The following is a 54,370-nucleotide window of genomic DNA, read 5'->3' on the forward strand; positions in this document are numbered from 1 at the left end:
GGTCGAGCAGGGCAAGCTCTCCCTCGATTCGCCGGCCAAGGCGGTGATCCCGGCCCTGGGGAAGGTCGAGGTGCTCGACGGGTTCGACGACAAGGGCAAGCCGAAGACCCGCAAGGCCCGGGGCGATATCACGCTGCGCCACCTGCTCACCCATACGGCGGGCTTCGGCTACGACATCTGGAGCCCCGAGATCGCCAAGTACATGGAGGCGATGGAAGTCCCGGGCATCATCAGCTGCCAGGACAAGGCGCTGACGACGCCGCTGCTGTTCGATCCCGGCGAGCGGTGGTTCTACGGCATCAACATCGATTTTGCCGGCAAGATGGTCGAGGCGGCGAGCGGGCAGAAGCTCGGCGCGTACATGCAGGCCAACCTGTTCGGTCCGCTCGGCATGGACAGCACGGCCTTCCGGATGAGCGACGGCATGCGCGCCCGCCGGGCCACCATCCACCACCGCGGCGAGGACGGGAAACTGGTTCCGGACCCGACGATCGAGATCCCGCAGGAGCCCGAGTTCGAGATGGGCGGCGGCGGTCTCTACAGCACGGCGGGCGACTACCTGAAGTTCGTGCGCATGATGCTGAACCAGGGAAAGTCCGACAAGGGCGAGGCGGTGCTGAAGCCTGCCACCGTGGCCGAGATGTCGAAGAACGCCATGGGCGACAGCAAGGTGACGTTGCTCAAGACGGCCGCCCCGCCCTTCTCCAACGACGCCGAGTTCTTCCCCGGCATCGACAAGCAGTGGGGCCTGTCCTTCATGATCAACAACCAGGACGCCCCGACCGGCCGTTCGGCCGGCAGCCTCGCCTGGGCGGGCCTCGCCAATACCTACTACTGGATCGACCAGAAGAAGGGCTTGGGCGGCGTCTATGCCACGCAGATCCTGCCGTTCGCCGACGTGAAGTCGCTGCCGCTGTTCCACGCCTTCGAGAGCACGGTGTACGGGCGATAGTCGACCGCGGCCGGTCGCGACGCGCGGCCGCGCCTCAGGACACCAGGCCGAACAGCTCGGTGTCCTCGCGGACCCCGCGAAGGCGGTGGTAACCGAGCGACACGAGCCGGTGGCGGCTCGTGTCGGCGGCCCGGGCGAAGGCCTGGGACATCAGCAGGTTGCGGCCGAGCGAGTCGCACAGCCGCTCGATGCGTGAGGCCTCGTTGACGGCGGGTCCGATGACGGTGAAATCGAGGCGATCATCGGCGCCGACATTGCCGTAGTGGACGTGTCCGACATGGAGCGCGACGTCGAGTGCGGGAGTCGGCAGCGACCGGCCCGCGCGGCGCGCCTCCAGCGCGGCCATGGCCGCCAGCGTCTCGCAGGCCGCGTCGAGTGCCTTCCCACAGACCTCGGCGCGCGAACGACCCTCGACCCGGAAGATCGCCAGCAGGCCGTCGCCCAGGAACTTGAGGATCTCGCCTCCGTGGGCGACGACCGGGCGCACCATGCCGTCGAAACAGTCGTCGAGCAGCGTGATCAGCTCCTGCCCGGGCATTGTGTCGGCAAGGGCCGTGAAGCCGCGGAGGTCGGTGAACAGGAGCACCGCCTCGACTCCCTGGACCTGGCCCCGCTCGACCGTGCCGGCCAGCACCCGGCTGGCCGGATCCCGGCCGAGATAGGCGCCGAGCAATCCTTCCCCGATCGTTCGCAGGGTCGTGGCCTTGGCCGCCAGGGCGAAAACGGGGAGCAGATCGCGGACGAGCGCCATCTGGCTATCGGTGAAACCGGCCGGGGCGTCGGTCGCGAGAGAGCAGACGAGCCACAGTTCTCCCCGGCGCTCGGCATCGAGCGGATCGCCGGCCTTCGGCACGAGCGGGCCGAAGGGAAAGACCCACCCGTACCACTCCGTCATGCCGGCGGCGCGCAACTCGGCGAAAACCGGCAATTCGTCGCGCGGCGCCGGCGAGGTGAAAATATTGCGCCGTTCTGCAACCGATCGCTGCAACATCGATGCGAAGGGACTTTGGCGCAGCATGGGCGCATCGATGTCCGACTGCCGAAACTCGAAACGCGTGTTCAGCCCCTGGTCGCGTTCCCAGATCAGGCTGCGGACCCGCACGAGCGGATGAAGCGTGCTCGTGCCGACAAACATGCGTGCCAGCGGCACGCCAAGCTCGTTGAGCCGCCGGGCAAAGCCATCGACGAGCGCTTCGATCGGCAGGTTCCCGAGGCCGGCGTCGGCGAGCCAGCGCGTGACGTCGGCCTTCAATCGTCGCCTATGGTTTGGTGCGGTTTGCCGCGCGGCAGCGACAGGTGTCGTATTGATGCAGCTCGACCATGTTGCCACACGGATCATTCATGAAAATCTGGGTCGAATCAGGGCTGACCAGGCCTTCGATCACCCAATACTTCACGCCCATTCGGTCGAGCTCCGCTCGAGTCTCGGCGATGCTTTCGACGGCATACGCAACGTGCGGTCGGGTCGGATCCTCGCCGGGTCCCCTGGCGACCGGCGACGGTTGCGGGCCACCGATAAGATGAATCTGCCCCACTTCACCGACGTTGACCCAGGCCCCCGGGATACCGGGAATTGTTGGCCGACCCGAATCGCACTGCAGGCCGAGGACGTCGGCATAGAAGTCCTGGGTCGCCTTCAGCAGATTCGCCTCGTCGTCGACACGCACGCCCGTGTGATGAATCTCCAGAACCTTTACGGCCATGATATCTTCCTCCCGGATGAAATGAACTGTTTCTTCAGCTTGCCATCATTTTGCCCGTGGCAAAGTTGAGCGCAATGGTATTGGAGTTCACATCGCGTCAGCCTCTGTGCAACAAACGACTCCCGGAAAACGTTATGTGCCAAATCGCATTGCATGGCGGGGCAATAGTCTCTAATCCAAAGCGGCGATCGGCGTGAGCGAAAGGAACCAGCGTGAAGGCGATCAATTCCATGACGTTGACCGAGCTGCTCAAGGCGAAGACCAAGCTGGAGTCCGCAATCTTTCAACGCCTTGATGCCGAACGCCGGGAATTGAGCAAGGCCATGACGCGCATCGAATCGCAGGGCGCTCGGAACGCCAAGCGCATGAAGTCGCTGGGCCGCAAGCCGCGCAAGGCGCGCAAGCTTCCGATCCGGTTCCGGAACCCGGAGAATCCCAGCGAGACCTGGGCGGGACGGGGCCTGCGTCCGCGCTGGCTGGTGGCCGCCCTCAAGAGCCGGAAGAAGAAGCTGGCCGACTTCGCGGTCGAATAGGCCGCCGTCTCCGTCACGTCGGTGGCGGTACCATGACGCCTTCCGGCAACGACGCGCAGTGGTCGTAGATCTCCGACGGCCGCGTGAACCAGACCTTGTCCTTCTGCGGATGGCCCGCGATGTGCTGCAGAGCCTCGCGCAGCATCCTGAGCCTGTAGGGCTGGCCGACGATCATCGTGTGCAGGGCGATGCCGCAGACCAGCGGCTGTCGCGCCGACTGGCGCAGCAGCTCCTCGAACTGGCCGATGATGAAGTCGCGGAACTGTTCCGGCGTATGGTGCCGCACCAGGATTTGCGGACTGTCGTTGATCTCGATGGGATAGGGCACGCTCATCAGCGGGCCGGAACGGGTCTTCATCCAGAGCGGCTGGTCGTCGGCCGGCCAGTCCATCAGGAAGTCGAAGCCGGTCTCCTTCAGCAAGTCGGGCGTGTGGTGGCTCGAGGCCATCCAGGGCGCCATCCAGCCGCGCGGCCGGCGGCCGGACGCCTTCTCGATCGCGTCCCGCACCTCCTCGAGAAAGCGCTTCTCGTCGGCCTCCCACATGAGGCCGTGGCGTTCGGCGTTGGTCCGGCCATGGCCGATGAACTCGTCGCCCCGCGCCTTCAGGGCGTCGACGATCTGGGGTGCGTAGTCGAACACCGTGGTGTTGATCAGATGCGCTGCCGGCAGGTTGAGTTCGTCGAACAGGTCCAGGCACCGCCAGACGCCGACGCGGTTGCCGTAGTCGCGCCAGGCGAAGGTGCGCGGATCGGGCGGCGTCCCGGCCACGGTCAGGAGATGGCCGTCGCCGGCGCCGAAGGCAAAATGCTCGATGTTGAGGCCGAGATAGACGGCCAGCCGCTTGCCGTCCGGCCAGGAATAGTCCTTGCGCTCGGTGATCGGCGAATAGGCATAACGATTGTGATACGGCAGGCGGAGCATGGATCGATCCTTGTTACGACAATGCTGTCATTCCGAGCGCAGCGCCTGCCCTGAGTGAAGTCGAAGGGAGCGACCTTTCCTGTTGCCTCGAAGGTCCCTCGCTTCGCTCGGGATGACAGTGTGCGCGGTCCCCGGGCTAACGTCTCACCACGGCGACCTTGTTCTCTTCCGACTCCACGGCATTCATCGCCCGGAAGCGGGCGACCGCCTCCGCGTGGAAGGCGCGTTCGGCGGGACCGGCCTCATCGGTCGGCCGGCGCTCGTCGTCGAAATTTCCGTACCTGTCCTCGCCGCGCACAAGCATGGCGGTCACCCGGGTGTCCGCCGTGCAACGCGCCGACGTCGGAATGTAGCTGATGCCGAGCCCGATGCGCCGGTCGGTCGAGCGGTTGGGCCGGGAATTGTGGACCAGATGCGTATGGTGCAGCGAGAACTGTCCGGCCTTGACCGGCATGAAGGCGGTGCGGCGACGATCGACATCGACGGCCAGCGTCTGGCCGCGCGACAGGAGATTGTCCGTGTCCTGGAGCTCGGCATGGGGCAGCTGACCCAGCCGGTGCGACCCCGGGACCACCTCCATGCAGCCCGCCTCGACCGGCGCGTCCGTCAGCGCCACCCAGGCAGTCACGTGGCACGCCGGCTCGAGCGCGAAATAGGTCGCATCCTGGTGCCAGCTCACGTAGGTGCCCGATCCCGGATCCTTCGGCCAGACGGAGAGATGGAACAGGCGGATGTCGGGGCCGATCAGGTCCTCGACCGCGTCCAGCACCTCGGGCGAGTGGACGATCTCGTCGACCCACGGGAACAGCAGATGCGGCTTGAAATTGTGGCCACGGGTCATCTTCTGGCCCTGGGCCCGCTCGAACGTTTCGAGCCTGTCGCGCCAGGCGCGGACGCGGTCGGGCGAGAAGGCATCGACGGGGCAGACAAAACCGTCCCGCTCGTACTGGGCGACCTGTTCGGTCGTGAGCTTCCTGGGCATCAGTGCGCCGTCCAGCCGCCGTCGACGAACAGCAGCGTTCCCGTGACGAAGGAGGAGTCGTCGCTGGCGAGGAACAGGGCCGCGCTCGCCACCTCCTCGGGTCGCCCGATCCGTCCCATCGGATGGCGCTGGCGCCAGAACGCCCGCATCTGGTCGGGATCGGCATGACGTTGCAGGGAGCGCGCCGGCATCGGCGTATCGATCACGCCGGGCATCAGCGCATTGATCCGGATCCCCTGATGCGCATGATCCACCGCCATGGTCTTGGTCAGGGAGGCGATGGCGCCCTTGGAGGCGATGTAGGCTGCATTCTTCCCGAGGCTCGACTGCGCAAGCTGCGAGCCGACGGTGACGATTGCCCCCGCGCCGGCGGTGATCATCGGACGGATGGCATGGTGCACCCACAGGTAGGTGCCCTTGACGTTGACCGCGAAGGTACGGTCCCAGTTCACTTCCTCGATCGCGTCGACGGTACCGCCCAGGGAGATGCCGGCCGCGGTCAGGAGCACGTCGATGCGCCCCCACCTTTCCATGACCTGCGCCACACCGGCGGACGCTTCGGCATCGCGACTGACATCCCCCGGCAGGACGATGGCCTTGCCGCCGCCCGCCTCGATGTCGGCCGCCACCTGACCCAGGCCCTGCACGTCCTGGTCCACCAGGGCCAGCCTGGCGCCTTCAGCCGCGAACAGGCGGGCCGAGGCGGCGCCGATGCCGGAGGCCGCGCCGGTGACGATCGCCACCCGATCCTTGAGCTTCATGGATCAAGTCTACGGCCGTGATGGCACCTTGTCAGCGCGGCCGATTGCGCAGCGGTTTGCGACGCGCCCGCCGCGCCATCATGTTGAGACCCTCGACGAAGGCGGAGAAGGCCATCGCCGCGTAAATGTAGCCCTTGGGAATGTGGAACCCCATGCCGTCGGCGATCAGGGTGATGCCGATCATCATGAGGAAGCCCAGCGCCAGCATGACGATGGTCGGATTGTTGCCGATGAACCGCGCCAGCGGATCGGCCGCCAGCAGCATGAGGCTGACCGCGACCAGGACAGCGATGATCATGATCGGGAGGTCGTCGGTCATGCCGACAGCGGTGATGATGCTGTCGAGTGAGAACACCAGATCGAGTATCAGAATCTGGCCGATGGCCGACGTCATGCTGACCCGAAGCACCTCACCGGCGCCGGTGCCGTGCTCGTCTTCTTCCGAGACCTGGTCGTGAATCTCGCTGGTCGCCTTGTAGATCAGGAAGAGGCCGCCCCCGATCAGGATGAGGTCCCTCCAGGAAAAGCCGTGGCCCAGGAGTGAAAAGACCGGCGTGGTCAGGCTGGCGATGAACGCGACGCCGCTCAGCAGGCCGAGGCGCAGGACGACGGCCAGGCCGATGCCGATCCGCCGGGCCATCCTCTGCTGCTCCGCCGGCAGCTTGTTGGTGAGGATCGAGATGAAGATCAGGTTGTCGATGCCGAGAACGACTTCCATGACGATGAGGGTGATCAGCGCCGCCCAGGCATTGGGATCGCGGGCGAGGATGAGGAGTTCGTCCATGATCCTCTCAACATAGGCAAGGCTGCCGCGCGCCGACAGGCCTTTCCTTTCGCAGGCCGCCGGGCTACCTCCGACCCGCCATGAATTCGCCCGCCGCGGCTCCGCGGCCCCTGCCGACACGAGCCCCGACGGTGGCCATCGTGCTGCTCTCGCTGGCCGCCTTCGCGTCGGCCGCCAACATGCGCGTGATCGACCCCCTCCTCGTGCAGCTCTCCGCGACCTTCGGCGTGACCGTCGGAACGGCCTCCATCGCCGCCACGGCCTTCCTGCTCGCCAACGGGGTCTTCGTGCTGGTCCATGGGCCGTTCGGCGACCGCTACGGCAAGATGCCGGTCGTGGCCATCGCCTGCATCGCGGCCGCCCTGTGCTGCATCCTGAGCAGCCTCGCCACCTCGATCGCCTGGCTGACCGTGGCTCGGTTCCTGACCGGCGTCACCAGTTCCGCCGTGATCCCGCTCGCGATCGCGTGGGTCGGCGACAATGTGAGCTACGAGCGCCGCCAGGCGACCCTGGCCCGCTTCCTCACGGGCCAGACGCTGGGTCTCATGACCGGCTCGGCGATGGGCGGGGCGATCGGCGACTGGCTGGGCTGGCGCTGGGTCTTCGCCCTGCTGGCCGTGCTCTACGTCATTGCCGGCGTCGCCCTCTTCGCCGTGATCCGCGCCCGGCCCGACATCGCCCACGCGACGGGCCAGGGCCGCGGCTCCATGATCGGCCAGATGGTCGGCGTCCTGCGCCGCCGCTGGGCACTGACCGTCGTCCTGGTGGTGGCGCTCGAAGGCGGCATGTTCTGGGGCGCCTTCACCTTTGTGGGCGCGGACCTGCACCAGCGCTTCGGCCTCGGGCTGGCCGCGCTCGGCCTCGCCGTGGCGGCCTTCGGCGCCGGCGGCTTCGCCTACGTGCTGGTGGCCCCCCATCTCGTCCGCGTGCTGGGCGAGCGCGGCCTCTGCCGGTGGGGCGCGGCCGGGCTCGGCATCGCCTTTGCGGCCATGGCGCTCGCCCCGACGGCCGAGGTCGAGTTCGCCGCCGTCGCGCTGTCCGGCGTCTCCTTCTACATGCTGCACAACACGCTGCAGACCCACGGCACGCAGATGGCGCCCGAAGCGCGCGGCGCGGCCATGGCCCTGTTCGCGCTCTGCCTGTTCGTCGGCCAGGCGATCGGCGTGCCGGTCGCCGCGCCCATCGTCGACCGCTGGGGCGCGCCGCCGGTCTTCTGGGCGGCCGCCATCGTCCTGCCGCTGCTGGGCTTCTGGTTCGCCGACGCGTTGCGGCGGCGGCCGGCCTGACCGCTCAGTTCTCGGGCGGGACGCGGAACGCGTAGGGCTCCTCGAGCATCGCCGTCTCGTCCGCCGTCAGCGTGAGCTCCGTCGCCTCCGCAGCCGAGGTCAGCTGTTCGAGGCTGGTGGCGCCGATGATGGGGGCGCCCATGTACGGCTTGCCGAGCAGCCAGGCCAGCGCCGCCTGGGCCGGCGAGGCGTTCTTGCCCGCGGCGATCTTCTTCAGGCGATCGACCACCTCCCAGTCGCCGTCGCGGTAGGTGCCCGCCTTCACCTGGGCGTCGTTCTTCGAGCGCTCGGTGTCGCCGCCGCCGTCGCGGCTGCGATTGCCGGCCAGGAAGCCGCGCGCCAGCGGCGAATAGGGAATCAGGCCGACACCCTGCTCATGGCAGAGCCGGTTCATCTCCCGCTCCTCCTCGCGCTGGACGAGGTTGTAGAGGTTCTGCATCGCTATCGGGCGCGCATAGCCCTTCCAGTCCGCGATCATGAGCATCTGGGCGAACTTGTAGGCCGGCATGGTCGAGCCGCCGATGTAGCGAACCTTGCCCGAGCGCACGAGCTGGTCGAGCGAGTACATGGTCTCCTCGATCGGCGTGTGGGGATCGAGGCGGTGGACCTGGTAAACGTCGATATAGTCCGTCTGCAGCCGCCTGAGCTGGGCATCGACGGCGCTCATCAGGTGCTTGCGGCCGGTGCCGACATCGTTGGCGCTGTCGCTCATGCGGATGCCGACCTTGGTCGACAGGACGATGTCCTCGCGCTTCGCCATCTTCATGAGCGTGGCGCCCATGATCTCCTCGGAGCGGCCGGCATTGTAGGCATCGGCTGTGTCGAAGAAGGTGATGCCCACATCGAGCGCCCGCCTGAAATAGGCCGGCGCCTCGGCCTCGTCGAACTTGCCCCAGCCGCGGCGGCCCTTGGCGCCCCACGAGTTGCCGCCCAGGCAGATGCGGCTCACGATCAGGCCCGAGCGGCCCAGCGGTCCGTACTTCATCGACAATCCCCCTTGCCGGCCGGACCCTAGCAACCCACCTTGGGAGCATGAAGGTCCTGATCGAATATTGCGGCGCTTGAGGTTATAAGCCGCAGGCCCTCCGTGTGAGGGATTTCCTCCAGAAGCAGGGCGTGGCCGACATCGAGCTGCGCCCGGGCAGATCCGGCCAGTTCGACGTCACCGTCGATGGCGCGTTGAAGTACACCCGCAGCAAGACCGGCCGCTTTCCGACCGACGACGAGATCGAAGATTTGATGGAGACGTAGGCGGGCGCCGTCCACTCGCGCACGCCTTCTTCTCATGCCTCCTCTCCCCCTTGGGGGAGAGGCTGGGTGAGGGGGTGATGCAGGAGACGGTCATTGCGTTGCCCCCTCACCTAACCTCTCCCCCGAGAGGGGGAGAGGAACATGAGGGCAGGGATCGGCACGGCAGATGCCTACGACAGCACTTCCTTGTTCACGACGTTGGCGGCGTTCGGGCGTCCGTCGAACACGCTCAGGATGTTCTCGATCGCGGTCGTCGCCATCCGGTCGCTGGCTTCCTGGGTGACGCCGGCCATGTGGGGGCTGAAGATCACGTTCTCGAGGCCGAACAGCTTGTTGGCCGGATCCGGCGGCTCGCGGTCGAGCACGTCGAGGCCCGCTCCCCGCAGCCTGCCGTTCGAGAGCGCGTCGTAGAGCGCGTCCTCGTTGATGATGCCGCCGCGCGCGGTGTTGACCAGGAACGCCGTCGGCTTCATCAGCCCGATCGTCTCGGTATTGAACATGTTCAACGTCTCGGGCGCCTTGGGGCAGTGGATGGACACGAAATCCATCTTCGGCAGGACCGCCTTGAGGTTGGTGACCTTGGTGGCGCCGGCGTTCTTGATGTCGGCCTCGGACAGGTTGGGATCGAGGACATGGACGTCCATGTCGAAGGCGACGCATCGCTTCACGGTGCGCGAGCCGATGCGGCCCATGCCGACCACCAGGATGGTCTTGCCCGACAGGTCGGCCGGCAGTTCCGAGAGGCGCTGGCCCCAGCCGTTCTCGCGCACGAACCGGTCGTATTTCTTCACCAGCCGCGCCGAGGCCAGCAGCATGTACATGGCGTGCTCGGCAACCGACACTGAGTTGGCGATGCCGGTGGTCATCAGTGGAATCCTGCGCTTGTTCAGCGCCGGAATCTCGACGGCGTCGAAGCCCACGCCGAGCCGCGCCACGACCATCATGCCCGGCGCCGCGTCGAGCTCGGCCTGGCGGAAGGGCGTCGCGCCGAGCGTCACGGCGTTGGCATCCTTCAGCTTGGGATGGAGCGAAGGGACAGTGTCGTCCGTGAGGATCTCGTAGTCGACGTCGTCGCGCGTTTTCAGCAGGTCGATCCCCGCCTGCGGCAGGCGACCGACGATCAGCACCTTCTTGCGGTTCTTGCCCGTGCTCATTTCCCCCATCCTCTGGTCCTGGCCGCAAGATCGTAGAGGGCCGCGTCGGGCTTCGCCAGTTCCGGCGATCGGCGGACCGGCAACGCGCCGTGCACCGCCGACGTTTACCCTCCATGAAATTCCGCGAAGCAATCGAGCGCGATCTGGAGGACTTGCTGGACCTGGCCGAAAGGGTGCGGCGTGCGACCGGTATCTCTCCCCTTACGGAAAACTTGCGGACGGTCATTGCCGGTCTCGGAAACGACCACCTGGCGCAGGAACGTCGCCTGGAGGAGGCCGCTTTCGATCTGCGCAGGGCCTGGCTGACGCTCGCTCACCGACCCGCCGATCGGAGCCTGAAGACGCCACGCCAGGGCGACGTCGCCCACGTTCCCGCCGGGCCGGGAATCGCCTTCGGCTACGAGCGCGATCTCGATGCCTCCGTCCTCGAAGCCCGAGGGCCCGGCTACGCGCCGACGCCCGCCGGCTGGTCCGGCGAGACCGTTCTGTTCAGGAGCGGTCAGGCATCGCTGGCCGCGATCCTCCAGTTCGCCGCGTCACGGTGGGGCCACCGTCGGGCGCTGACCGTGGCGCACGCAGGCGCCTATTTCGAGACGGCCGCCCTGCTTCAGGCATGGCCATCCCGCCTGATGCGCCGCGCCGCCGAGGACGCTGCGGACACCGACATCGTCATCGCCGAGCCGGTCTCCTGCGATGGCGGCTTCGGTCTCTGCCGTCGCCTGCCGCGGGCCCGGCGTCTGCTGGTGCTCGACCTGACGCTGTCCGGCCCGGCGCACGACCCGACCCCCTATCTCCCGGCGGTGGCGGAGGGCGGGATCGTCATCGCCTACCGTTCGGGACTGAAACTGGACCAGGCCGGCCTCGAACTGGCCAATGTCGGCATCGTCCGCGTTGCCGCGCGGGCGCGTACGGGCGCGGCCGGCGAGGCAGCCGATTCCCTGCGCACGCTGCGGGGACTGATGGGAAGCGGCCTGACCCTCGACGAGGTGGCGGCCCTCTCGGCCCCGTGGTTCATGGACCGGGCATATGCGGTCCGCTATGCCGGCTCGGTGTTCGCCGCGAACCGCCGCCTAGCCGCGGCGATTGGCGCGCAGTCGCGCGTTTTCGCCGCCGACAGCCACCCTTCCCTGCTCGACCGCCCGGCCAACGCGCCCTTCTGTGCTCTTCGACTGCGAGAAGACGGACCGGCCAGCCGCTATCGCCGACTGGAAGCGATCCTGAAGCGGGAGTGCGCACGCCGCGGGCTGCTCGCGACGCCCGGCGGTTCCTTCGGTTTCCGCGGCCATCGCTTCGAGGCCATCGAGCCGGAGCTCGGTCCGCCGTTCCTGCGGCTGGCAATGGGCTGGCGCGAGGGCCACAGCCGGTCAGGCCTCACCGAGCTCGTCGCCGAGATGGCCGCTCACCCCTCGTTTGACGCCCTCGACCGCGCCTATGCGAGATAGTGCAGCGGTAGCCGGGTGGTCGACTTGATCTCCTCCATGGCGAACATCGAGGTCACGTCGGACAGCTCGACCTTGGCGATCAGCCGCTTGTAGAAGGCGTCGTAGGCCTCGATGTCCGGCAGGGCCAGCCGGATCAGGTAGTCGATCTCGCCGCTCATGCGGTAGCAGTCCATCACCTCGGGAAACGAGGCGACCGCCTTGGCGAACCGCGACAGCCACTGCGCCGTGTGCTGGGCGGTGCGGACGGCGACGAAGACCGTGACGCCCGCATTGACCGACTTGCGCTCGAGCAGGGCAACCCGGGCCCGGATGACGCCGGCCTGCTGCAGTCGGTTGATGCGTCGCCAGCAGGGCGTCGTGGACAGGCCGACCCGCCGCGCAACCTCGGCCAGGGGCGTGTCCGCATCGTCCTGCAGGCAATCCAGAATCTTCTTGTCGAAGGAATCGAGCGATAATTTTGCCGCCATGGTTGCTCTCTTGGAATGATTTTCTCAAGGTTGCCGCAGGCGACACCAAACGAGCAAGCCGTTTTCCGCCGCCGTCGCTAAACTCGATGCAATGTTTCGCCGCTTCACCGACCATCCGGCCTCCGTCAACGAGACCTACTTCCAGCACATGGGCGCCGCCTTCGGCTTCGGTGCCAGCATGCTGGCGGGTTCCCTCGCCTGCTTCGTGCACGGTCTCTTCCCGTGGCTGTTCCTGACGCGGGGAAGCGACACGATCCGCGCCTTGCATCACCGCATGGTCACCCATCGCGTCGTGCGCCCGGCCCGGTCCGGCCGCTCCACGGCCGTCGCGGCGGGCGATTAGCTCCGCTCTCCATTCTGGTCTGCCCGCCGCGACGCTTCGGCCGATCCTTCACGCGGTATCCGTCTCCCGGCCGAAATGCTAGGCTGACCGGCCGTCGCGGACCGGTGACGCCGATGCGGCCTGCAACTCGCTCTCCGCACCCTGCGTTTCCGTAGCGACTCGCCGGAACGAAGGAGGCACCAAATGAACACGCCGCTCAGGATCACCTTCCAGAACACGCCCTCGAGCGACGCCGTCCGGCAACTGATCGAGGAGCAGGCGGCCCATCTCGAGCAGGTGTTCGAACGGATGACCGACTGCCACGTCGTGTTCAAGCTTCCGGACGGGAACCACCGCAGCGGCGGACCCTACGAGGTGACGATCCACATCAAGATGCCGGGCGGCGCATCGATCGACATCGACCGCACGCCCGGCCAGGACGAGCGCTTCGGCGATCCGCAATTCGCCGTGAACGACGCCTTCCGGCGCGCCCGCCGTCGCCTCCAGGACCGGGCCAAGGTGCTGCGCCAGGAAGTGAAGGCGCTGCACGGGCGCGTCGACCGCACGCTCGACCAGCCGCCGGAAAAGTCCGAGTAGTCCGGAAGCCTCACCCTCGCCGCGCGACGCCTCGTTCGTCGAGGCGCTCGCGCAGCAAGGCAATCCGGTCGCCGCCCCAGAAGAGTTCGCCGTCGAACACGAAGGTCGGCACGCCGAAGACGCCCGAGGCCTCGGCCTCGCTGCGCAGCCTGTCGTGCTCGGCCCCGCCCTCCCCTGCCAGGAAATCGGCGAAGCCGGCAGGCGCCCCCACCTGCTGGAGAAGGGCGGCGACGGCCTCGATGCTTTCTGGGTCCAGCTCGCGCTTCCAGAAGAGATCGAAGATCCGGTCGTTGTAGGGACGGAACACGCCGTGCCGCCGGGCGAAGAGCATCCCGGCATTGGCCGGCCGCGCGTAGAAGATCTTCACGGGCCCCTTGAGCACCAGCCCCTGCTTGTTGGCCCAGCGCCGCGCGTCCATGTAGGCGTAGCGGACGCGCCGCCAGTGATGCGGATCGCGCTCGGCGACGGAACCCTGGAAGGAGGCGATGTCGAGCGTATAGGGCCGCCATTCCAGCTCGATCCGGTAGTCGGCCTCGAGCGCGTAGGCCCACGCCTTGGCGACGTAGGCGTAGGGACTGACATAGTCGCTCCAGAGCACCACCGTCGGCGGCGCGGCGTCGGTCACAGGCGGCTCTCCCGTCGGCCCATCCACCAGAAGAAGGCCGCGACCACGAGCACCAGCAGGGCACCGACCAGCAGCAGGATGGCCGACTCCTGGATCCACGCGATGGCGGGCACGGCCAGCGCCAGGAAGACGCCGACGGCCGAGATGCGCCACACCGCGGCATGCACGCCGGCCACGAAGGTGCCGAGTGCCAGCAGGATGAGCAGCGACAGGCTGGTGGCGTTGTCGTTCACCACGCCGCGCACCTCCGGAAGGAACATCAGCCACATCGCCCCCACGAAGGCGAGCCAGTGCAGCGCCTGGGTGACGACCAGCCTCATGTGGCCCGCCCCGGTGTCCAGCCGGCGCCAGCCCGAGATCACCACGATCAGCGCATAGAGCGGCGCGAGCGCCATCCAGTAGTAGTAGGTCGCCTGTCCCCGGAAGCTCGTGAGGACGATGCCGCCCACCGCCAGCGCCAGCATCGCGGCGTAGGGAAGGTCGCGCAGCAGCCAGCGCCCGATGCCGCCCCGCTCCAGGTCAGCCCCGTTGCTCACGGCTCACCTCGCGTCCCGGGCGAGCTTCTTCTCGACCACGCGGGACCACAGGGTGGCGCCGAGCGTGATGATCTCGTCGTTGAAGTCGTAGCCGGGATTGTGGACCTCGCAGCCGCCTTCGCCGCCGCCGTTGCCGATGTTGATGAAGGCGCCGGGCACCTTCTCCAGCATGTAGGAGAAGTCCTCCGAGGCCATCACGTACGGACCCTCTCGGTTCATGTTCTCATCGCCCACGATCTCGGCGGCGACGTCGGCGATGAACCTCACCGAGTCCCGGTCGTTGACCAGCGGCGGGAAGACCACCCGCACGTCGGGCTCGGCCTTGCCGCCCAGCGTCTGGGCGATGCCCTTCGAGATCGTCTCGATGCGCTCCTTGACCAGCGCCATCGTCTCCTTGCGGAAGGCGCGGATCGTGCCGCGCAGCACCGCTTCCTGCGGGATGACGTTGTAGGCGTCGCCGGCATGCATCTGGGTCACCGAGATCACCGCCGAATCGAGCGGCGCGATGTTGCGTGACACGACGCTCTGAAGGGCCGAGATGATCTGGGTGGCGATGATGACCGGGTCGACGCCGCTCTCCGGCCGCGCCCCGTGGGCGCCCTTGCCGGTGATCTTGATGTCGAACAGGCCGCCGCCCGCCATCTGCGGGCCGGAGCGGATCGCGAACTTGCCGACGTCGAGCTTGGGCCTGTTGTGCATGCCGAAGATCTGCTCGCAGGGGAACTTCTCGAACAGCCCGTCCTTGACCATGGCCTCGGCGCCGCCGCGTCCTTCCTCGGCCGGCTGGAAGATGAAATGCACGGTGCCGTCGAAATTGCGCGTCGCCGACAGATACTGCGCCGCGCCCAACAGCATGGTCGTGTGGCCGTCATGGCCGCAGGCGTGCATGCGGCCCTCGTGCCGGCTGCGATGGTCGAAAGTGTTGTGCTCGTCCATCGGCAGCGCGTCCATGTCGGCCCTGAGGCCGATGGCGCGCGGGTTGTTGCCGACCCGGATCGTTCCCACGACGCCGGTCTTGCCGACGCCGGTCGTGACCTCGCAGCCCCATTCCTTGAGCTTGCTCGCCACGATCTTCGACGTCCGCTCCTCCTCGAAGCCCAGCTCGGGATGGGCATGGATGTCGCGCCGGATGGCGGTGAGCTCGGCGGCGGCGGCGGCAATCTTGGGTTCGATCTTCATGTGTTGTTCAAGGCTCCAGGAGGAAGGCGGTGATTACACGCCGAAATTCGGCGGCATGCACGTTCGGAAAGAAGTGCCCGCCGTCGGGCAGGACATAGGCCCGGGCCTCCGGGATCAGGCGCACCAGCTCCTCGGTGAAGTAGAGCGGGGTCACCATGTCATCGCGGGCGCAGATCGCCAGTGTCGGCGCGCGCACCGCCTGCAGCCGGTCGCGCCGGTCGTGGGCCACGATGGCGGCGATGCGCGACAGCACGATCTCCGGCAGCGGAATGGTCTCGTCGGCCCTGGCTTCGGCAACGGCGAGGTCGGCGTCGTGGTCGCGAACCCAGAACGGCGAATTGAGCGCCAGCGCGCTCGACTTGACGTACGCTGTTGGTCCCAGCTCCTTCAGCATCAGGGCGCGAACCTCGAACAGGCGGCGGAAGAACGCGTCGGTCTTCGCCCAGGTCGCGCTCAGCACCAGCCGGTCGATCCGGTCCGGATGGTCGATCGCCAGCACCTGGCCCATCGCGCCGCCCGTCGAATGACCGCACCAGTGGACCTTGGCGAAGCCCAGCGCATCGATGAGCTGGAGCGCGTCGTCCGCCATCTGTTCCACCGAGTAGTCGATGCGCGACAGGGTGCTGCGCGCCGTGCCGCGATGATCGTGCACGACCACGGTGAATTCGCGCGCCAGCCCCGCCAGGTTTGGTTCCCAGAAGCGGCCGTCGCCGCCCAGGCCGGGCACGAGGAACAGCGGCGGCCCGCTGCCGTGCGTCTCGTAGTAGAGCTCGGCGCCGTCCTTCAGCCTGACGTGTGGCATCGCATCCCCTTGGCTCGCTATAGTGCCCTGTCGTACATCCCGTCGGCCGGCCGGGACGGGTCCGGGTCCCACCCACGACGGAAGCCGCTGCAGGGAGGTAAGCGCACGATGAAGCGTCTGTCGATTGCCGCGATCCTGATGGTGGCCGGCTGCGCGCCCGAGCAGGCGCCATTGACCACCTTCATCGCACGACCTGCGGCCGACGACCCCACGCCTTTCGGCATCGCCTACGTCTGCGAGGGGCGCAAGGAAGTGACCGTCGTCTACGCCAAGAACCGCGCCTCCGTGACCTACGGCGACAAGACCTGGCGCATGGAGTTCCAGCCGATCGCCGGCGGCTTCCGCTATGCCGACGCCGCCAACGAATGGACGGGCCGCGACGAGCTGGCGTCGCTGCGCGAGAACGGTACGGCGCGGCCGATCGCCTTCAACTGCCGGCCGGCCCGCCGGACGACCTGACCGTCAGCTGAGCCAGAGCCTGATCCCGAAGCCGACGAGCGCCACCGCGCCGACGCCGCCGGCCCACAGCGCCACGAACCACAGCCACTGCCGCGGCGTCGGCATCCCGAGGGCCTGCCTCAGTGGTAGCCCTCGTGGCCCGTCTTGCCGCGGAACACCCAGTACGAATAGCCGGTATAGGCGAGGATGACCGGCACCAGGATCAGCACGCCCGGCAACATGAAAGCAAGGCTGGCATCCGGAGCGGCGGCGTCCCAGATCGACACTGCGGGCGGCACGACATAGGGGAAGATGCTGATCCCGAGGCCCACCAGGCTCAGCACGAACATCGCCAGCGCCATCAGGAACGGCGTGACGTGGTGGCGCCGCGCCAGGCTCCAGAAGAAGACCAGGCAGACGATCGCGACGAGGAGCGGCACCTGGGCGGTGAACAGGATCTCCGGCCAGGCGAACCAGCGGATCCAGTAGGCCTCGCGCAGGAACGGCGTCCAGGCGCTGACCGCGCCCATCGCGACGATGGTGCCGATCCCGAGCCGCAGCGACAGCCGGTAGCAGCGCTCCTGGAGGCTGCCCTCGCTCTTCATCACCAGCCAGGTGGCGCCGAGCAGGGCATAGCCGCAGACCAGGCTCAGCCCGACGAGCACGCTGAACGGCGTCAGCCAGTCGAACCAGCCGCCGCCGTAAAGGCGGTTGCGCACGACGATCCCCTGCAGCAACGCCCCCAGCGTGACGCCCTGGGCGAAGGTCGCGACGACGGAGCCGACCGTGAAGGCGAAGTCCCAGAACGGCCGGTGCGCGGGATCGCGCCAGCGGAACTCGAAGGCGACGCCGCGGAAGATCAGCGCCAGCAGCATGGCGATGATCGGCGCGTAGAGGGCCGACAGGATCATGCCGTAGGCGAGCGGAAAGGCGGCGAGCAGCCCGCCGCCGCCCATCACCAGCCAGGTCTCGTTGCCGTCCCAAACCGGGGCCACCGAGTTCATGGCGCTGTCGCGCTCGCGCCCGGTCTGGAACGCCGGAAAGAGGATGCCGATGCCGAGGTCGAAGCCGTCCATCAGCACGTAGGCGAAGATCGCGAAGGCGATGATGAAGGCGAAGAACATCGGAAGGTCGAACGCGAACGGCATGGTCAGACCTCCTTGCCGCCGGCCAGCGATTCGGCGACCGCCGGGGCGGGGGTGATGCCGGCGGCGCGGACGGGCTGACCGCGCTCGGGGCCCGCCTCGCCGCGATAGGGCGAATGGCTCATGAGGCGCAGGATATAGAGCGCCCCGGCGCCAAACACGATGAAGTACACGACGATGAACGCCAGCAGCGAAGCCGCGACCGCCGGCGCCTGAAGCGGCGAGGCCGACTCCGCCGTGCGCAGCAGGCCGTGCACCGTATAGGGCTGTCGCCCCACCTCGGTCGTCACCCAGCCGGCGATCACCGCCACGAAGCCCGCCGGCCCCATCGCCACCGCGAAGAGATGCAAGAGCCGGCTGTCGTAGAGCCGGCCGGCGAAGCGCGCGACGAGGCTCACCGCGCCGAGGAGGAGCATCAGGACGCCCAGCCCGACCATGATCCGGAAAGCCCAGAACACGATGGCGACCGGCGGCCACTCCGACGGAGCGACCGAGTTCAGCCCCTTCATCGGCGCGTCGAGCGAATGCTTGAGGATGAGCGACGAGGCCTTGGGGATCTCGACGGCATACAACGTCTCGGACGCCGCCTCGTCGGGCCAGCCGAACAGGATCAGCGGCGCCCCGTCGGGATAGTCCTTGAAGTGACCCTCCATCGCCATGACCTTGACCGGCTGGTACTCGAACGTGTTCAGCCCGTGCTGATCGCCGGCCAGGATCTGCAGCGGCGCCACCACGGCGATCATGCCCATGGCCATGGAGAACATCACGCGCGCGCCCTCGTTGCCGCGCTCGCGCAGCAGGTGCCAGGCGCCGACCGCGCCCACGACCAGCGCCGTGGTGAGGTAGGCGGCGAACACCGTGTGGACCAGCCGGTACGGCAGGGAGGGGCTGAAGATCACCGCCAGCCAGTCGGCGGGCACGAACTGCCCGCCCGGATTGATCGCGTGACCGGTCGGCGTGTGCATCCAGCTGTTGACCGCGAGAATCCAGAAGGCCGAAAAGAGCGTGCCGCCGGCGACCGCCAGCGTTGCGGTGAAGTGCAGGCCGCGCCCGACCCGGTTCATCCCGAAAAGCATGACGCCGAGGAATCCGGCTTCGAGGAAGAAGGCGGTCAGGACCTCGTAGGCCATCAACGGGCCGATCACCGGCCCCGCCTTGTCGGAGAAGGCCGACCAGTTCGTGCCGAACTGGTACGACATGACGATTCCCGACACCACGCCCATGCCGAAGGCCAGCGCGAAGATCTTCAGCCAGTACTTGAAGAGGTCGAGGTAGACCTGCCGGCCCGTCCACAGCCACAGCCCTTCAAGGACCGCGAGGTAGCTCGCCAGCCCGATGGAGAAGGACGGGAAGATGAAATGGAAGGAGACCGTGAAGGCGAACTGGAGGCGGGCCAGCAGGACCGCATCGAAGGACTCGAGCATGGCTATCTCCCGCGACGGAGCGTCCGTCCCGTCTCAAACGATACGTGAAGCATAGGCCGGCGATGTCAATGCGACAGCGAGGACGTCGAGCGCGCCGACGAGATCGGACCGGCTGCGCGGCGCGCCGAGCGCGATGCGGATCGCATGCTGGGGATTGGCGTCGACGGCGAAGCTGTCGCTGGTCACCACCGCCAACCCCTGCCGCTGGACGTGGGCGGCGAACTCCGCGCGCGTCCACGACGGCGGCAGCGGCAGCCAGGCATGATGTCCCTTCGGATGCGCGGCATAGTCGTGGCCGGCCAGCGCCTTCGCCGCGAGCTTCTGCCGCGCCGCCGCCTCGGCGACGATGGCCGCCACGATGGCGTCGGCGGTGCCGTCGGCCAGCCAGCGCATGACCAGGGCGACGGTGAGCGGCACCGGCATCTGCGACACGGTGCGCAGCGCGTTGGCGACGGTCGACGCGGCCGTACGGTCGGGCGTCAGCACCAGAGCGGTGCGCAATCCCGGCGCCAGGCACTTCGACAGGGTCACCGCGAGGTAGGCGCGCTCGGGGATCAGCGTCGTGATCGGCTGCAGCCTCGGCTCGAAGCTGCCGTAGGCATCGTCCTCGAGCAGCACGAGGCCACGGCGGCGGATCACGGCGGCGATCTGCTCGCGCCGCGCAACGCCCATCGTGGCCGTCGTCGGATTGTGGATCGTGGGGACGAGATACACCGCCCTGGGCTCGTGTCGTTGCGCGGCCTCGTCCAGCTCCGCCGGCAGCATGCCCTCGCGATCGCCCTCGACGCCGATCAGGCGCAGGCCGAGCGCCAGCGCCGCGGACTTGAAGCCGGGATAGGTCAGCCGGTCGACCAGCACGGAATCGCCCGGCCGCGTCGTTGCCAGCAGAAGGGCAACGAGCGCGCTCTGCGTGCCCGGCGACAGGACCAGCCGTCGCGCCTCGGCGCCACGCACGCGGCGGCGCAGCCAGTCCGCCGCGACGCCGCGGTCGGTCTCGCTGCCTCCGGCCTGCTGGTAGCTCAGGAAGGCCGAGACGCCGTAGCCCCGCTGCAGCGCGGCGAGCCCGCGCGCCACGCGGCCCTCCAGGTCGGCCTCGATCGGCTCGGGCGGCAGGTTCATCGACAGGTCGAAGGCGACGCCGGCCGCCGCCGCGCGCGGCGCCTGCACCCGGCTCTCGGCCACGAAGGTGCCCTGCCCGACCCGCGCCTCGGTGAGGCCGCGCCGCCGCGCTTCACCATAGGCCCGCGTGACGGTCGTGAGGTCGACTCCCAGGGCTCGGGCGAGTGCCCGATGCGTCGGCAGCCGGTCGCCGCGGCGCAGCCGTCCCGAGGCGATGTCGGCGGAGAGCGCCTCGACGATGCCTTCGTAGACCGGGCCGCCTGCGCCCTCGATTGTAGGGACCCAATCCATACAATATGCCCTCTCTGATCTTGATTGTATGCCTCATTGCAGGGACATACTCAACAGCGAGAGGAGAAACCCATGGAGAGAAAAGACCCTGCCGTCCTGCTGCGCGGCCTGCGCGGCCGCTGCCCCGCCTGCGGCGAAGGGCGTCTGTTCCGTCGCTTCTCGAAGGTCGCGCCGGCCTGCAGCGCCTGTGGCGAGGACCTGCACCATCACCGCGCCGACGACTTCCCCGCCTACCTGGTGATCGTGATCGTCGGCCACATCGTCGTGCCGCTCACGCTCTGGGTCGAGCTCGCCTACGCCCCGTCCTACTGGGTGCATGCCCTGATCTGGGGCCCTCTGATCGTCGGCCTGTCGCTGGCGATGCTGCAGCCCCTCAAGGGCTTTGTCGTCGCCCTGCAGTGGCAGATGGGCATGCACGGCTTCGGCGAAGCGAGGCGCCTGCGCGCCTGAACGGCGCCGCCGTCAGCCCCAGGCGGCGAAGACCCGGGCGATGGCCGCGCGATCGAGCCCGGCGCGGAGACAGGTCTCGAGCAGCACCCGCGCTTTCAGCGGATGCAGCCGCCCGCCCCAGATGAGCCCGGCCTCGAGCAGGGCGATCTCCGAGCTCGCACCGCCATAGGTATGCCGCAGCAGCGGGCCGCCGCCCGCGCGTGCCGCCACGACGGTCGGCAGCGCCGCGGCGAGGCGCCCGGCCAGCGGCGCCAGGCGTTCGGGGACATGGCCGCCGCCCATCGCGGCGACCACGACGCCGCGATAGCCGAGCCGGTCGGGCGCCGCCAGGATCGCCTCGATCAGCCCGCCCGGCTCGTCGAGTCCCATCCACAGGAGCGCGACCGGCCGGGCCTCGCCGGAAACCTTGTCCAGCGCCTGGCGCGCGACCTCGATCGCATCGCGCACCGGCAGGCCGAGCGGCACGACCCGATCCTCGACCAGCGCCGCGATCGGGCCGGTCTGCGGCGACGCGAAGGCATCGATCCGCGTCGGATGCGCCTTGATCACGTCGGCCACCGCATGGACCTCGTCGAGCATCACCGCCATGACTCCCAGCGAACGCGTGTGCCTGCGGATCCAGGGATCGCCGGCGACGCGCACCGCCGCCAGCAGGTTGCCCGGCCCGTCGGCGGACGTGAGCGCCGGATTGCGCATCGCCGCCGTGACGATCACCGGGATGTCGCGCTTCACCAGCAGGTCGAGCAGGAAGCCCGTCTCCTCCAGCGTGTCGGTGCCCTGCGTCACGATCACGGCATCCGCGGCAGTCGCCGCGATCTTGCCGGCGACGGCATGGATGTCGTCGAACGACAGCGAATGGCTGCCGACGCGCGACACGGTCTCGGCCTCGATATCGGCCAGTTCCTTGAGGAGCGGCACCGCCGCCACGAGATCGTCGGCGCCGGCGCCCATCTGCATCACGCCGCCGGCGTCGGGCCGGGTGGCGATGGTGCCGCCCAGCGCCAGGACATGGACCCGGAGCCGGCTCACGACACGAGCCTCAGCGAGCCGAAGAAGCGCTCGGCGGCCGGTCCGCGCACCGCGTCGGCGGACCCCAGGCAGGCCAGCGACACGTAGCGCCGGCCCTTCAGCAGCACGAGCTGCCGCAGCAGCCGGCCGCCGGCCACGGCGCCGACCGATTCGACGGCCGGCGCGCCCTGAACATCGCGCCACTGCACGCTGCTCCACTTGCCGCCGGCCAGCCGCTCGGCCCGGTCGTCGAGCGCGGACTGCAGGTTGCGCCGCGGCTGGCGCACGTCGACGTCGGCGGGATACAGCGCGGTCTGGGCGACGAAGGCCATGCCGCCGCTGTCGAGACTGTAGGAATGGTAGGGAAAGGCGGTGCCGCCGGGCGAGCGCGTGTCGATCACCTTGTAGGTGGGCTCGCCCGGCATATCGACGATGAACGAATGATCGGCGCCGCGCACGGCGTACCAGGTAGACTGCGCCGCCGCGTCGAAGCCTGCGAGCGCCAGCGGCAGCGCCGCGAGGGAGCGTCGAGAGAGGGTCATTCCGCCGCCAGCCGCGGTCCGAACTTCTCCCGGGACTCGGCCTCCGTGTAGTAGCCGCGCGCGACGTCGCGGGCGATCGCCGCCGGGTCGCGCCGCGCCGGATCGCCGAAGCCGCCGCCGCCGGGCGTCGAGACCCGCACGACGTCACCGACGCCGATCTGGATGTCCTGGTCCTTGGAAAGATGCGCCGGCCGGTAGGATCGGCCGCCCTGCTCCACCGCCACGGTGTTGACGGCGCCGTCGCCGCCGCCCAGCACGCCCTGCGGCCCGGTGCGGCCGTGGTCCATCACCATCGACACGCGGGCCTCGCCGCGGCGCAGCCGGATCGCGTAGTTGATGCCGAAGCCGCCGCGGAACTCGCCGGCGCCACCCGAGCCCTCGCGCAGGGAGAATTCCTCGAACAGCACGGGATAGAACTGCTCCAGCACCTCGACCGGCGGCATCTTGGAGATGCCGATGGTCGAGCAGCCGTTGCTGAGACCGTCGCCGCCCTGGAAGCCGCCGTAACCGCCGCCGGTGAAGAGGTACATGATGAAGTTGCGCTGGCGCTCGGGATCCCAGCCGCCGACGCCGAGATTGCCCGACGTGCCCGCCGGGGCGGCGAACAAGAGGTCGGGGATGGCCTTGGTCATGGCCGCGAACACCGCCTCGGCGATGCGCTGGCTCACCTCGGCCGCGCAGCCCGAGACCGGCCGCGGATACTTCGCGTACAGGAAGGTGCCCTCGGGCTCGACGATGGTGAGCGGCTCGAACGTGCCGGCATTGATCGGCACGTCGGGGAAGATGTGCTTCACCGCGAGGTAGATCGCCGACTTGGTCGTGGCGATGACGCTGTTCATCGGCCCGCGGCAGGGCGGGCTGGAGCCGGTCATGTCGAAGGTGAGGTCCTCGCCCTTCTTGGTGACCTTCATGCGGATCAACAGCGGCTCGTCGACCACGCCGTCGCTGTCGACCTGCGCGCTGCCCTCGTAGACGCCGTCGGGAATGGTGGCGATCTTCGCCCGCATCTGGCGCTCGGCGCGATGGCGCATCTCGGCGATCGCCTGCCGCACGACCTCGGCGCCGTAGCGGTCGATCAGCGCGGTCAGGCGCTGCTCGCCGGTGGTGAGCGCGGCGGCCTGGGCCTTGATGTCGCCGATGCGCTGGTCGGCGATGCGGATGTTGCTGAGGATGATGGACAGGATCTCCTGGTCCATCTCGCCCTTCTTGAAGAACTTCACGGGCGGCAGCCGCAGCCCCTCCTGCTCGACCTCGGTGGCGCTGGCCGAGAAGCCGCCCGGCACCATGCCGCCGACGTCCGGCCAATGGCCGGTATTGGCCAGCCACGCGAACAGCTCGCCCTTGTAGAAGAACGGCTTCACGAACCGCACGTCCATCAGATGGGTGCCGCCGAGATAGGGATCGTTGACGATGAAGACGTCGCCGGGATCGACCGTGCCGGCATAGTGGGTCTTCACCCGCTCGATCACCGCCCGGGTCGAGAACTGCATGGTGCCGACGAACACCGGCAGGCCGAGCTCGCCCTGGGCGATCAGCGACCCGTCGGCCGCGTCGTAGATGCCGTCGGAACGGTCCATGCCTTCGGAGATCACCGGCGAGAAGGCGGCGCGCACAAAGGCGAGGTCCATCTCGTTGCAGACCTGGATCAGGCCGTTCTGGATGACGGTCAGGGTGACGGGATCGAGGTTCGACATGCCGTCATGACTATCACAAGGCGTCCGTCAAATCTTTCGCTGAAAGGCGCGCAATGTACGATCGGCCAGGCGGTAATACTGCGGCGGACGTCCTCGCGTCACCTGTGCATTCTCCAGTTGCACCGGCTCGATCGTCTGCAGTTCGAGCATCTTGCGACGGAAAGACGACGGATCGAGCGATTCTCCCGTGGCAATCTCGTAGACCCGCTGAAGCTGCGGATACGTGAAGTGCCGCGGCAACAGAAAGGCCGGCAGCGACGAATAGGAAGCCTTGCTGCGCACGCGCTCGACAGCCCGCTCAACGATGCGGTCGTGGTCGAAGGGAAGCGCTTGAATGTCCTTCACCGGCACCAATCGCACCGAGGATTTCCTCGGGATGCCTTCGTTGGGTGCCACGGCGCAGTAGCTGATGGTCACGGACCAATCCCGAGGGTCGCGCGCCCGCCCGCTGAACGTATAGAGCTGCTCGATGTGGACGTCTTTGACGCCGACCTTTTCGCGCAGGACCCGACGGGCAGCAGCGTCGGCATCGGAATCCTCGTCGGTATGAACGAAGCCTCCGGGCAAGGCGAAGCGGCCGCGGAACGGCGCCTGGTCCCGCTGAACCAGGCAGATCGCCAAAGCGTCGTCGACGATCGTGAAGAGCACGACGTCGACGGTGGTCAGGGGCCGCGGATACTCCATTGGGTGGACCTGTCGCCTTCAAGGCATTGGATTGCCGGCACTCTTATCTCATTATTTTTTATTTGCAAAATACCACTAATTAGCTCATCGTCGACTTGTACACAGGAGGATGAGATGGGCTATTCGAGATGGGACAGTTCAACTTGGCGCGGCCACAGCGCCGGTCACTCCGGCCTCCGGCGCGAGGAAATCTTCCGTCGGCGAAGCCTCGATCGCGACCTCGATCCCCGTGGCGTGCGGATGCGTGAATCGCGGGACTCGACCTTCAATCCGCAGTCCAATGCCGTCATCGTTGCCCTCGACGTGACCGGCAGCATGGGCATGGTCGCCGAGGTGATCGCCCGCCAGGGGCTGGGCACGTTGGTCGAGGAAATGCTGGTCCGCCTGCCGGTCAGCGATCCCCACCTGTTGTTCATGGGGGTTGGCGACGTCAAGAGCGACCAGGCACCCCTGCAGGTCACGCAGTTCGAGGCCGATATCCGCATTGCCCAGCAACTCGAGCGGATCTGGCTCGAAGGCGGCGGCGGCGGCAATAACAGCGAGAGCTACGCCCTGCCCTGGTACTTTGCGGCACGTCGTACGGCGATCGATTGCCATGAAAAGCGCGGCCGCCGCGGCTACCTGTTCACGATCGGCGACGAGATGCCGCCCGAACCGTTGACGGCCCAGGACATCTGGCAGGTGTTCGGCGACGAGGTTTCTCAGCCGATTTCGGCGGCCGCGGCGTTGGCCATGGCCGAGCAGCGCTACCACTGCTTCCATATCGTCGCCGAGGAAGGCTCCTACGCTCGCGCCCATCCAGATCGCGTCGTGCCGGCTTGGCGGGACTTCATGGGGCAGCGGGTGCTTCGCCTCGCCGACCACCGCCGTGTCGCCGAACTGATCGTCTCGGCAATCGCCATCAATGAAGGCGCCAACCCGCGCGACGTCGCCGCAAGCTGGAACGGCGACGCTGGCGACGTCGTCGGCCACGCCTTTGGCGGTGCTCCCTCGCGCATCACCGGCGTGCTGGGGGATTGGTTCCGACGGAGGCTGCCGTGAAGAACACAGCGATCGCCGTCATCGGCGCTCACTACGGCGACGAAGGCAAGGGCCTGGTCGTCGACCGTCTGGTCCGCGACCTCGCGCAGCCATGGGTCATCCGATTCAACGGCGGGGCCCAGGCGGGTCACACGGTCAGCCTGCTCCATGGACGACGCCATATATTCAGCCACTTCGGCGCCGGCACCTTCGCCGGCGCGCCGACCTTCCTCAGCCGCTTCTTCGTGTCCAATCCCCTGCTGTTTCTGCGCGAAGCTCACGAGCTCGAGGCGTCCGGCGTCGCGCCACGAATCGTCGTCGACCCGCGCTCCCCGCTGACGACGCCGTACGAGGTGCTGCTCAACCGCTCGGCCGAGCGCGCCCGTGGCAATGGTCGCCATGGCAGCTGCGGTGTCGGCTTCGGCGAGACACTCGAACGCCAGGAGCGCGGCCTTTCGATCACCGCCGCGGACCTCAACGTGCCAGACGTGCTGCGCTCGCGGCTTACTTTGCTGCGAACGACCTATGTTCCCCGACGCCTGGCCGATCTCGGCATACCCATTGATGCCGAGTTGCAGGCCGATCTTGCCGATCCCGAGCCTGTCGCCCGCTTTGTCGAGCTGGCGGACGCGTTCCGCCAAAGGATCGAGATCGCCGGCATCGATGCCTGCCAGGGCAGGCCCGTCGTGTTCGAAGGCGCCCAAGGCCTTTTGCTCGACCAATCCCTCGGTGACTTCCCGCACGTGACTCGGTCCTGCACAGGCCTGCCCAACATCGTCGACCTTGCAGGCGACCTCGGCCTGCCCGCCGTCGAGGTCTTCTATGCCATGCGGACCTACATCACGCGCCACGGCGCGGGCCCTCTTGCGGGTGAGCTCGACTCTGCCCCCTACTCAGAGGCCACAGATGCCACGAACCAGCCCAACCCCTTCCAGGGGCATCTCCGCTTCGCCTTCGCCGATCCTGCCCTGAGCGTGGCGACCATCAAACGGGACTTGGCTCGCTCCTCGCGGCTCACCATCATTCCGTCACTCGCCGTCACCTGCCTCGATCAAGTCGCCGGACCAGTCAGCTGCCGTGACGGCGGCGGAACCAGAGAGATCGATCCGGACGACTTCGTCGGTCACATTGCCGGTCGGATCGCTGCCCGCCGCGTCTTGCAATCGCATGGTCCGACGGCAGAGACCGCCCGATTTAGCACCGTTGCACTACGTGCTGCCGCCTAGCCGCTACAATTCAACATCACCCTTGAGCAGGCGCTGGACGATGCCGCGGTTCAGGATCTCGTTGGTGCCGTCGGCAACGTTGACGATGCGCAGCGAGTGCCAGGCGTGGTGCAGTCCGACCTCGTTGGTGAAGCCCATGGCCCCGTGGGTCTGCATGGCGCGGTCGACGGCGCGGTAGCCGACCTGCACCGAGTAGGCCTTGGCCATCGACAGTTCCTTGACGGCGGGCGCGCCCTGGTCGAGCAGCAGGGCGGCGTTCAGCCCCATGAGATGCGCGCCGTGCAGCTCGGTGGCGCTCTCGGCCAGCGGGAAGGTCACGCCCTGGTAGTCGGCGATCGGACGGTCGAAGGCCCGGCGCGTCTTGGCATACTCCAGGGCGAGCTCGAGCGCCCAGCGGCCGTAGCCGACGGCGCGCGCCGAATTGTAGATGCGGCCGAGCGACACGCCGTAGAGGGCGGCCGCGAAGCCCTGGTGCAGCTCGCCCACGACCTGCCAGGGTTCGACCCGTACATCCTCGAGGCGCAGCTCGGCCTCGTCGCCGCCGATATGGCCGAACAGCTTGATGACGCGCTGGACCTCGAAGCCCGGCGAATCGGTCGGCACCAGGAAGGCGCTGATGCCGCCCCGCCGCTTCGCGGCACGCTCGGGATCGGTCTGGGCAAAGACGATGCAGTAGTCGGCGACCGGCGCGTTGGAGGTCCAGATCTTGCGGCCGCTCAGCCGCCAGCCGTTGCCGTCCGGCCGCGCCCGGGTCGCAAGCGCGGCGGCATCCGATCCCGCCCCCGGCTCGGACAGGCCGAAGCACATCGACGCCTCTCCCGCCATCATCGGCGCCAGGATGCGTTCGCGCGCCTCGTCCGTGACCTTTTCGAGAAGCCGGCTGGGACCGAAGGCCCAGTGGCTGATCACATAGAGCATCAGCCAGTTCTGCGGCCCGCACAGGCGGAACAGCGCTTCCCAGCCGACATAATAGGCAAGGTGCCCCAGACCGCCGCCGCCCAGCGATTCGGGCACGCACATGTTGTAATAGCCGGCACCCGCCGACACGCGGCGCACCTCGTCGATCAGCGCCTTCAGCGCGTCGGAGAAGCGGCCGTCCTCGCGGTACAGCCGTCGCGGATCCTCGAAGAGATCGCGATGGGCCTCATGGCGCGGCAGGATTTCCTTGCGCGCGAAGTCGAGCAGGCCTTCGCGCACGGCGCGCACCTCTTCGGGCAGTTCCCAGGCGATGGCGGACAAGCAGACCTCCCCTATCGACATTCGAACGTACGAGTAGTGGGGGCATTCTTGGCACGGTCCCTGCGGGACTCCAGCGGATCGAGGCCGGGCAAACCGCGATACGAGACCTGCAGTGCAGGCTGGCGGCAGCCCCCGGCCGATACGATATGATGGGGACTTCTCCCCCAAACTCCTTTCGGACGGACCGCCCATGAACGCGCCAGTGGCCGCGAATGATCCCAGTTTGATGAAGTTCGGAATCGGCCAGCCGGTGCCGCGGCAGGAAGACCCGACGCTGCTGCGCGGCCAGGGCCGCTACAGCGACGACTTGAGCCTGCCCAACCAGGCCTGGTGCGTGATGGTGCGCAGCCAGGTGGCGCACGGCGTCATCAAGGGCATCGACACGGCGGAGGCGAAGACCATGCCCGGCGTGCTGGGCGTCTGGACCGGCGCCGACCTCGCCGACTACGGGCCACTCAAGACGCTGATCCCGGTGCCCAACCGCGACGGCTCGCCGATGAAGACGCCGGTCCGCCCGTCGCTGGCGAGCGACAAGGTCCGCTTCGTGGGCGACCCGGTGGCCTTCGTCGTCGCCGAGACCCTGTCGCAGGCCAAGGACGCGGCCGAGGCCGTGCTGGTCGACATCGAGCAGCTTCCGGCCGTGACCGACGCCCGCGCGGCCACCGAGCCCGGCGCGCCGACCGTGTTCGACGACGCGCCCGGCAACATCTGCCTCGACTATGCCTACGGCGACAGCGCCAAGGTCGCCGAGGCCTTCGCCCAGGCCGCGCATGTGACGCGGCTGCGGCTGGTCAGCAACCGCATCGTCGTCTGCGCCATGGAGCCGCGCTCGGCGCTGGCCGAGTACGACGCCGCGACCGACCGCTACACGCTGCGGGCCGGGAACCAGGGCGCGTTCGGCCTCAAGCACCAGATGGCCGACCTGCTGAAGATCAAGCCCGATCAGATGCGCATCCTGACCGGCAATGTCGGCGGCTCGTTCGGCATGAAGGGCTCGCCCTATCCCGAGTATGCCGGCCTGTTCCATGCCGCGAAGATCCTCGGCCGGCCGGTCAAGTGGACCGACGAGCGCTCGGGCTCGTTCCTCAGCGACCAGCATGGACGCGACCACGATTTCGACGCCGAGCTGGCGCTCGACAGGGACGGCCGCTTCCTGGCGGTCCGCCTCACCGGCTTCGCCAATGTCGGCGCCTATCTCGCCAATGTCGGGCCGCTGATGGGCTCGATGGGCGTCACCCGCAACCTCGCCGCCATCTACCGCACGCCCCTGATCGAGGTCGCGACCAAGGTGGCCTTCACCAACACCTCGCCGGTCGGCGCCTATCGCGGCGCCGGCCGTCCCGAGGCCAACTACTTCATGGAGCGGCTGATCGAGACCGCCGCGCGGGAGATGGGCATCGATCCGGTCGAGATGCGCCGCCGCAACCACATCAAGCCCGAGGAGATGCCGTTCAAGACGGCGTCGGGCACGACCTACGACAGCGGCGAGTTCACGGCGCTGCTCGACAAGGCCCTGGACGTGGCCGACGTCGCGGGCTTCGCGGCGCGCAAGGCCGAGAGCGCGGCGCGCGGCAAGCTGCGCGGGCTGGGCATCGGCGATTTCCTCGAGGTCACGGCGCCGCCGACCAAGGAGATGGGCGGCATCCGCTTCGAGCCCAACGGCGACGTCTCGATCATCACCGGCACGCTCGACTACGGCCAGGGACACTGGTCCGCGTTCGCCCAGGTGCTGACCGAGAAGCTCGGCGTGCCCTTCCACCGGATCAAGCTGATCCAGGGCGACAGCGACCTGCTGATCGCCGGCGGCGGCACCGGCGGCTCGAAGTCGATCATGGCGAGTGGTGCCGCGATCGTCGAAGCCTCCGACAAGGTGATCGACAAGGGCAAGCAGATCGCCGGCGTGGCACTCGAGGCCTCGGCAGCCGACATCGAGTTCGCGCTCGGCCGCTTCTCGATCGTCGGCACCGACCGCGGCATCGGCATCATGGAACTGGCCGAGAAGCTGCGCGGCGGCCTGAAGATGCCCGAGGGTGTGCCCGACACGCTCGACGTCAGCCATGTCCACGAGGCGGCACCGTCGGCCTTCCCCAACGGCGCGCACGTCGCCGAGGTCGAGATCGATCCCGATACCGGCTGGGTCGACGTCGTGAAATACACGATGGTCAGCGACTTCGGGACCGTCATCAATCCGCTGCTGGTCGAGGGCCAGAGCCACGGCGGCGTGGTGCAGGGCATCGGCCAGGCGCTGTTCGAGAACGTCGTCTACAGCGAGGACGGCCAGATCCTGACCGGCAGCTTCACCGACTACGCCATCCCGCGCGCCTCGGACACGCCGTCCTTCCAGATGGACTACCATTCGGTCCCGGCGAAGACGAACGTGCTGGGCGCCAAGGGCTGCGGCGAAGCGGGCTGCGCGGGCTCCCTGCCGTCAGTGATGAACGCCATCTCCGACGCGCTGGGCGGCAAGCACATCGACATGCCGGCCACGCCCGAGCGGGTCTGGGCGGCGCTGCGGGCCTGACCGGGGCCTGGCCGGGGGCCCGCTTCACCTACGTGCCTTCCGAAATGGAAATGTGGCCGGCGCTGTGCCGCGTCGGCCGCATTTCTGCAGGATTCACGCGAAGCGATGGCCAAATAGTGTGGAGAATCAAGGCGTAGGCGCCCGAATCTATTGTGGCAAATATGCAACATTTGTTGGACTAGGACGTCTCCCTCCGCCACAATGCGCTTGGCCGCTCGGCCATTGTGTTGGTTCCAAGGGGGAGAAGCTGATGGCGTTGGGAAGCGGGCGCCATGCCCGATCGAGCCTGCGGGTCTTCCTCCAGGCCTCCGTCCGCCCCGTCCTGGTCCTGGCCGCCGTGGGCCTGCTGGGGGTGACGACGGCTCCGCCGTCCGCCCTGGCCCAGGTCAAGGCACCGGCCAAGTCCAAGCTGAAACCCCACGCCAAGGCCACCTCCCGCGCCGCGCCCAAGGCCGACCCGACCGACAACATCGCCAACGAGCTCAACGCCAAGTGGCTGCGCGAGAACGGCGCCTTCTCCGGCTTCAAGCAGGCAGAGCCCGCCCCCGTCCCGGCATCGTTCGCCAGCCCGGCCGTCGCCAGCGATTGGGGCGATCGCCTCGTCACGCGCGCCATGAAGTATCTCGGCACGCCCTATCGCTATGGCGGCACCACGCCGAGCGGCTTCGACTGCAGCGGCTTCGTCTACTACCTCTACGGCGCCGTCTTCGGACAGACGATCCCGCGCATGCCGCACGACATGGCGGCCGAGGGCATGCCTGTCGCCCGCAACGATCTCAAGCGCGGCGACCTCGTCTTCTTCGGCCATCGCGGCCGGTTCACCCATGTCGGCATCTATGCCGGCAACGGCGAGTTCGTGCATGCCACGCATCGCGGCTCGCCCCTCCAGGTCTCGCTCCTCGACTCCGACTACTACCGCCAGCACTACATGACGGCGGTGCGGCTTTCCCCGCGGTAGCGGCATCTGACAGCTGACGTCGCCATCGTCGGCTGCGGACCGGTCGGCGCGCTTCTGGCCAACCTGCTGGGCCAGGCCGGCCTTTCCGTCGACATCTTCGACCGCGAACGCGAGATCCATCCGCTGCCGCGCGCCGTGCATTTCGACGGCGAGGTGATGCGCATCTTCCAGAATGCGGGGCTCGCCGGGCAGATCGCCCCGGTCGTGCGGTCCTCGTCGCGCGGCATGCACTTCGTCAATGGCGAGGGCCAGACGCTCATGGTCCGACGCGGCATCGACGGGCCGGGCCCGCACGGCTGGGCGGGCAACTGGTATTTCCACCAGCCCGTCCTCGAAGGCGTGCTGCGCGAGGGCCTGCGGCGCTTTGCCAACGTCCGCATCCATCTGGGCCACGAGGTCTGCTCCGTCGACGACGTCGACGCCCGCTACGTCGTCGGCTGCGACGGTGCGCGCTCGATGGTGCGCCAGGCGATCGGCAGCAATCACCGCGATCTGGGCCTGCACCAGCCCTGGCTGGTGGTCGACCTCCTGTGCGATCCGGCAAGCCCCCGCGTGCAGGCGCTGCCCGATTACACGATCCAGCTCTGCGACCCGGCCCGGCCGATGACGGTCGTCAATGTCGGCGGCGGCCGGCGGCGCTGGGAGATCATGCTGATGCCGGGTGACGACACCGCGCGCCTCACCGAGCCCGGCATCTTCTGGCCGATGATGGCGCGCTGGCTCGACCCCGACGATGCGCGGCTCGAGCGCGCCGCGGTCTACACCTTCCATTCGGTGGTGCAGGAGGGCTGGCGCCGTGGCCGCCTGCTGCTGGCGGGCGATGCCTGCCACCAGACGCCGCCGTTTCTCGGCCAGGGCATGTGCGCGGGCCTGCGCGACGCCGCCAACCTCGCCTGGAAGCTGGCGGCGGTCGTGCGCGGCGAGGCGCCGGACACGCTGCTCGACACCTACGAGAGCGAGCGCCTGCCGCACGTGCGCACCTTCATCGAGCTCGCCGTGAAGCTGGGCGGCGTGCTTCAGGAGACCGATCCGGCCGCCGCCGCCGCGCGCGACCGGCGCTTCGCGGCAGGCGCGGAGATCTTCGACTTCCCCCAGCCGCAGCTCGGCCCGGGCTGCCGCCTCGACGGGCCGCCGCCGGTCGGCACCATCTTCCCCCAGCCGCTTCTGGCCGACGGCCGCCTGATGGACGAGGCGATCGGCCAGCGTTTCGCGATCGTGGGGGATGCCCCCGGCCTGGCGAGGCTCAGGCCCGACGCCATCCGGCTGCCCGGGGTGGGCGGCGACTGGCTCGCGCAGCATGGCCTGCGGGGCGCCCTGCTGCGCCCCGACCGCTACATCTACGCGGTATCCTGACCGTCAGGCCGGCGTGAACATCGGCAGCGGCGGGCCGCCGTCGGTCGCCTTGAAGACCACCTTCACCGGCTGCTCGCACTTCAGCTTGTCGAAGTCGCAGTCGACGATGTTGGTCACCATGCGCGGCCCCTCGGCCAGCGTGACGTAGGCCATGGCGTAGGGCACCGGCGCGCGGCGCATCACGCTGTAGGAATAGATCGTCCCCTTGCCCGACGCCTCGATCCACTCGGTCTTGTCGCTGAAGCAGAAGGGGCAGATCGTGCGCGGATAGTGGTGCGCCTCGCCGCAGCTCGTGCACTTGCGGACCAGCAGCTTGCCCTCGCCCGCGGCCTTCCAGTAGGCCTCGGTCTCCTGGCTGATGGCCGGCGCCGGCAGCTTGCGCTCTTTGGTCTCGGCCATGGTCTACTCCCTCTCCAGAATGACGGTGGCGCTGCCGTGGCGCAGGCCGAGCGAGCCGCCGGTGCCGTGCGCCAGCGCGAGATCGCAGTTCTTCACCTGCACCTTGGGATGGGCCTCGCCGCGCAGCTGGCGGACCGCCTCCAGCACCTTGGTGAGTCCGCCGCGGTTGCCCGGATGGTTGCTGCAGAGGCCGCCACCGTCGGTGTTGAACGGCAGCTTGCCGGTGCCCGAGATCAGGTTGCCGTCGGCCACCAGCTTGCCGCCCTTGCCCTTCTCGGCGAAGCCCAGGTCCTCGAGCTGCATCAGCACGGTGATGGTGAAGCTGTCGTAGATCGACACGTACTTCATGTCGGAGGGCTTCACGCCCGCCTCGGCGAAGGCCGCCGCGCCGGTGAAGCGCGCGCCCGAGTAGGTCAGGTCGACCTTGCCGCCCATCTGGGTCTTCACGAACTCCGAGGCGCCCAGCAGCTTGATCTTGGGCCGCTTGAGCTTGGCCGCGATCTCGGGCGCCACGACGACGATGGCGCCGCCGCCGTCGGTGATGACGCAGCAGTCCAGCCGGTGCAGCGGATCGGAGATCATCGGCGAATTGACGACGTCCTCGACCGTGACCACGTCCTTCAGCAGCGCATGCTCGTTGTACTGCGCATGGTGCGAGGCCGCGACCTTGATCCAGGCGAGCTGCTCGGCGGTGGTGCCGAACTCGTGCATGTGGCGCATGGCGCACATGGCGTACATGTTCACGACCGTCGGTCCGTAGGGGAACTCGAAGGGCTCGTCCGGCGTCGGCGTGCCGCCGCGGCTGCGCGGCACCGTGCCGGTGGCCATGCCCTCGGCGCGCGGCCGGCCGGCCAGGGTGATCAGCGCGACCTTGCACTTGCCGGCGGCGATCGCCTCGGCGGCGTGGCCGACATGCAGGACGTACGAAGAGCCGCCGGTGTCGGTCGAATCGACGTGCCGGGGCTTCAGCCCCATGTACTCGACCATCGACATCGGGCCGAGGCCGGGCGCGTCGCCGGCGCAGAAATAGCCGTCGACATCGTCCTTGGTCAGCCCGGCATCCTCTAGCGCGCCCTTCGCCACCTGGGCGTGGATCTGCGCCAGCGAGATGTCCTTGGCGAGCCGTGTCGGATGCTCGTAGATGCCGGCAATATAGGCCTTGCCCTTGATGCTCATCGGCAGGCTGTCTCCTTTTCCATGCTGCACCGCATCGTGGGCGATAAGGTCCTCACGGAAAAGCGAGAACTTCCGCCCTGTAGAACCCTGCATGCCTCACTAGGGTCGCCCTTCGGATCGCCTGACAGAGACGGGCCGGCCGCCGAACGCCGCGGTGAGCATCTGCCTCAAGCCCTGGGACAGCTCGTTCTGACGCGCCGTGAATGCCGGCGACGCCGAGGTAAGGACTGTCTCCACAGCGATGCCGTCTTTCAGAGGATGGGTCGAGATGCGAGCGACCAATGCCAGCTCGGCGGCGCTGACGGGCGGCGGCTGAACGAACCGTTGAAACTTCGGAGTCAGTCGCTCCCGCCTGAAGCCTGACCCCAGGAGAAAGTTCTCGATGAGGGTTTCGGCACGCTGCGCCTCGTCCGCCTGCGCTGTCTCGATTTGCACGGTGCTATAGGTGAATGAGAGGTGGGGCGGTGTGGTGCTGAATGCCACCGTAGGGAAGCGCCTGCGCAATGCGGACTGAATCACGGTATCGATCGCGTCGACCCACTCCTTGCGAGCGGCGTCTTCGGGCTTTGGCTGCTCGGGCAGGTAGATATGGATATTGTAATAGATCAGCCTGCGTGATGAATCGTAACTGACCTCCAGGTCTCCCCGTCCGAGCACAACGATTCCCCCCAAGCCGCCGACATACGACCTGCCGACGTCGAGGGCGGTGCACCTGCTGCATTCGAGCGAGTATTGAGCCGCCACCTGGTCGAACAGGGCGACCAGCTCGCCTTCGACCCCCGGGTCGTGATCCACGGGGGGAAGTTCCACGGTACGGCTAGGTCCGTATGGGTGCAGGCCTGCGAACTGTACGCCGCTCGCCGTGAATGCAAGGAGGCAGACGCTTGCGGTGCAACAGACGAAGAACTTGCTGGACTGAACCAACGGCAGCCGGTCGGCCGTCCGACACACCAGCCCGACGACCGGCAAGGCGATGAGGTCGCTCCAGTCGACCGTCCGGCCGAGGCCGAGCGACGAGACGGCGTTGGCCGAGTCGATCACGCCCTGCGACCACGGCGATTTCCAGAACACGAAGAGAATGCAGACCGACGCTCCAACAATGCGCGCCTGCCGCGGCCAAAGCGCCAGCAGGAAAATCGTGGAGGCCGCCAGCCCGGCGAAATCCGAAAGCTTGCCCGTCATCCAGTCGTGTAGGGCGGGCTTCAGCACGAAGTCGTTGAGCACCAGCAGCGCGACAAGCGCGACCAGCACGGGAGACCTGAGCAGATCGAAGCGCTTCATGGCGGGGCCCCGGAGCGGCGTTTCGAGACAGGGCCCGTCTTCACGCAAATGCGAGAACGTGCGCCCCGTGAAAGCATGCTCGTGCCGAGGAGCCTGACTGGAGCGCGGACCTAGAGATCCGCGCTCCGGCAGCTTCATTCCGCCACGTCGCGCGCGCCCACGGTGCGCGAGCGGAACTCCTCCGGCACGTCGCGGCCCACGTCGGTGAAGGCCTTCTTCACCGCGGCGACCGTCGGGCCGAACACGGCCTTGCGGTTCTCGCGCGACCAGGCGTTGGAGCCGATGATCGTGTCGAGCGAGCCCTGGAAGCGCGGCATGACGTAGCGCGCGAACAGCTCGTAGGAGCGCATCGTCTGCTCGCGCGTCGCCCATTCGTGGGCGCGGAACAGGACGCCGCCGAAGCCGCCCTGGGAGTAGCCCAGCAGCTTCTCGATGCCCTTGGCCACGGTGTCCGGCGTGCCGACCAGGGTCGTGCCGTTCTTGACGCCGTCGCGCAGCGGCTCGTCGGAGCGGCCGGGCGGCCGGCCGAGCGTGTCCTCGAAATAGGTGACGGTCTCGCAGCGCTCGCCGGCATGGACCTCGCGCAGCGCCTGCTCGTCGTCCTCGGCGAGATGCGCGTTGACCACGATGCGCCACTTCGAACGGTCGGCCTTGTGGCCGTGCTTGGCCGCGGTGTCCTCGTAGATCGCCCACTGCTTGGCCATCGCCTCGGGCCCGCCCGGCAGGCCGGCGCCGATCGACAGGACGCCCAGCCCGTGCTTGCCGGCTGCGATCATGCCCGAGGGCGTGATGGTGCTGGCGCAGGCGATCGGGAAATGCGGGTAGCTGTAGGGCGCGAGATGGAGCCTCGCCTCCTTGAGCTCGAACCAGTCGGTCTTCATCGTGACCGGCTCCTCGCACTTCAGGAGCTGCATGATGGCGCTGAGCGACTGCTCCATGCGGTCGCGCTGGGTCGAGGGCTCGATGCCCATCATGTAGGCGTCCGACGGCAGCGCGCCCGGGCCGCAGCCCAGCATGGTGCGCCCGCGCGACATGTGGTCAAGCTGCACGAAGCGGTTCGCGACCATCAGGGGATGGTGGTAGGGCAGGCTGGTGACGCCCGAGCCCAGCCGGATGAAGCGCGTGCGCTCGACGGCGGCGCCGATGAACACTTCCGGCGAGGCGATGGTCTCCCAGCCGGCCGAGTGATGCTCGCCGATCCAGGCCTCGTCGAAGCCCAGCTCGTCCAGCCACTCGATCAGCTCCATGTCGCGGGCCATGGCCAGCGTCGGATTCTCGCCCAGCCGATGGAACGGGGCGAGGAAGATGCCGAACTGCAGCCCCTTGTGATTGCCGGTCTGTGCCATGTGAAGCCTCCGTATGCCGCGACGCAGGGCCCGTCCGGCCAGCGGAAAGCCGCGGCCAGGATACGCCCTGCAGAACGCCAACCGCTGTAGCACGCGGCCGGCGTTGACCGAAGCTGCGGCTTGCGCCGATCATCGTCCGATGACCGATCCCGTCCTGCCGCTGCAGCGCTTCACCGTCGTCGAGGTGAACGACGCCGGCGTGCCGCTCTGCCTGCGGCTCGCGACCTCCCTGGCGGCCAAGATCGCGGCCGATCTCGGCGCCGACGTCGTCAAGGTCGAGCCGCCCGGCGGCGACCCGGTGCGCCGGGCGGCGCCCCTGCTGCCCTCCGGCGCCAGCGCGCTGTTCCATTTCCTCAACACCTCCAAGCGCTCGCTCGTCCTCGACCTCGCCGCCGATGGCGGCCGGGCCCGCCTCGCGCAGCTGCTCGAGCGCGCCGACGCCTGCCTGTTCGAGGAGCCCGCCGCGGTCGCGCCGCTGGCCCGCGCCAGCCGGGCGACGCCGGTCGAGATCGCCGCCTTCCCCGTCGAGATGGATGCCGCTTCCCGGCCGGTCAGCGAGCTCGCCATCCAGGCGCTCGGCGGTCTGATGCACATGATCGGCGAGCCCGAGCGCAAGCCGCTCAAGCTCGGCGGCCACCAAGCCTCCTACGCCGCCGGCCTCACCGCCTTCACCGGCCTCGCCGCCGCGCTCGCCGCCCGCGATGCCGGCCAGGCGGCGCCTCCGGTGCGCGTGTCGCTGGCCGAGGTGATGCAGTGGGTGAACTGGAAGGCGGCGTCGGGCGCGGCCGCCACCGGCACCTCGCCGGGCCGCGAGGGCAAGCGCTCCGAGTTCCAGGTTCTGCCCTGCCGCGACGGCCATGTGGCGGTGGTCTACACCGTCACCCAGTGGCCGGCGACGCGGGCGCTGATCGGCGATCCCCGGCTCGACGATCCGAAGTTCAACACCCGCGCCGGGCGGCGCACGCATATCGACGAGCTCTACGCCGTCATCGCGCCGTGGTTCGCCGACAGGACGCGCGCCGAGATCCAGAAGACGGCCCAGGCCAAGGGCGTGCCGTTCGGCCCGATCTTCACGCCCGCCGAGCTGCTGGCGACCGAGCAGTATGTCGCCCGCGGCTTCCTCGCCGAGATGGCGCATCCCGAGATCGGCAAGGTGCTGGTGCCGCAGCTGCCCGTTCAATGGAACGGCCGCTCGTTCGCGCCGCGCCCGGCGCCCTCCCTCGATCGCGCGGAGCTCGCGGCATGACGGGTCCCCTCGCCGGCGTCCGCGTCCTCGACTTCGGCCTGCTGACCGCGGGCGCCAACACCTCGGCCATGCTGGCCGATCTCGGCGCCGACGTGATCAAGATCGAATCGGGCGCCTATCTCGATCCGTTCCGCGTCGTCGGCAAGATGGACAATGACGCGGGATGGTGGAACCGCTCGCCGCAGTTCCGCTTCACCAACCGCAACAAGCGCGGCCTGGCGCTCAACCTCAAGGATCCGGAGGGCCAGCGCGTGATCCGCGAGCTGGCCGCGCACTGCGACGTGGTGGTCGAGAACTTCCGCCGCGGCGTGCTCGATCGCGCCGGGCTGGGTTACGCCGCGCTCCAGTCCGTGAACCCGCGCATCGTCTTCGCCGCCATCTCCAGCCAGGGCGACACCGGGCCGGAGCGCATGAACGTGTCGTTCGGCAGCACGCTCGACGCCACCTCGGGCATCGCCTCCCTCACCGGCTACGAGGGCGAGGAGCCGCGCATCTCCGGCATGGACGTGAACTATCCCGACCAGATCGTGTCGCTGTTCGCCACCGGCATCGTGATCGCGGCCGTCATGGAGGCGCGCCGCAGCGGCAAGGGCGCCTTCCTCGACTTCTCCCAGCGCGAGGTCGCCTCCTTCACGGTCGGCGAGGAAATCCTCGCCGCCTCCGCCGATCCGGGCCATCGCCTGGCGCCGCGCGGCAACGCGGAGGCCGGAATCGCCCGACAGGACGCCTGGCGCTGCCGGGACGGAAGGTGGATCGCCGCCACCCTCGACCGGCAGGACGACTCCATCGCCGGCCTGTGCGCCGGCCTCGACGCGGCCGAGGCGGTCGCGGCGCTGCTGGCGCGCGGCATCGCTGCGGCGCCGTGCAACGACGGCAACGACCTCCTGGCCGATCCCCGGCTCGCCGGCGTCACGCTGGTGCGCGACGAGCAGGGCGGCCTGGTGAAGGGCCTTCCCTATCGCCTCGACGGGCGCGGCATCACCATCGAGCGTGCCGCGCCCGACCTCGGCCAGCACACCGAGGAGGTGCTGCGCGAGCTGCTGGGCTACGACGCGGCCGCGCTCGAGAAGCTCGATGCGTCGGGGGTCACCTCGACGACGCCAACCGTGGGAGACGTGTGATGCCGCGTGCCGAGGTGCAGAAGCTCGTGGAGCGCATGGCGATCCCCGCCATCGCGGCGCCGATGTTCCTGGTCTCCAATCCCGCGCTGGCGCTGGCCTGCTGCGCCGAGGGCGTCATGGGCAGCTTTCCCGCCCACGGCACGCGCAGCCGGGAGGAATTCCAGGGCTGGCTGGACGAGATGCAGGACGGCACGAAGCGGCTGGAGGATGCCGGCAGGAAGCCGGCGCCGTGGGCCGTCAACCTGGTCGTCCATGCCTCCAACCCGCGCTATGCCGGCGATCTCGAGCTGGTCGAGAAGTACCGGGTGCCGGTGGTGCTGACCTCCAAGGGCGCGCCAGGCGACGCCATCAAGCGCATCCACGGCTGGGGCGCCGTGGCGCTGCACGACATCGCCAACCGCCGCCACGCCGAGAAGGCGCTGGAGGCGGGCGTCGACGGCGTGATCGCCGTCGCCGGCGGCGCCGGCGGCCATACCGGCACCATCAACCCCTTCGCGCTGATGAACGAGGTCCGCCAGCTCGGCGACCACTTCGCGGTCGTGCTGGCCGGCGGGCAGACGACCGGCCGCGACGTGCTGGCGGCCGAGGCGATGGGCGCCGACCTCGCCTATATCGGCACGCGCTTCATCGCCACGCGCGAGGCGATGGCGGCGGCTTCGCACAAGGACATGATCCTGCAGACCCGCGCCACCGACGTCTTCCTCACCGCCTCGATCGACGGCGCGCCGGCCAACTGGCTGACGCCGAGCCTGCTCGCCGCCGGCATCGACCTCGACGTGCTGCGCACCACCCTTCCCGGCAAGGTCGTGTCGGCACACGAGAACAAGAAGCGCTGGAAGGACATCTATACGGCCGGCCACGGCGTCGGGAACATCGAGGACATTCCGACGGCCGCCGATCTCTGCCGGCGGCTGGTCGCGCAGTACCAGGACGCCCGCAAGGACTTCCAGCGGCTAAGGGCATAGGTCGTCCTGAGCGGAGCGAAGGACCTCATCGCCGCTTGCTACCGGTATGGGATCCTTCGCTGCGCTCAGGATGACATCAAGCTTTTCGCTTCGCGCAACGAGTCCGGTGGCATCGCCGCCTCCCCTGCTCTAGGCTTCGCCCCTCAGATTTCCGGGGGCACAGCGTGAAGACAAAGGCAGCCGTCTGCTTCGAGGCCGGCAAGAACCTCGAGATCGAGGAAGTCGATCTCGAAGGACCCAAGTTCGGCGAGGTGCTGGTCGAGATCAAGGCGTCGGGCGTCTGCCATACCGACGAGTTCACGCGCTCGGGCGGCGATCCCGAAGGCCTGTTCCCGGTGATCTTCGGCCATGAAGGCGCGGGCGTCGTGGTCGATGTCGGGCCGGGCATCGTGTCGCTGAAGAAGGGCGACCACGTGATCCCGCTCTACACGCCGGAATGCCGCCAGTGCAAATCCTGCCTCTCGGGCAAGACCAACCTCTGCACCGCCATCCGCTCGACCCAGGGCCAGGGCGTGATGCCCGACGGCACGTCGCGCTTCTCGCTCAAGGGCAAGAAGGTCCATCACTACATGGGCTGCTCGACCTTCTCGAACTACACGGTGCTGCCCGAGATCGCGCTGGCCAAGATCCGGCCCGACGCGCCGTTCGACAAGGTCTGCTACATCGGCTGCGGCGTGACGACCGGCATCGGCGCGGTGATCAACACCGCCAAGGTCGAGCCCGGCGCCAACGTGGTCGTGTTCGGCCTGGGCGGCATCGGCCTGAACGTGCTTCAGGGCGCGCGCATGGTGGGCGCCAACATGATCGTCGGCGTCGACCTCAATCCCGACCGCGAGGCGCTGGGCCGCAAGTTCGGCATGACCCACTTCGTCAACCCGGCGATGCTGGGGGACAAGGACCTCGTCGCCCATCTGGTCGAGCTGACCGACGGCGGCGCCGACTACAGCTTCGAATGCGTCGGCAACACCAAGCTGATGCGCCAGGCGCTGGAATGCTGCCATCGCGGCTGGGGCAAGTCGGTGATCATCGGCGTCGCCGGCGCCGGCCAGGAGATCTCGACCCGGCCGTTCCAGCTCGTCACCGGCCGGCAGTGGATGGGCACGGCCTTCGGCGGTGCCAAGGGGCGGCGCGACGTTCCGAAGATCGTCGACTGGTACATGGACAAGAAGATCGACATCGATTCGCTCATCACGCACGTGATGCCGGTCGAGAAGATCAACGACGCCTTCGACCTGATGCACAAGGGACAGTCGATCCGCAGCGTCGTCACGTTCTAGGGGGAAGCATGCGCAGGATCGGCGACGCGACGATCGACAAGGTCGAGGAGATCAACGGGCCGGGCTTCGCCGCCCGGCGGATGTTCCCGCGCTTCGATCAGCAGGCCTTCGATGCCCAGAAGGGCTGGATGAAGCCGGATCACGTCGCGGGCGAGAAGGACCAGCTCGTGATGAGCATCCACAGCTGGATCGTCCGGACGCCTCGCCACACGATCCTGATCGACACCTGCCTCGGCAACCACAAGCAGCGCGCCAACCCCGGCTGGAACAATCTCGATACGCCCTTCCTCGATCGCCTGAGAGCCTGCGGCTGCCCGCCCGAATCAGTCGACTTCGTGATGTGCACGCACCTGCACGTCGACCATGTCGGCTGGAACACGAAGCTCGAGAACGGACGCTGGGTGCCGACCTTCCCCAACGCCCGCTACCTGTTCGGCAAGCGCGAGTACGCGCACTGGGAGAACGAGCGCAAGACACAGGATGCCGCCAGCGTGAACGGCGGCTCGTTCGACGATTCGGTGCTGCCCGTCGTCGAGGCCGGCAAGGCGGTGATGATCGACAGCGACCACCAGCCCGACCCGATGCTCACCATCAGGGACTATCCCGGCCACACGCCCGGCTCGATCGCCATCAACCTCAGCGACGGCGGCCGCCGGGCCACCTTCTCGGGCGACATCATGCATCACCCGATCCAGGTCTATCATCCCGACTGGTCGAGCCAGTTCTGCTGGGACCAGGACCTGTCGGCACGCTCGCGCCGCAAGCTGCTCGAGGACTGCGCCGAGAGCGGAGCCCTGCTCTGCCCGGCCCATTTCGGCGGCACCAATGCCGGCTACATCCGCCCGCAGGGCGACGCCTTCGCCATCGACTGGGACGCTGGGGCGTGAGGCTCACGCCCCTGCTCGACGGGCTTGGCTTCGGCGAGGGTCCGCGCTGGCGCGACGGCAGGCTGTGGTTCTCCGACTTCCGCTTCCGGCACGTCCGGACGGTCGACGAGACGGGCCGGACCGAGATCGTCGTCGAGATGCAGGATGCGCCATCGGGACTGGGCTGGCGGCCCGACGGCACGATGCTGATCGTCAGCATGGCCGAGCGCCGCCTGATGCGCTTCGCCGGCGGCGCCCTCTCGGTCGAGGCCGAGCTCGGTGCTCTGGCCGGCGGCAAGTGCAACGACATGGCGGTCGACGCAAGCGGCCGCGCCTATGTCGGGAACTTCGGCTACGATTTCGAGGCTCGCGCCGAGCCGCGCACGACCTGCCTGATCCGCGTCGATCCCGACGGGTCGGTGCATCGCGCGGCCGACGGGCTGATGTTCCCCAACGGCACGGCGATCACCCCCGATGGCGCCACGCTGGTCGTGGCCGAGACCTTCGGCCATCGCCTGACCGCCTTCGACGTGGCGGCCGACGGCAGCCTGTCCAACCGCCGCACCTGGGCCGCCCTCGAAGGCTGCAGCCCGGACGGCATCTGCCTCGACGCCGAGGGGGCGATCTGGGTCGCCGATCCGCGCGGCCGCCGCGTGCTGCGGGTCCGCGAAGGCGGCGAGATCACCCACAGCGCCGACCTCGCGCCGCGCGGCGCCTACGCCTGCATGCTGGGCGGGGCCGACCGCCGGACCTTGTTCGTGGTCACAAACAGTGTCGGCGGGACGGCGAACGCCGAGCCCGTCGGCCGCATCGAGACGGTGCGCGTGGACGTGCCGGGCGCGGGACTGCCCTAGAGGGGGGGACGAAAATGAAGGGACCAGAAGACGACGCCGGCCTGGCCGGCAAGGTCGCCATCGTTTCGGGCGGCGGTGCCGCCGGCGACGGTATCGGCAACGGCCGCGCCGCGGCCATCCTGCTGGCGCGGGCCGGTACCAAGGTCGTGGTGGCCGACCTCGACCTCGCGCTCGCCGACCGCACGGTCTCGATGATCAAGGCGGAAGGCGGCACCGCGGTCAGCCACGCCGGCGACATGACCAAGGAGGCCGAATGCAAGCGCCTGGTCGACGCCGCGGTCGACCACTGGGGGCGCCTCGACTTCCTCGACAACAATATCGGCATCGGCAGCCGCGGCAGCGTCGTCGAGGAGAAGCCCGAGGAGTTCCGCCGCGTCATGCAGGTCAACGTCGAGACGATGTTCCTGCTGTCCAAGCACGCCATCCCGGCGATGATCAAGACCGCCAAGGGCGGGTCGATCGTCAACATCTCGTCGATCTCGGCGCTGCGGCCGCGCGGCCTCACGACCTACACCGCTTCCAAGGCCGCGGTGATCGGGCTTACCCAGGCGATGGCGGTCGACCATGGTCGCGACCATATCCGGGTCAACTGCATCTGCCCCGGCCCGATGTACACGCCGATGGTCAACCGCGGCAACGGCATGAGCGAGGCCGCGCGCGCCCAGCGCGCCGGCGCCTCGGTCCTGAAGATCGAGGGCACCGGCTGGGACATCGGCCATGCCGTGCGCTTCCTGCTGTCCAACCACGCCCGCTACATCACCGGCCACGTGCTGGTGGTCGACGGCGGCGTCACCCTGCAAGGCCCGGCGCGCGACTCCGAAGGTCACTAGCCGGGGACGCGCCACTCCAGTGGCGCGATCAAGAATCAAGAGAAGACGCGCCACTGGAGTGGCGCGCCCCCAGCAAAGAGGAGAACGCAAAGAATGGCCCGCCTGCCCTATCTCGAGCCCGACCAGGTCGCGCCCGAGTATCGCGACATGCTGAAGCGCAACACCAACCTGCACAAGCTGCTGGTCAACTCGCCCGACATGGCGAAGGCGTTCAACGGCATGGGCAACTTCATCCGCCACAAGAGCAAGCTCGATCCGCGCCTGCGCGAGCTCGCCATCCTGCAGGTCGGCTGGATGGAGCGCTCGGAGTACGAGTTCACCCATCACGTCAAGATCGGCAAGGAGTTTGGCGTCACCGACGAGGACATCAAGGGCCTGTTCGCCGAGACCGAGGGCAAGCCCTCCAGCCTGGAGCCGCTCGCCAAGGCGATCCTCAAGGGCGCCCGCGAGATGGTGCGCGACATCGGCATGTCGGAGGCGACCTTCGCCGAGATCAAGCAGCATCTCAGCAACGAGCACATGACCGACCTCGTGCTCACCATCGCCTTCTACTGCGCCGTGGTGCGCGTGCTCGCCACCATGAAGATCGACAACGAGCCCTACTACAAGGAAGTGCTGCAGCAGTACCCCATTCCGGGCGTGAGCTGAGGAGGAAACGCCATGCGCCTCAAGGACAAGGTCGCCATCGTCGTCGGTGCCGGGCAGAGCCCCGGCGAGGGCGTCGGCAATGGCCGCGCCACCGCCCTCACCTTCGCCCGCGAGGGCGCCAGGGTCCTGTGCGTCGACTACAATCTCGGCAGCGCCGAGGAGACGGTCGACATGATCGAGAAGGGCCAGGGCACCGCCGCCCCCTTCGAGGCCGACGTGACGAAGGAGTCCGACATCAAGGCCTTCGTCGCCGACGCCGTGAAGCGCTGGGGCCGCGTCGACATCCTGCACAACAATGTCGGCGTCTCGATCTCCGGCGGTGACGCCGAGCTGCTCGACATCACCGAGGAAAACTTCGACCGCTGCGTCGCGATCAATCTCAAGAGCTGCATCCTCGCCTGCAAGGCGGTGATCCCGATCATGCGCGAGCAGAAGAGCGGCGCCATCGTCAACATCTCCTCGATGGCCGTGATCACCACCTATCCCTATGTCGCCTACAAGGCGACCAAGTCGGCGATGGTGTCGTTCACCGAGCAGCTCGCCTACCAGAACGCCAAGTATGGCATCCGCGCCAACGTCATCCTGCCCGGCCTGATGAACACGCCGATGGCGGTCGACACGCGGGCGCGCGAGTTCAACAAGCCGCGCGCCACGGTCGAGGCGGAGCGCGATTCCAAGGTCCCGCTGCGCGGCAAGATGGGCACCGGCTGGGACGTCGCCAATGCCGCGCTGTTCCTGGCATCGGACGAGGCCAACTTCATCACCGGCGTCACCCTGCCGGTCGACGGCGGAGCGAGCGTGAACCGCGGCTGAGGCACGATCCTTGCCTCGCCCCAGCCCGCGGGCAGGACAGTGAGGGAGAAGCGATGAAGCGTCTGGCTGGCAAGACCGCCCTGATCACGGGCGCCTCCTCCGGCATCGGCCGCGCCATCGCCCGCAGGTTCGCGGAGGAAGGCGCCATCCTGCTGCTGATGGACGTCACGGAAACGGTGCGCGAGGGCGGCGAGCCGACCCATCGCGAGCTCGGCGTTCCGTTCTTCCAGGGCGACGTGTCGAGCGAGGCCGACGCCGCGGAGGCGGTCCGGCGCGCCGCCGCCCCGACCGGCCGGCTGGACATCGTCGTCAACGACGCCGTCTACAATATCGGCGGCAAGCTCGCCGACACCAGCCTCGACGAATGGAACCGCAGCATCGAGGTCAACCTGACCGGCGTCTTCCTGATGTGCCGCGCCGCGGTCCGTCGCATGCAGGGCCAGGAAATCCGCAACGAAGTGCGCGGGCGCATCGTCAACATCTCGTCCCAGCACGGCATGATCGCCGCGCCGGAGGCGGTCGCCTACGGAACGACCAAGGCCGGCGTCGTCTACCTGACGCGCCAGGTCGCCGTCGACTATGCCAAGGAGAACATCGTCTGCAACGCCGTCGCGCCGGGCAAGATCCTGACCGGCAAGACCGGCCGCGCCATCGAGCCGCGCTGGATCGACTACAGCCATGCCCGCACGCCGCTGCCGCGACTCGGCCGCTCCGAGGACGTCGCCAACGCCGTGCTGTTCCTCGCCTCCGACGAGGCGACCTTCATCACCGGCGAGAACCTGATGGTCGACGGCGGCTGGATGGCCGGTTAGAGCGGTCATGACATGGGTCGCCCCCTTGCCGGGGGCGCGCCACTCCGCCGGAGCGCGGACCTCCAGGTCCGCTCATGATCATGATGCGGACCTGGAGGTCCGCGCTCCAAAGACGCGCCACCCCCGTGAGGGGGAGAGGAGCATGAGGAACGCATTCTTTCGCTCCCGACGCACGCCGCTGCGATAACTTCACACGCTCGGAGTGGCGTGCCCCCAGCAAGACGGAGTCATCGAGCTTTAGAGCGGCTTGCGATAATCGCATTCCTCGACGTGACGTACCGCGCAGGCGCCGATCGTTACCTTCGTCTTGTCTCGACGTTGAGCTCCCGTCAGACCAGCGCGAAGCGGTCGACGTCGACCAGGCCGCGGTCGGTGATCCTGAGATGCGGGATCACCGGCAGGGCGAGGAAGGCCATCTGCAGGAAGGGCTCGTGAAGCGGCGTGCCCATGGCGGCGACGGCCGCGCGCAGGCGGCGCAGCCCCTGCTCGACCTCCTCGAAGGGGCGGTCGCTCATCAGGCCGGCGATCGGCAGGGCGAGTTCGGCCGTCACGTTCCCGTCGACGGCCGCGACGAAGCCGCCCCGCAGGGCGATCAGCCGGTTGACGGCGGTCGCCATGTCCGCGTCGTTGCAGCCGATGACACAGATATTGTGGCTGTCGTGGCCGATCGACGAGGCGATGGCGCCGCGCGTGATGCCGAAGCCGGTGACGAAGCCCAGGCCGACGCCGCCGTGGCGGCCGTGGCGCTCGAGGACCGCCACCTTGAGGAGATCGCGCCCGAGGTCGGCCACGACGGCGCCGTCGCGGACGGCGAGCTCGAACTCCCGCCGGTCGGTCAGGATCTGCCCGGGCCGGATGCCGATCACCGGCGAGGCGACGGGACCACCGACCGCCGGCATGCGGAACGTGGCGGCGCTCACCGGCGCGCGCTTCACCGAATCGGGGCCGACCAGCGGCACGTCGGGCCGCGCCCGGAAACGGTCGGGCGTCACCGGCGTGCCGCGGCAGATGACGGAGTGGACCCGGCAGGTCGCGAGGTCCTCGAGCAGCACGAGATCGGCACGCTGGCCGGGCGCCACGAGGCCGCGGTCGACCAGACCGAAGTGCCGCGCCGCCGACCAGGTCGCCGCCCGATAGACGTCGAGCGGCCGCACGCCCCGGCCGATCGCGGCGCGGATCAGGTGGTCGACATGGCCTTCCTCGGCAATGTCGAGCGGATTGCGATCGTCGGTGCAGAGCGACAGGAACGGCGCACGCTCGGTCGTGATCAGCTCGGCCAGGGCGGCCAGGTCCTTGGACACCGTGCCCTCGCGCACCAGGATCTGCATCCCCTTGGCGAGCTTCTCGCGCGCCTCGGCTGCCGAGGTCGTCTCGTGGCAGTTGCGCACGCCGGCGGCGATGTAGGCGTTGAGGTCGTAGGAGGAGAGCAGCGGCGAATGGCCGTCGATCTGAACGTCGGAGAAGGCGGCGAGCTTGGCCAGCACGCCGGGATCCTTGGCCAGCACGCCCGGCACGTTCATGAACTCCGCGAGGCCCAGCACCTTGGGGTGGTGCTTGAACGGCAGCAGGTCGGCGGCCTCGAGCGTCGCGCCCGACGTCTCGAGATGGGTGGCCGGCACGCACGACGAGAGCTGCACGCGCAGGTCCATGACCGTGACGGCGGCGCAGTCGAGGAAGTACTTCAGCCCCGTGATGCCCAGCACGTTGCAGATCTCGTGGGGATCGCAGATGGCCGTCGTCGTTCCGCGCGGCACGACGCAGCGGTCGAACTCGAGCGGCGACACCAGGGTCGATTCGCAATGGACGTGGCTGTCGATGAAGCCAGGCACGGCGACCAGGCCGCGCCCGTCGATCTCCAGGGCGCCGTGATAGGTCTCGTGCGTGCCCACGATGCGATCGCCGGCGATCGCGATGTCCCCCGTCGCCACCTCGCCGGAAGTGAGGTCGAGGATGCCCACGGACTTGACCACGACGTCGGCCGGCGCCTTGCCGCGCGCCTGGTCGATGATGTCGGCGAGGCGGGATTCGCTGAGCTTCTCTCTCATCGTCCCCCGCTTATAGCCGATTTATGTCGTGCTGATGGCGCGGCCCGCGGCGCCCCGGCCGGTCAGCGGCGGGCCGCCTCGACCAGCGCGCGGATCGCCCAGCGCTTCACCCGCCGCGCCTCGCCATCGTCGAGCTGCAGCACGTCCTTGAACACGACCATCGCCTCCGTTCCGACCACCAGCGCCAGCGCCTTGGCCAGCAGGTCGACGGAGGCCGGCTTGAATTGCCGGCGCGCCGGCTCGAGCGCCGCCTCGATCAATGGCGTGCGCCGGTTCTGACGCAGCGGCGTGCCGCCCTCGACCTCGCCGCGCGCCGCACGCTGCAGGGCATTGGCCAGCATCAACCGCAGACCGGGCTCGTTGGCCGAGATCATCTCCTGCAGCGCCGCGTCGACCTTCTCCAGCCGTGCCACCGGGTCGGTCGACGGGCTGCCTTCGAACAGCGTCGCGGCATCGGGCGTCACGACGTCCAGCGCAGCCTCGGCCAGCAGCGTCTCGGTGCTGGGGAAATAGCGGTAGGCGGTGGCGCGCGACACCAGCGCCGCTTCCGCGACCTCGTCGACGGTGGGCCGCCGGCCCTGCTTCATCAGCTCGGACGCGGCGTGGAGCAGGTCCTTCCGCGTGCGCCTCTTCTGGTTGGCGCGCCCCACCGGCCGGGCCATCAGGCGGCGGACGAAGGCGGCGCGAGCTGCTGGAGGATCGAGGCGAGGTCCAGCCAGACATTCTCCCGGCGGATCTCGCCGGATTCCGCGAACTCGACGACGTGCAGGAGCCGGAACGACAGCGGACGGTTGGCGCCCTCCAGCCCGAAGGGACGGCCGACCGCGCGGCCCGACCACACCGATTCGTCGACCAGGAAGTCCGGGCCGTACAGCCGCCGGGTGCAATCGATCCTGCCATCCGCCAGGTCGGCGAACAGCGTCTCGTAGAAGCCGCGCGCCGCCGGGCGCCCGCGGGTCGGACCGGTCGGCCAGCCGACGATGTCGTGATCGACGTCGGCCGACAGCGTGCCGAGCACGCCCTCGACGTCGTCGGTCGCCTCGAAGTGGAAGTGCTCGTCCATCCTGCGGTCCATGTCCTGCCGGCTGAGCGCCATGATGAGTCTCCTCGAATGAGATGCAGGCCGTTTAATGAGACGATTATCTCATGTCAAGTCGCTCATCCCATGGATAGGTGGACCGCCCGATCCTGACGCCGAAATGAAGGCGCCCGTTCGGCTGGCGATGTGGCGACCCTGGCCGGCCCTTCCCGCTTCTTCCGGCGGCGCTGTAGGTTGGCCGCCTTCAACCAAGAGGAAGCGTTCATGATCAATCGTCGCGCCGTCGTCGCCGGCTCGATCGCCAGCCTGGCGATGCCGGCCGTGGTCCGGGCCCAGTCGGCCCAGCCCGTCCGGCTCGTCGTTCCCTACGGTCCGGGCGGGTCGACCGACACGGCGGGCCGGGTGCTCGCCGAGCGGATGGCGAGCGACCTCGGCCGCACCATCGTCGTCGAGAACCGGCCGGGCGGCGGCACCATGGTGGGCATGCTGAACGTCGCCAAGAGCAAGCCCGACGGCAACAGCCTGCTGGTGATGACGACGACCGCGGCGCTCCTGCCGGCGTTCGACGTGCCGCTGCAGGTCGAGCCGCAGAAGGACCTGGCGGCGGTGAGCCAGCTCGCCGACATCCCGTGCGTGCTGGCGGTGAACGCGAACAATCCCGCCAAGACCTTCGCGGAGTTCATCGACTGGGTGAAGGCGCAGCCCGGGCCGGTCCACTACTCGACCTCGTCGAGCGGCGGCCTGCCCCATCTGTGGGGCGAGCTGATCGCCACCCGCACCGGCGGCAAGCTGCAGCACATTCCCTACAAGGCCGCCGCCGAGGCGCTACGCGACGCCGTGGCCGGCCATGTCCCGGCCTTCGTCGACGTGACGACGCCGGTCGACGGCCAGATCAACGCCGGCACCATGCGCGGCCTGATCTGCGGCGCGCCGCAACGGGTGGCCAACGTGTCGAGCGTGCCGACGGCCCGCGAGCTCGGCGTCCCCGAGCTGGAGGCCGCCGTCTATTTCGGCGTCGCCACGACCGCCGGAACGCCGGCCGACGTCATTGCCGCCTGGAATACCGCCATCAACGCCGCGCTCAAGGACGAGACGGTGCGGACCCGCCTGACGGGGCTCGGTTTCGTGCCGACCGGCGGGACGGCGGACGCCTATACACAGCGCCTCGCGGCCGAGACGGTGCGTTGGCGCAAGGTCATCAAGGCCGCCAAGATCCCGCCGCCGGTCTGAGCCGCCGGCGCCGCTCGTCGGGAATGGCCGGCGGTCCCAGTGCCGCCGGCCGATGCTTGCTACGAACGCTCAGTTCGTCTTGCTCTGCGCCGCCTTCGCCTCCTTGAGGACGAACTCGAGCGCCTGCTGCGCGGGCAGGCCCTTGGCCTTGCCGTCGGCCACCCACTTTTCCCAGACCGGCTTGCCGGCCTTGTCGATGAACGGCTGCAGCGTCTCGGGCGTGAAGGTGATGCGCTCCAGCGTCTTGTCGAACAGCGGGATGTTGCGCTCGTCGGCCTTGCGGTAGACCTCCTTGGCGACGCGGTAGAATTCGGGCCTGGCGTCGTCCATGAGCTTCTTGTACGGCGCCGGCAGCTTGGCGTAGGCCGACTGCGAGAACACCCAGGCATTGTTCACGATGCCGAAGTTCATGCCCATCGTGTACCACTTCGACACTTCGTAGAGCTTGTAGGCGGCGAAGGCATAGGAGAACGGGAACGACGCCGCCTGGAAGGTGCCGCGTTCCAGCGCGGTATAGACCTCCGGCGCCGGCACCGAGGTCGGCACCGCGCCGATCGTGCGCATGGCGTCGCCACCGGGCCCCAGGGCGCGCACGCGCATGCCCTTCCAGTCATCGAGGGTCTTGGGCGCCTTGCCCGTGCCCATGAACTCGTACGGCGGCAGCAGCGCGGCGTACAGCGCCACGCCGTTGAAGCGCGCCAGCTCCTTCTTGGCAGGCTCCCAGTTGTAGAAGGCGGTCTGGACCTTCTCGTAGGCGTCGAGGTTGGGGATCGGCAGGTACGGCAGGTCGAGCGCCAGGTGCAGCGGCGTCTTGCCCGGCGTGTAGCCGAAGGCCACCAGGCCGCCGTGGATCGCCTCGATCTTGAGCGAATCGAGGACCGACTTGGCCGGCGCGATCGATTCGCCGTAGTGCAGCTTCAGCGTGAACTTGCCGCCGGTCTTTTCGTCGAGGTACTTGGCGAGGAACTCGATCGGCGCGGTGACCTCGCGTGGCGGCCCGTAGATCGCGATGTCCCACACGACCTTCTCCTGGGCGTTCGCCGCGGGCGCGAGCAGCAGCGCGGCCGCGGCGATGGCCGCCATCCTCCTCTTGATCAATGCCATGGTTTCCTCCTGTTTTCCGGTCTTGTCGTGGTCGTCATCCGGGAGACATGCTCTCGGGCAGGAACGTCGCGATCTCGGGAAAGGCGATCAGCAGGGCGATGGTCAGGCAGTCGGCGACGACGAACGGCCAGATGCCGGCGAACACCGTGGTGAGCGGAATGTCCGGTCTCACGCCGTTGACCACGAAGCAGTTCAGGCCGACCGGCGGCGTCACCAGGCCGATCTCGACCATCTTGACGATGACGATGCCGAACCAGATCGGGTCGTAGCCGAGCTTGAGGATGATCGGGAAAACGACGGGCAGGGTCAGCAACAGCATGCCGATCCCGTCGAGGAACATGCCGAGCACGAAGTACAGGCCGAGGATCATCAGCAGGATGGCCAGGCGCGGCACGTGCAGGCCGCCGATCCATTCCGAGACGGTCGTCGGAACGCCGGTGAAGCCGAGGAAGCGGACCAGGATGAGGATGCTCCAGATGATCGTGAAGATCATCACGGTGAGCTTCGAGGTCTCGCGGATCGCCTCCCAGATCGCGGCCAGCTTCGTGCGGTGCGCCAGGGCCAGCACGAACATGATGAAGGCACCGGCGCCGCCCACCTCGGTCGGCGTCATCCAGCCGGTATAGAGTCCGCCCAGGATGATGCCGATGACGGCGAGGATGCCCCATGTCTGGCCGAGCGAGCGCATCTTCTCGCGGAAGTCGACGGCCGGCATCGGCGTCGCGAGCTTGGGGTCGATCTTGCACCAGAAGATGATGATCAGCGCGTAGTTTACCGCGGAGATGGCGCCGGGAATGAAACCCGCCAGCAGGAGCGCGCCGACCGACTGCTCGACGATGATGCCGTAGATCACCAGGATGGCGCTGGGCGGGATCAGCGACGCCAGCGTGCCGCCGGCGGCGACCGTCGCGGCGGCCAGCCGCTTGTCGTAGCCGTAGCGCAGCATCTCGGGGATGGCGACGCGGGAGAACACCGCCGCCGAGGCCGTGCTGGCGCCGGACACCGCGCCGAAGCCCGCCGCCGCGAACACCGTCGCCACCGCGAGGCCGCCGGGCAGCCGGCCCAGCCAGCAGCGCGCGGCGTAGAACGCGCCCTGGGTCAGGCCGGCGTGGAAGGCGAGATAGCCGATGAGGATGAACATCGGCAGGACCGACAGCGTGTAGTGCGTCGACTCGGAATAGGCCAGCAGGCCCGAGAGGCCGGTGCCGGGCGCCCAGCCGCGCACCGCGATCAGGCCGAGCACGCCGGTGATGCCGGCGGCGAAGGCGATGCGCACGCCGAGCAGGGTGAGAAGGATGACGCCGCCGCAGGCGAAGAAGCCGGCTGTCAGGGGATCCATGGCGGGCCCTCAGCGGCCGTTGGCGGGGCCGGAGCCGCCGTCGATCCTGCCCAGGACTTCGCGGATCTGGTCCTGCGCGACGTCCTCGACATGCTTCACCACCGGTACCGCCCAGGGCGGCGCGTCCGGCAACACGACCAGCCGCAGATAGCCCCACAGGTTGACCAGCAGGCGGAGTTCCAGCAGCGCCAGCGCGATCGGCACGACCAGCTTGGAGGGCCACACCGCGACATGGGCGTCGAGCGTCTCGTCGCCCAGGGAATACGAGCGCCAGGCATCCTGGGCGCTCGCCCAGACGATGATGCCCACGTAGACGACCGCCACCAGCACGGCGACGGATTCGACGACCCACAGCAGGCGTCCCTTGAGGTTGGCCACCACGAGGTCCATGCGCACATGACCGCCCTGGCGCTGGCAGAAGGCCGCGCCCATGAAGGCGAACACGACCATGCCGACCTCGATATAGTCGATGGCGCCCGGCACCGGACTGTTGAACAGGCGGCGGCCCAGCACCTCGGCCATCGTCAGCCACATCAGGGCGAAGATGAAAAGCCCGCCAATGTCGTTGA

The 54,370-nt window shown here is 68.4% G+C and carries 56 protein-coding genes and 1 pseudogene (2 of these 57 running past the window's edge); 25 read left to right on the top strand and 32 right to left on the bottom strand.

Annotated elements, in window-relative coordinates; translation table 11 throughout:
* On the top strand, positions 1-952 hold the 3' portion of the coding sequence (locus ACO073_RS26735) for a serine hydrolase domain-containing protein (RefSeq protein WP_422001854.1). It extends 212 nt beyond the left edge of the window; 952 of the gene's 1,164 nt are visible here — the last part of the coding sequence; its start codon lies beyond the left edge, outside the window; the stop codon is at positions 950-952.
* Between the two features lie 34 nt (positions 953-986).
* Here the strand turns inward: ACO073_RS26735 and ACO073_RS26740 are convergent, their stop codons facing one another.
* Together ACO073_RS26740 and ACO073_RS26745 are read right to left on the bottom strand one after the other, a co-directional pair.
* On the bottom strand, positions 987-2,204 hold the full coding sequence (locus ACO073_RS26740; RefSeq protein WP_422001856.1) for an adenylate/guanylate cyclase domain-containing protein: 1,218 nt from the start codon (positions 2,202-2,204) through the stop codon (positions 987-989).
* 7 nt (positions 2,205-2,211) lie between these two features.
* Entirely contained in the window at positions 2,212-2,655 is a 444-nt protein-coding gene (locus ACO073_RS26745) for a VOC family protein (RefSeq protein WP_422001857.1), read from the bottom strand.
* Between the two features lie 212 nt (positions 2,656-2,867).
* On the opposite strand from ACO073_RS26745, the gene ACO073_RS26750 reads away from it, so the two are divergent.
* Positions 2,868-3,188, top strand: a complete 321-nt coding sequence (locus tag ACO073_RS26750) for an H-NS family nucleoid-associated regulatory protein (protein WP_422001859.1) — start codon at positions 2,868-2,870, stop codon at positions 3,186-3,188.
* A gap of 13 nt (positions 3,189-3,201) precedes the next feature.
* On the opposite strand, the gene ACO073_RS26755 is transcribed toward ACO073_RS26750, so the two are convergent.
* From ACO073_RS26755 to ACO073_RS26770, 4 genes are all read right to left on the bottom strand, one after another.
* Positions 3,202-4,110, bottom strand: coding sequence for a polysaccharide deacetylase family protein (locus ACO073_RS26755; protein ID WP_422001860.1), 909 nt, complete (start codon positions 4,108-4,110; stop codon positions 3,202-3,204).
* A 136-nt stretch (positions 4,111-4,246) separates the two neighbouring features.
* A complete protein-coding gene (locus tag ACO073_RS26760; RefSeq protein WP_422001862.1) occupies positions 4,247-5,092 on the bottom strand; it encodes a phytanoyl-CoA dioxygenase family protein in 846 nt (281 codons plus the stop codon).
* Positions 5,092-5,853, bottom strand: coding sequence for an SDR family oxidoreductase (locus ACO073_RS26765; protein WP_422001863.1), 762 nt, complete (start codon positions 5,851-5,853; stop codon positions 5,092-5,094). Before ACO073_RS26765 ends, ACO073_RS26760 begins: the two co-directional genes overlap by 1 nt.
* A 31-nt stretch (positions 5,854-5,884) precedes the next feature.
* Positions 5,885-6,637 (bottom strand): TerC family protein, encoded by a 753-nt coding sequence (locus ACO073_RS26770; protein ID WP_422001865.1) that lies wholly within the window; start codon positions 6,635-6,637, stop codon positions 5,885-5,887.
* A gap of 80 nt (positions 6,638-6,717) precedes the next feature.
* Between ACO073_RS26770 and ACO073_RS26775 the strand changes: the two genes are divergently transcribed.
* Positions 6,718-7,923, top strand: a complete 1,206-nt coding sequence (locus tag ACO073_RS26775) for an MFS transporter (RefSeq protein WP_422001867.1) — start codon at positions 6,718-6,720, stop codon at positions 7,921-7,923.
* Between the two features lie 4 nt (positions 7,924-7,927).
* Here the strand turns inward: ACO073_RS26775 and ACO073_RS26780 are convergent, their stop codons facing one another.
* Positions 7,928-8,908 (bottom strand): aldo/keto reductase, encoded by a 981-nt coding sequence (locus ACO073_RS26780; protein ID WP_422001869.1) that lies wholly within the window; start codon positions 8,906-8,908, stop codon positions 7,928-7,930.
* A 92-nt stretch (positions 8,909-9,000) separates the two neighbouring features.
* Here ACO073_RS26780 and ACO073_RS26785 point away from each other — a divergent pair.
* Positions 9,001-9,174, top strand: a pseudogene (locus ACO073_RS26785) (Rdx family protein); the annotation flags it as partial.
* 170 nt (positions 9,175-9,344) lie between these two features.
* Here the strand turns inward: ACO073_RS26785 and ACO073_RS26790 are convergent.
* The gene (locus ACO073_RS26790; protein WP_422001870.1) at positions 9,345-10,328 is read right to left on the bottom strand and encodes a hydroxyacid dehydrogenase; all 984 of its coding nucleotides are present in this window, start codon (positions 10,326-10,328) and stop codon (positions 9,345-9,347) included.
* A 113-nt stretch (positions 10,329-10,441) separates the two neighbouring features.
* Here ACO073_RS26790 and ACO073_RS26795 point away from each other — a divergent pair, with 113 nt between their 5' ends.
* Positions 10,442-11,770: a hypothetical protein gene (locus tag ACO073_RS26795; protein WP_422001872.1), complete on the top strand. Its 1,329-nt coding sequence runs from the start codon at positions 10,442-10,444 to the stop codon at positions 11,768-11,770.
* Here ACO073_RS26795 and ACO073_RS26800 read toward each other — a convergent pair.
* Positions 11,758-12,237: an Lrp/AsnC family transcriptional regulator gene (locus tag ACO073_RS26800; RefSeq protein ID WP_422001874.1), complete on the bottom strand. Its 480-nt coding sequence runs from the start codon at positions 12,235-12,237 to the stop codon at positions 11,758-11,760. The two genes, ACO073_RS26795 and ACO073_RS26800, sit on opposite strands and share 13 nt — an antisense overlap.
* A 91-nt stretch (positions 12,238-12,328) precedes the next feature.
* On the opposite strand from ACO073_RS26800, the gene ACO073_RS26805 reads away from it, so the two are divergent.
* Positions 12,329-12,580, top strand: a complete 252-nt coding sequence (locus ACO073_RS26805) for a DUF6356 family protein (RefSeq protein WP_422001875.1) — start codon at positions 12,329-12,331, stop codon at positions 12,578-12,580.
* Between the two features lie 183 nt (positions 12,581-12,763).
* Entirely contained in the window at positions 12,764-13,156 is a 393-nt protein-coding gene (locus ACO073_RS26810; RefSeq protein ID WP_422001876.1) for an HPF/RaiA family ribosome-associated protein, read from the top strand.
* Between the two features lie 10 nt (positions 13,157-13,166).
* Here the strand turns inward: ACO073_RS26810 and ACO073_RS26815 are convergent, their stop codons facing one another.
* Genes ACO073_RS26815 through ACO073_RS26830 form a run of 4 tightly spaced genes read right to left on the bottom strand, consistent with a single transcriptional unit; the run spans position 13,167 to position 16,298 of the window.
* Positions 13,167-13,781, bottom strand: a complete 615-nt coding sequence (locus ACO073_RS26815) for a DsbA family protein (protein WP_422001878.1) — start codon at positions 13,779-13,781, stop codon at positions 13,167-13,169.
* Positions 13,778-14,317, bottom strand: a complete 540-nt coding sequence (locus tag ACO073_RS26820; protein WP_422001880.1) for a hypothetical protein — start codon at positions 14,315-14,317, stop codon at positions 13,778-13,780. Before ACO073_RS26820 ends, ACO073_RS26815 begins: the two co-directional genes overlap by 4 nt.
* Before the next feature lie 3 nt (positions 14,318-14,320).
* The gene (locus tag ACO073_RS26825; RefSeq protein ID WP_422001882.1) at positions 14,321-15,496 is read right to left on the bottom strand and encodes a M20 aminoacylase family protein; all 1,176 of its coding nucleotides are present in this window, start codon (positions 15,494-15,496) and stop codon (positions 14,321-14,323) included.
* Positions 15,497-15,503: 7 nt separating this feature from the next.
* Positions 15,504-16,298: an alpha/beta fold hydrolase gene (locus tag ACO073_RS26830; RefSeq protein WP_422001884.1), complete on the bottom strand. Its 795-nt coding sequence runs from the start codon at positions 16,296-16,298 to the stop codon at positions 15,504-15,506.
* 108 nt (positions 16,299-16,406) lie between these two features.
* On the opposite strand from ACO073_RS26830, the gene ACO073_RS26835 reads away from it, so the two are divergent.
* Positions 16,407-16,757, top strand: coding sequence for an MliC family protein (locus ACO073_RS26835; RefSeq protein WP_422001886.1), 351 nt, complete (start codon positions 16,407-16,409; stop codon positions 16,755-16,757).
* 3 nt (positions 16,758-16,760) lie between these two features.
* Here the strand turns inward: ACO073_RS26835 and ACO073_RS26840 are convergent, their stop codons facing one another.
* Genes ACO073_RS26840 through ACO073_RS26855 form a run of 4 tightly spaced genes read right to left on the bottom strand, consistent with a single transcriptional unit; the run spans position 16,761 to position 20,715 of the window.
* Entirely contained in the window at positions 16,761-16,862 is a 102-nt protein-coding gene (locus ACO073_RS26840; RefSeq protein WP_422001888.1) for a DUF2474 domain-containing protein, read from the bottom strand.
* A 14-nt stretch (positions 16,863-16,876) separates the two neighbouring features.
* Positions 16,877-17,884 carry a cytochrome d ubiquinol oxidase subunit II gene (gene cydB / locus ACO073_RS26845; RefSeq protein ID WP_422001889.1) on the bottom strand — a complete coding sequence of 336 codons (1,008 nt, stop codon included), beginning with the start codon at positions 17,882-17,884 and terminating at the stop codon, positions 16,877-16,879.
* A 2-nt stretch (positions 17,885-17,886) separates the two neighbouring features.
* Positions 17,887-19,305 carry a cytochrome ubiquinol oxidase subunit I gene (locus ACO073_RS26850; RefSeq protein WP_422001891.1) on the bottom strand — a complete coding sequence of 473 codons (1,419 nt, stop codon included), beginning with the start codon at positions 19,303-19,305 and terminating at the stop codon, positions 17,887-17,889.
* 33 nt (positions 19,306-19,338) lie between these two features.
* The gene (locus tag ACO073_RS26855) at positions 19,339-20,715 is read right to left on the bottom strand and encodes a PLP-dependent aminotransferase family protein (protein ID WP_422001893.1); all 1,377 of its coding nucleotides are present in this window, start codon (positions 20,713-20,715) and stop codon (positions 19,339-19,341) included.
* 36 nt (positions 20,716-20,751) lie between these two features.
* Between ACO073_RS26855 and ACO073_RS26860 the strand changes: the two genes are divergently transcribed.
* Entirely contained in the window at positions 20,752-21,165 is a 414-nt protein-coding gene (locus tag ACO073_RS26860) for a DUF983 domain-containing protein (RefSeq protein WP_422001895.1), read from the top strand.
* Between the two features lie 12 nt (positions 21,166-21,177).
* Here ACO073_RS26860 and ACO073_RS26865 read toward each other — a convergent pair whose 3' ends face one another.
* From ACO073_RS26865 to ACO073_RS26880, 4 genes are read right to left on the bottom strand one after another with little or no spacing between them, the layout of a single operon-like run.
* Positions 21,178-22,194, bottom strand: a complete 1,017-nt coding sequence (locus ACO073_RS26865) for an asparaginase (RefSeq protein ID WP_422001896.1) — start codon at positions 22,192-22,194, stop codon at positions 21,178-21,180.
* On the bottom strand, positions 22,191-22,715 hold the full coding sequence (locus ACO073_RS26870; protein ID WP_422001898.1) for a hypothetical protein: 525 nt from the start codon (positions 22,713-22,715) through the stop codon (positions 22,191-22,193). Before ACO073_RS26870 ends, ACO073_RS26865 begins: the two co-directional genes overlap by 4 nt.
* On the bottom strand, positions 22,712-24,409 hold the full coding sequence (locus ACO073_RS26875; RefSeq protein ID WP_422001900.1) for a hydantoinase B/oxoprolinase family protein: 1,698 nt from the start codon (positions 24,407-24,409) through the stop codon (positions 22,712-22,714). The genes ACO073_RS26870 and ACO073_RS26875 overlap by 4 nt, the downstream gene beginning before the upstream one ends.
* A 27-nt stretch (positions 24,410-24,436) precedes the next feature.
* Positions 24,437-25,093, bottom strand: coding sequence for an NUDIX hydrolase (locus ACO073_RS26880; RefSeq protein ID WP_422001902.1), 657 nt, complete (start codon positions 25,091-25,093; stop codon positions 24,437-24,439).
* Positions 25,094-25,207: 114 nt separating this feature from the next.
* Between ACO073_RS26880 and ACO073_RS26885 the strand changes: the two genes are divergently transcribed.
* Positions 25,208-26,134, top strand: a complete 927-nt coding sequence (locus ACO073_RS26885; protein ID WP_422001904.1) for a hypothetical protein — start codon at positions 25,208-25,210, stop codon at positions 26,132-26,134.
* Complete coding sequence (locus tag ACO073_RS26890) at positions 26,131-27,339, top strand: adenylosuccinate synthetase (protein ID WP_422001905.1); 1,209 nt, start codon at positions 26,131-26,133, stop codon at positions 27,337-27,339. The genes ACO073_RS26885 and ACO073_RS26890 overlap by 4 nt, the downstream gene beginning before the upstream one ends.
* A gap of 3 nt (positions 27,340-27,342) precedes the next feature.
* Here ACO073_RS26890 and ACO073_RS26895 read toward each other — a convergent pair whose 3' ends face one another.
* On the bottom strand, positions 27,343-28,578 hold the full coding sequence (locus ACO073_RS26895; protein ID WP_422001907.1) for an acyl-CoA dehydrogenase family protein: 1,236 nt from the start codon (positions 28,576-28,578) through the stop codon (positions 27,343-27,345).
* Between the two features lie 190 nt (positions 28,579-28,768).
* Between ACO073_RS26895 and ACO073_RS26900 the strand changes: the two genes are divergently transcribed.
* From ACO073_RS26900 to ACO073_RS26910, 3 genes are all read left to right on the top strand, one after another.
* Positions 28,769-31,099: a xanthine dehydrogenase family protein molybdopterin-binding subunit gene (locus tag ACO073_RS26900; protein ID WP_422001908.1), complete on the top strand. Its 2,331-nt coding sequence runs from the start codon at positions 28,769-28,771 to the stop codon at positions 31,097-31,099.
* A gap of 250 nt (positions 31,100-31,349) precedes the next feature.
* Entirely contained in the window at positions 31,350-32,057 is a 708-nt protein-coding gene (locus ACO073_RS26905) for a C40 family peptidase (RefSeq protein WP_422001910.1), read from the top strand.
* 6 nt (positions 32,058-32,063) lie between these two features.
* Positions 32,064-33,410, top strand: coding sequence for a bifunctional 3-(3-hydroxy-phenyl)propionate/3-hydroxycinnamic acid hydroxylase (locus ACO073_RS26910; protein ID WP_422002228.1), 1,347 nt, complete (start codon positions 32,064-32,066; stop codon positions 33,408-33,410).
* A 3-nt stretch (positions 33,411-33,413) separates the two neighbouring features.
* On the opposite strand, the gene ACO073_RS26915 is transcribed toward ACO073_RS26910, so the two are convergent.
* From ACO073_RS26915 to ACO073_RS26930, 4 genes are all read right to left on the bottom strand, one after another.
* A complete protein-coding gene (locus tag ACO073_RS26915; RefSeq protein ID WP_422001912.1) occupies positions 33,414-33,809 on the bottom strand; it encodes a Zn-ribbon domain-containing OB-fold protein in 396 nt (131 codons plus the stop codon).
* A 3-nt stretch (positions 33,810-33,812) separates the two neighbouring features.
* Positions 33,813-34,985, bottom strand: coding sequence for a thiolase domain-containing protein (locus tag ACO073_RS26920; protein ID WP_422001914.1), 1,173 nt, complete (start codon positions 34,983-34,985; stop codon positions 33,813-33,815).
* Between the two features lie 99 nt (positions 34,986-35,084).
* The gene (locus ACO073_RS26925) at positions 35,085-36,266 is read right to left on the bottom strand and encodes a hypothetical protein (RefSeq protein ID WP_422001915.1); all 1,182 of its coding nucleotides are present in this window, start codon (positions 36,264-36,266) and stop codon (positions 35,085-35,087) included.
* A gap of 134 nt (positions 36,267-36,400) precedes the next feature.
* Positions 36,401-37,612 carry an LLM class flavin-dependent oxidoreductase gene (locus tag ACO073_RS26930; RefSeq protein WP_422001917.1) on the bottom strand — a complete coding sequence of 404 codons (1,212 nt, stop codon included), beginning with the start codon at positions 37,610-37,612 and terminating at the stop codon, positions 36,401-36,403.
* A gap of 139 nt (positions 37,613-37,751) precedes the next feature.
* Here ACO073_RS26930 and ACO073_RS26935 point away from each other — a divergent pair, with 139 nt between their 5' ends.
* The 10 genes from ACO073_RS26935 (at position 37,752) to ACO073_RS26980 (ending at position 47,044) form a co-directional block, all read left to right on the top strand.
* On the top strand, positions 37,752-38,858 hold the full coding sequence (locus ACO073_RS26935; RefSeq protein WP_422001919.1) for a CoA transferase: 1,107 nt from the start codon (positions 37,752-37,754) through the stop codon (positions 38,856-38,858).
* On the top strand, positions 38,855-39,979 hold the full coding sequence (locus ACO073_RS26940) for a CaiB/BaiF CoA transferase family protein (RefSeq protein ID WP_422001921.1): 1,125 nt from the start codon (positions 38,855-38,857) through the stop codon (positions 39,977-39,979). The genes ACO073_RS26935 and ACO073_RS26940 overlap by 4 nt, the downstream gene beginning before the upstream one ends.
* Entirely contained in the window at positions 39,979-40,944 is a 966-nt protein-coding gene (locus tag ACO073_RS26945) for an NAD(P)H-dependent flavin oxidoreductase (protein ID WP_422001923.1), read from the top strand. The genes ACO073_RS26940 and ACO073_RS26945 overlap by 1 nt, the downstream gene beginning before the upstream one ends.
* Positions 40,945-41,108: 164 nt before the next feature.
* Positions 41,109-42,221, top strand: coding sequence for an S-(hydroxymethyl)glutathione dehydrogenase/class III alcohol dehydrogenase (locus tag ACO073_RS26950; RefSeq protein WP_422001925.1), 1,113 nt, complete (start codon positions 41,109-41,111; stop codon positions 42,219-42,221).
* 8 nt (positions 42,222-42,229) lie between these two features.
* Positions 42,230-43,108, top strand: a complete 879-nt coding sequence (locus ACO073_RS26955; protein WP_422001927.1) for an MBL fold metallo-hydrolase — start codon at positions 42,230-42,232, stop codon at positions 43,106-43,108.
* A complete protein-coding gene (locus ACO073_RS26960; RefSeq protein ID WP_422001929.1) occupies positions 43,105-43,941 on the top strand; it encodes an SMP-30/gluconolactonase/LRE family protein in 837 nt (278 codons plus the stop codon). Before ACO073_RS26955 ends, ACO073_RS26960 begins: the two co-directional genes overlap by 4 nt.
* Positions 43,942-43,955: 14 nt before the next feature.
* Positions 43,956-44,771, top strand: coding sequence for an SDR family NAD(P)-dependent oxidoreductase (locus tag ACO073_RS26965; RefSeq protein ID WP_422001931.1), 816 nt, complete (start codon positions 43,956-43,958; stop codon positions 44,769-44,771).
* Between the two features lie 93 nt (positions 44,772-44,864).
* Positions 44,865-45,419 (top strand): carboxymuconolactone decarboxylase family protein, encoded by a 555-nt coding sequence (locus ACO073_RS26970; protein WP_422001933.1) that lies wholly within the window; start codon positions 44,865-44,867, stop codon positions 45,417-45,419.
* Between the two features lie 12 nt (positions 45,420-45,431).
* Entirely contained in the window at positions 45,432-46,232 is an 801-nt protein-coding gene (locus tag ACO073_RS26975) for an SDR family NAD(P)-dependent oxidoreductase (RefSeq protein WP_422001935.1), read from the top strand.
* A 53-nt stretch (positions 46,233-46,285) separates the two neighbouring features.
* The gene (locus ACO073_RS26980; protein ID WP_422001937.1) at positions 46,286-47,044 is read left to right on the top strand and encodes an SDR family NAD(P)-dependent oxidoreductase; all 759 of its coding nucleotides are present in this window, start codon (positions 46,286-46,288) and stop codon (positions 47,042-47,044) included.
* A 329-nt stretch (positions 47,045-47,373) separates the two neighbouring features.
* Here ACO073_RS26980 and ade read toward each other — a convergent pair whose 3' ends face one another.
* From ade to ACO073_RS26995, 3 genes are all read right to left on the bottom strand, one after another.
* Complete coding sequence (gene ade, locus ACO073_RS26985) at positions 47,374-49,089, bottom strand: adenine deaminase (RefSeq protein WP_422001939.1); 1,716 nt, start codon at positions 49,087-49,089, stop codon at positions 47,374-47,376.
* Between the two features lie 62 nt (positions 49,090-49,151).
* Entirely contained in the window at positions 49,152-49,751 is a 600-nt protein-coding gene (locus ACO073_RS26990; RefSeq protein WP_422001941.1) for a TetR/AcrR family transcriptional regulator, read from the bottom strand.
* Positions 49,751-50,185 (bottom strand): ester cyclase, encoded by a 435-nt coding sequence (locus tag ACO073_RS26995; protein WP_422001943.1) that lies wholly within the window; start codon positions 50,183-50,185, stop codon positions 49,751-49,753. Before ACO073_RS26995 ends, ACO073_RS26990 begins: the two co-directional genes overlap by 1 nt.
* A 207-nt stretch (positions 50,186-50,392) precedes the next feature.
* On the opposite strand from ACO073_RS26995, the gene ACO073_RS27000 reads away from it, so the two are divergent.
* Positions 50,393-51,358, top strand: coding sequence for a Bug family tripartite tricarboxylate transporter substrate binding protein (locus ACO073_RS27000; protein WP_422001945.1), 966 nt, complete (start codon positions 50,393-50,395; stop codon positions 51,356-51,358).
* 69 nt (positions 51,359-51,427) lie between these two features.
* Here the strand turns inward: ACO073_RS27000 and dctP are convergent, their stop codons facing one another.
* The 3 genes in view from dctP to ACO073_RS27015 are tightly spaced (at most 34 nt apart) and all read right to left on the bottom strand, a layout consistent with a single transcriptional unit that may run on beyond the window.
* The gene (gene dctP, locus ACO073_RS27005; protein WP_422001947.1) at positions 51,428-52,462 is read right to left on the bottom strand and encodes a TRAP transporter substrate-binding protein DctP; all 1,035 of its coding nucleotides are present in this window, start codon (positions 52,460-52,462) and stop codon (positions 51,428-51,430) included.
* 34 nt (positions 52,463-52,496) lie between these two features.
* Positions 52,497-53,801, bottom strand: coding sequence for a TRAP transporter large permease (locus ACO073_RS27010; RefSeq protein WP_422001949.1), 1,305 nt, complete (start codon positions 53,799-53,801; stop codon positions 52,497-52,499).
* Between the two features lie 9 nt (positions 53,802-53,810).
* Positions 53,811-54,370: the 3' portion of a TRAP transporter small permease subunit gene (locus ACO073_RS27015; protein ID WP_422001951.1), read on the bottom strand. Its footprint extends 70 nt past the window's final position; 560 of the gene's 630 nt are visible here — the last part of the coding sequence; its start codon lies beyond the right edge, outside the window — the gene reads right to left on this strand; it ends in the stop codon at positions 53,811-53,813.

Origin of the sequence: Reyranella sp. (genome assembly GCF_965229815.1) — a bacterium.
Classification (GTDB): Bacteria; Pseudomonadota; Alphaproteobacteria; order Reyranellales; family Reyranellaceae; genus Reyranella.

What these genes read in the sequence shown, in the direction of transcription:
- ACO073_RS26990 (WP_422001941.1), bottom strand. Translation starts at nt 49,751, where the DNA reads ATGGCCCGGCCGGTGGGGCGCGCCAACCAGAAGAGGCGCACGCGGAAG.
- ACO073_RS26945 (WP_422001923.1), top strand. Translation starts at nt 39,979, where the DNA reads ATGCCGCGTGCCGAGGTGCAGAAGCTCGTGGAGCGCATGGCGATCCCC.
- ACO073_RS26770 (WP_422001865.1), bottom strand. Translation starts at nt 6,637, where the DNA reads ATGGACGAACTCCTCATCCTCGCCCGCGATCCCAATGCCTGGGCGGCG.
- ACO073_RS26905 (WP_422001910.1), top strand. Translation starts at nt 31,350, where the DNA reads ATGGCGTTGGGAAGCGGGCGCCATGCCCGATCGAGCCTGCGGGTCTTC.
- ACO073_RS27000 (WP_422001945.1), top strand. Translation starts at nt 50,393, where the DNA reads ATGATCAATCGTCGCGCCGTCGTCGCCGGCTCGATCGCCAGCCTGGCG.
- ACO073_RS26965 (WP_422001931.1), top strand. Translation starts at nt 43,956, where the DNA reads ATGAAGGGACCAGAAGACGACGCCGGCCTGGCCGGCAAGGTCGCCATC.
- ACO073_RS26940 (WP_422001921.1), top strand. Translation starts at nt 38,855, where the DNA reads ATGACGGGTCCCCTCGCCGGCGTCCGCGTCCTCGACTTCGGCCTGCTG.
- ACO073_RS26935 (WP_422001919.1), top strand. Translation starts at nt 37,752, where the DNA reads ATGACCGATCCCGTCCTGCCGCTGCAGCGCTTCACCGTCGTCGAGGTG.
- ACO073_RS26955 (WP_422001927.1), top strand. Translation starts at nt 42,230, where the DNA reads ATGCGCAGGATCGGCGACGCGACGATCGACAAGGTCGAGGAGATCAAC.
- ACO073_RS26775 (WP_422001867.1), top strand. Translation starts at nt 6,718, where the DNA reads ATGAATTCGCCCGCCGCGGCTCCGCGGCCCCTGCCGACACGAGCCCCG.
- dctP (WP_422001947.1), bottom strand. Translation starts at nt 52,462, where the DNA reads ATGGCATTGATCAAGAGGAGGATGGCGGCCATCGCCGCGGCCGCGCTG.
- ACO073_RS26970 (WP_422001933.1), top strand. Translation starts at nt 44,865, where the DNA reads ATGGCCCGCCTGCCCTATCTCGAGCCCGACCAGGTCGCGCCCGAGTAT.
- ACO073_RS26840 (WP_422001888.1), bottom strand. Translation starts at nt 16,862, where the DNA reads ATGCCGACGCCGCGGCAGTGGCTGTGGTTCGTGGCGCTGTGGGCCGGC.
- ACO073_RS26825 (WP_422001882.1), bottom strand. Translation starts at nt 15,496, where the DNA reads ATGAAGATCGAACCCAAGATTGCCGCCGCCGCCGCCGAGCTCACCGCC.
- ACO073_RS26800 (WP_422001874.1), bottom strand. Translation starts at nt 12,237, where the DNA reads ATGGCGGCAAAATTATCGCTCGATTCCTTCGACAAGAAGATTCTGGAT.
- ACO073_RS27010 (WP_422001949.1), bottom strand. Translation starts at nt 53,801, where the DNA reads ATGGATCCCCTGACAGCCGGCTTCTTCGCCTGCGGCGGCGTCATCCTT.
- ACO073_RS26795 (WP_422001872.1), top strand. Translation starts at nt 10,442, where the DNA reads ATGAAATTCCGCGAAGCAATCGAGCGCGATCTGGAGGACTTGCTGGAC.
- ACO073_RS26875 (WP_422001900.1), bottom strand. Translation starts at nt 24,409, where the DNA reads ATGTCGAACCTCGATCCCGTCACCCTGACCGTCATCCAGAACGGCCTG.
- ACO073_RS26805 (WP_422001875.1), top strand. Translation starts at nt 12,329, where the DNA reads ATGTTTCGCCGCTTCACCGACCATCCGGCCTCCGTCAACGAGACCTAC.
- ACO073_RS26755 (WP_422001860.1), bottom strand. Translation starts at nt 4,110, where the DNA reads ATGCTCCGCCTGCCGTATCACAATCGTTATGCCTATTCGCCGATCACC.
- ACO073_RS26915 (WP_422001912.1), bottom strand. Translation starts at nt 33,809, where the DNA reads ATGGCCGAGACCAAAGAGCGCAAGCTGCCGGCGCCGGCCATCAGCCAG.
- ACO073_RS26930 (WP_422001917.1), bottom strand. Translation starts at nt 37,612, where the DNA reads ATGGCACAGACCGGCAATCACAAGGGGCTGCAGTTCGGCATCTTCCTC.
- ACO073_RS26850 (WP_422001891.1), bottom strand. Translation starts at nt 19,305, where the DNA reads ATGCTCGAGTCCTTCGATGCGGTCCTGCTGGCCCGCCTCCAGTTCGCC.
- ACO073_RS26900 (WP_422001908.1), top strand. Translation starts at nt 28,769, where the DNA reads ATGAACGCGCCAGTGGCCGCGAATGATCCCAGTTTGATGAAGTTCGGA.
- ACO073_RS26925 (WP_422001915.1), bottom strand. Translation starts at nt 36,266, where the DNA reads ATGAAGCGCTTCGATCTGCTCAGGTCTCCCGTGCTGGTCGCGCTTGTC.
- ACO073_RS26760 (WP_422001862.1), bottom strand. Translation starts at nt 5,092, where the DNA reads ATGCCCAGGAAGCTCACGACCGAACAGGTCGCCCAGTACGAGCGGGAC.
- ACO073_RS26830 (WP_422001884.1), bottom strand. Translation starts at nt 16,298, where the DNA reads ATGCCACACGTCAGGCTGAAGGACGGCGCCGAGCTCTACTACGAGACG.
- ACO073_RS26880 (WP_422001902.1), bottom strand. Translation starts at nt 25,093, where the DNA reads ATGGAGTATCCGCGGCCCCTGACCACCGTCGACGTCGTGCTCTTCACG.
- ACO073_RS26870 (WP_422001898.1), bottom strand. Translation starts at nt 22,715, where the DNA reads ATGACCCTCTCTCGACGCTCCCTCGCGGCGCTGCCGCTGGCGCTCGCA.
- ACO073_RS26855 (WP_422001893.1), bottom strand. Translation starts at nt 20,715, where the DNA reads ATGGATTGGGTCCCTACAATCGAGGGCGCAGGCGGCCCGGTCTACGAA.
- ACO073_RS26975 (WP_422001935.1), top strand. Translation starts at nt 45,432, where the DNA reads ATGCGCCTCAAGGACAAGGTCGCCATCGTCGTCGGTGCCGGGCAGAGC.
- ACO073_RS26745 (WP_422001857.1), bottom strand. Translation starts at nt 2,655, where the DNA reads ATGGCCGTAAAGGTTCTGGAGATTCATCACACGGGCGTGCGTGTCGAC.
- ACO073_RS26995 (WP_422001943.1), bottom strand. Translation starts at nt 50,185, where the DNA reads ATGGCGCTCAGCCGGCAGGACATGGACCGCAGGATGGACGAGCACTTC.
- ACO073_RS26980 (WP_422001937.1), top strand. Translation starts at nt 46,286, where the DNA reads ATGAAGCGTCTGGCTGGCAAGACCGCCCTGATCACGGGCGCCTCCTCC.
- ACO073_RS26790 (WP_422001870.1), bottom strand. Translation starts at nt 10,328, where the DNA reads ATGAGCACGGGCAAGAACCGCAAGAAGGTGCTGATCGTCGGTCGCCTG.
- ACO073_RS26835 (WP_422001886.1), top strand. Translation starts at nt 16,407, where the DNA reads ATGAAGCGTCTGTCGATTGCCGCGATCCTGATGGTGGCCGGCTGCGCG.
- cydB (WP_422001889.1), bottom strand. Translation starts at nt 17,884, where the DNA reads ATGCCGTTCGCGTTCGACCTTCCGATGTTCTTCGCCTTCATCATCGCC.
- ACO073_RS26920 (WP_422001914.1), bottom strand. Translation starts at nt 34,985, where the DNA reads ATGAGCATCAAGGGCAAGGCCTATATTGCCGGCATCTACGAGCATCCG.
- ACO073_RS26810 (WP_422001876.1), top strand. Translation starts at nt 12,764, where the DNA reads ATGAACACGCCGCTCAGGATCACCTTCCAGAACACGCCCTCGAGCGAC.
- ade (WP_422001939.1), bottom strand. Translation starts at nt 49,089, where the DNA reads ATGAGAGAGAAGCTCAGCGAATCCCGCCTCGCCGACATCATCGACCAG.
- ACO073_RS26780 (WP_422001869.1), bottom strand. Translation starts at nt 8,908, where the DNA reads ATGAAGTACGGACCGCTGGGCCGCTCGGGCCTGATCGTGAGCCGCATC.
- ACO073_RS26765 (WP_422001863.1), bottom strand. Translation starts at nt 5,853, where the DNA reads ATGAAGCTCAAGGATCGGGTGGCGATCGTCACCGGCGCGGCCTCCGGC.
- ACO073_RS26885 (WP_422001904.1), top strand. Translation starts at nt 25,208, where the DNA reads ATGGGCTATTCGAGATGGGACAGTTCAACTTGGCGCGGCCACAGCGCC.